The 56208-nt window shown below is 61.4% G+C and carries 53 protein-coding genes (2 of these 53 cut by a window edge); 29 read left to right on the top strand and 24 right to left on the bottom strand.

Annotation, left to right across the window (positions count from 1 at the left end; all coding sequences use genetic code 11):
• A protein-coding gene (gene thiE, locus KCG87_RS18395) for a thiamine phosphate synthase (protein WP_095139211.1) crosses the window boundary here: on the bottom strand, positions 1 to 224 show its beginning. It extends 400 nt beyond the left edge of the window; the window shows 224 of its 624 coding nt (coding positions 1–224); its start codon is at positions 222 to 224; the stop codon falls past the left edge of the window.
• An 18-nt stretch (positions 225 to 242) separates the two neighbouring features.
• A complete protein-coding gene (locus KCG87_RS18390) occupies positions 243 to 1040 on the bottom strand; it encodes a hydroxymethylpyrimidine/phosphomethylpyrimidine kinase (protein WP_210558611.1) in 798 nt (265 codons plus the stop codon).
• Positions 1041 to 1514: 474 nt separating this feature from the next.
• On the opposite strand from KCG87_RS18390, the gene KCG87_RS18385 reads away from it, so the two are divergent.
• The 4 genes from KCG87_RS18385 (at position 1515) to KCG87_RS18370 (ending at position 8006) form a co-directional block, all read left to right on the top strand.
• On the top strand, positions 1515 to 3869 hold the full coding sequence (locus KCG87_RS18385; protein ID WP_210558612.1) for a hybrid sensor histidine kinase/response regulator: 2355 nt from the start codon (positions 1515 to 1517) through the stop codon (positions 3867 to 3869).
• A gap of 97 nt (positions 3870 to 3966) precedes the next feature.
• On the top strand, positions 3967 to 5616 hold the full coding sequence (locus tag KCG87_RS18380; RefSeq protein ID WP_210558613.1) for an acyl-CoA dehydrogenase family protein: 1650 nt from the start codon (positions 3967 to 3969) through the stop codon (positions 5614 to 5616).
• A gap of 182 nt (positions 5617 to 5798) precedes the next feature.
• Positions 5799 to 7298, top strand: coding sequence for an AMP nucleosidase (gene amn, locus KCG87_RS18375; protein WP_167734182.1), 1500 nt, complete (start codon positions 5799 to 5801; stop codon positions 7296 to 7298).
• Between the two features lie 72 nt (positions 7299 to 7370).
• The gene (locus KCG87_RS18370; protein WP_225136411.1) at positions 7371 to 8006 is read left to right on the top strand and encodes a pseudouridine synthase; all 636 of its coding nucleotides are present in this window, start codon (positions 7371 to 7373) and stop codon (positions 8004 to 8006) included.
• Here KCG87_RS18370 and KCG87_RS18365 read toward each other — a convergent pair.
• Together KCG87_RS18365 and KCG87_RS18360 are read right to left on the bottom strand one after the other, a co-directional pair.
• Positions 8001 to 8210, bottom strand: coding sequence for a DUF2788 domain-containing protein (locus tag KCG87_RS18365; RefSeq protein ID WP_003228500.1), 210 nt, complete (start codon positions 8208 to 8210; stop codon positions 8001 to 8003). The two genes, KCG87_RS18370 and KCG87_RS18365, sit on opposite strands and share 6 nt — an antisense overlap.
• A 191-nt stretch (positions 8211 to 8401) precedes the next feature.
• Positions 8402 to 8881 (bottom strand): Lrp/AsnC family transcriptional regulator, encoded by a 480-nt coding sequence (locus KCG87_RS18360; RefSeq protein WP_007909658.1) that lies wholly within the window; start codon positions 8879 to 8881, stop codon positions 8402 to 8404.
• 453 nt (positions 8882 to 9334) lie between these two features.
• On the opposite strand from KCG87_RS18360, the gene KCG87_RS18355 reads away from it, so the two are divergent.
• A complete protein-coding gene (locus tag KCG87_RS18355) occupies positions 9335 to 10375 on the top strand; it encodes a DUF6515 family protein (protein WP_134787397.1) in 1041 nt (346 codons plus the stop codon).
• Here the strand turns inward: KCG87_RS18355 and KCG87_RS18350 are convergent.
• Complete coding sequence (locus tag KCG87_RS18350) at positions 10369 to 11277, bottom strand: cation diffusion facilitator family transporter (protein WP_134787396.1); 909 nt, start codon at positions 11275 to 11277, stop codon at positions 10369 to 10371. The genes KCG87_RS18355 and KCG87_RS18350 overlap by 7 nt on opposite strands.
• 9 nt (positions 11278 to 11286) lie before the next feature.
• The gene (locus KCG87_RS18345) at positions 11287 to 11706 is read right to left on the bottom strand and encodes a hypothetical protein (protein WP_003228492.1); all 420 of its coding nucleotides are present in this window, start codon (positions 11704 to 11706) and stop codon (positions 11287 to 11289) included.
• 362 nt (positions 11707 to 12068) lie between these two features.
• Between KCG87_RS18345 and hrpB the strand changes: the two genes are divergently transcribed.
• On the top strand, positions 12069 to 14588 hold the full coding sequence (gene hrpB, locus KCG87_RS18340) for an ATP-dependent helicase HrpB (protein WP_210558614.1): 2520 nt from the start codon (positions 12069 to 12071) through the stop codon (positions 14586 to 14588).
• Between the two features lie 161 nt (positions 14589 to 14749).
• Here hrpB and KCG87_RS18335 read toward each other — a convergent pair whose 3' ends face one another.
• Both KCG87_RS18335 and KCG87_RS18330 read right to left on the bottom strand, forming a co-directional pair.
• Entirely contained in the window at positions 14750 to 15829 is a 1080-nt protein-coding gene (locus KCG87_RS18335; RefSeq protein ID WP_210558615.1) for an endonuclease/exonuclease/phosphatase family protein, read from the bottom strand.
• Positions 15830 to 15903: 74 nt separating this feature from the next.
• Complete coding sequence (locus tag KCG87_RS18330) at positions 15904 to 16578, bottom strand: YciC family protein (protein ID WP_139054430.1); 675 nt, start codon at positions 16576 to 16578, stop codon at positions 15904 to 15906.
• Between the two features lie 178 nt (positions 16579 to 16756).
• Here KCG87_RS18330 and KCG87_RS18325 point away from each other — a divergent pair, with 178 nt between their 5' ends.
• From KCG87_RS18325 to KCG87_RS18315, 3 genes are all read left to right on the top strand, one after another.
• Positions 16757 to 17515 carry a DUF2076 domain-containing protein gene (locus tag KCG87_RS18325; protein WP_098965755.1) on the top strand — a complete coding sequence of 253 codons (759 nt, stop codon included), beginning with the start codon at positions 16757 to 16759 and terminating at the stop codon, positions 17513 to 17515.
• A 244-nt stretch (positions 17516 to 17759) separates the two neighbouring features.
• Positions 17760 to 18239 (top strand): NYN domain-containing protein, encoded by a 480-nt coding sequence (locus KCG87_RS18320; protein ID WP_007963710.1) that lies wholly within the window; start codon positions 17760 to 17762, stop codon positions 18237 to 18239.
• Positions 18240 to 18279: 40 nt separating this feature from the next.
• The gene (locus tag KCG87_RS18315) at positions 18280 to 18885 is read left to right on the top strand and encodes a 3'-5' exonuclease (protein WP_027612872.1); all 606 of its coding nucleotides are present in this window, start codon (positions 18280 to 18282) and stop codon (positions 18883 to 18885) included.
• Between the two features lie 135 nt (positions 18886 to 19020).
• On the opposite strand, the gene KCG87_RS18310 is transcribed toward KCG87_RS18315, so the two are convergent.
• A complete protein-coding gene (locus KCG87_RS18310) occupies positions 19021 to 19473 on the bottom strand; it encodes an Lrp/AsnC family transcriptional regulator (protein WP_027612871.1) in 453 nt (150 codons plus the stop codon).
• 163 nt (positions 19474 to 19636) lie between these two features.
• On the opposite strand from KCG87_RS18310, the gene yedA reads away from it, so the two are divergent.
• Together yedA and KCG87_RS18300 are read left to right on the top strand one after the other, a co-directional pair.
• Positions 19637 to 20578 (top strand): drug/metabolite exporter YedA, encoded by a 942-nt coding sequence (gene yedA, locus KCG87_RS18305; protein WP_210558616.1) that lies wholly within the window; start codon positions 19637 to 19639, stop codon positions 20576 to 20578.
• Between the two features lie 65 nt (positions 20579 to 20643).
• Positions 20644 to 21981 carry a DEAD/DEAH box helicase gene (locus KCG87_RS18300; RefSeq protein ID WP_134787390.1) on the top strand — a complete coding sequence of 446 codons (1338 nt, stop codon included), beginning with the start codon at positions 20644 to 20646 and terminating at the stop codon, positions 21979 to 21981.
• 187 nt (positions 21982 to 22168) lie between these two features.
• Here the strand turns inward: KCG87_RS18300 and KCG87_RS18295 are convergent, their stop codons facing one another.
• Complete coding sequence (locus KCG87_RS18295; RefSeq protein ID WP_134787389.1) at positions 22169 to 23416, bottom strand: TIGR03862 family flavoprotein; 1248 nt, start codon at positions 23414 to 23416, stop codon at positions 22169 to 22171.
• Between the two features lie 281 nt (positions 23417 to 23697).
• Positions 23698 to 24618 carry a histone deacetylase gene (locus tag KCG87_RS18290; RefSeq protein ID WP_134787388.1) on the bottom strand — a complete coding sequence of 307 codons (921 nt, stop codon included), beginning with the start codon at positions 24616 to 24618 and terminating at the stop codon, positions 23698 to 23700.
• Between the two features lie 82 nt (positions 24619 to 24700).
• On the opposite strand from KCG87_RS18290, the gene KCG87_RS18285 reads away from it, so the two are divergent.
• From KCG87_RS18285 to KCG87_RS18275, 3 genes are all read left to right on the top strand, one after another.
• On the top strand, positions 24701 to 25270 hold the full coding sequence (locus KCG87_RS18285) for a GNAT family N-acetyltransferase (RefSeq protein ID WP_210558656.1): 570 nt from the start codon (positions 24701 to 24703) through the stop codon (positions 25268 to 25270).
• Positions 25271 to 25375: 105 nt separating this feature from the next.
• Positions 25376 to 26245, top strand: coding sequence for an acyl-CoA thioesterase II (gene tesB / locus KCG87_RS18280; protein WP_003228466.1), 870 nt, complete (start codon positions 25376 to 25378; stop codon positions 26243 to 26245).
• On the top strand, positions 26242 to 26835 hold the full coding sequence (locus KCG87_RS18275) for an HAD family hydrolase (RefSeq protein WP_210558617.1): 594 nt from the start codon (positions 26242 to 26244) through the stop codon (positions 26833 to 26835). Before tesB ends, KCG87_RS18275 begins: the two co-directional genes overlap by 4 nt.
• Before the next feature lie 117 nt (positions 26836 to 26952).
• Here KCG87_RS18275 and KCG87_RS18270 read toward each other — a convergent pair whose 3' ends face one another.
• From KCG87_RS18270 to KCG87_RS18255, 4 genes are all read right to left on the bottom strand, one after another.
• The gene (locus tag KCG87_RS18270; RefSeq protein ID WP_210558618.1) at positions 26953 to 27903 is read right to left on the bottom strand and encodes an alpha/beta fold hydrolase; all 951 of its coding nucleotides are present in this window, start codon (positions 27901 to 27903) and stop codon (positions 26953 to 26955) included.
• On the bottom strand, positions 27904 to 28794 hold the full coding sequence (locus tag KCG87_RS18265; protein WP_027612863.1) for a neutral zinc metallopeptidase: 891 nt from the start codon (positions 28792 to 28794) through the stop codon (positions 27904 to 27906).
• Between the two features lie 189 nt (positions 28795 to 28983).
• Positions 28984 to 29817, bottom strand: a complete 834-nt coding sequence (locus KCG87_RS18260; protein ID WP_134787386.1) for an aldo/keto reductase — start codon at positions 29815 to 29817, stop codon at positions 28984 to 28986.
• Entirely contained in the window at positions 29801 to 31540 is a 1740-nt protein-coding gene (locus KCG87_RS18255; protein WP_210558619.1) for an FAD-dependent oxidoreductase, read from the bottom strand. The genes KCG87_RS18260 and KCG87_RS18255 overlap by 17 nt, the downstream gene beginning before the upstream one ends.
• Positions 31541 to 31716: 176 nt before the next feature.
• Here KCG87_RS18255 and KCG87_RS18250 point away from each other — a divergent pair, with 176 nt between their 5' ends.
• The 4 genes from KCG87_RS18250 (at position 31717) to KCG87_RS18235 (ending at position 35542) form a co-directional block, all read left to right on the top strand.
• Positions 31717 to 32493 carry an IclR family transcriptional regulator gene (locus KCG87_RS18250; protein ID WP_210558620.1) on the top strand — a complete coding sequence of 259 codons (777 nt, stop codon included), beginning with the start codon at positions 31717 to 31719 and terminating at the stop codon, positions 32491 to 32493.
• A 226-nt stretch (positions 32494 to 32719) separates the two neighbouring features.
• Complete coding sequence (locus tag KCG87_RS18245; RefSeq protein WP_210558621.1) at positions 32720 to 33781, top strand: Gfo/Idh/MocA family oxidoreductase; 1062 nt, start codon at positions 32720 to 32722, stop codon at positions 33779 to 33781.
• 2 nt (positions 33782 to 33783) lie between these two features.
• Entirely contained in the window at positions 33784 to 34599 is an 816-nt protein-coding gene (locus KCG87_RS18240; protein ID WP_210558622.1) for a sugar phosphate isomerase/epimerase, read from the top strand.
• A 64-nt stretch (positions 34600 to 34663) separates the two neighbouring features.
• Positions 34664 to 35542 carry a DMT family transporter gene (locus KCG87_RS18235; protein ID WP_103367270.1) on the top strand — a complete coding sequence of 293 codons (879 nt, stop codon included), beginning with the start codon at positions 34664 to 34666 and terminating at the stop codon, positions 35540 to 35542.
• 127 nt (positions 35543 to 35669) lie between these two features.
• On the opposite strand, the gene KCG87_RS18230 is transcribed toward KCG87_RS18235, so the two are convergent.
• The gene (locus KCG87_RS18230) at positions 35670 to 37007 is read right to left on the bottom strand and encodes an MFS transporter (protein ID WP_123588933.1); all 1338 of its coding nucleotides are present in this window, start codon (positions 37005 to 37007) and stop codon (positions 35670 to 35672) included.
• A 267-nt stretch (positions 37008 to 37274) separates the two neighbouring features.
• Between KCG87_RS18230 and quiC the strand changes: the two genes are divergently transcribed.
• Together quiC and KCG87_RS18220 are read left to right on the top strand one after the other, a co-directional pair.
• Complete coding sequence (gene quiC, locus KCG87_RS18225) at positions 37275 to 39176, top strand: 3-dehydroshikimate dehydratase QuiC (protein ID WP_210558623.1); 1902 nt, start codon at positions 37275 to 37277, stop codon at positions 39174 to 39176.
• A gap of 102 nt (positions 39177 to 39278) precedes the next feature.
• Positions 39279 to 39956, top strand: coding sequence for a TetR family transcriptional regulator (locus tag KCG87_RS18220; protein WP_027612854.1), 678 nt, complete (start codon positions 39279 to 39281; stop codon positions 39954 to 39956).
• A gap of 117 nt (positions 39957 to 40073) precedes the next feature.
• Here KCG87_RS18220 and KCG87_RS18215 read toward each other — a convergent pair whose 3' ends face one another.
• From KCG87_RS18215 to KCG87_RS18200, 4 genes are all read right to left on the bottom strand, one after another.
• A complete protein-coding gene (locus KCG87_RS18215) occupies positions 40074 to 40928 on the bottom strand; it encodes a shikimate dehydrogenase (protein ID WP_134787379.1) in 855 nt (284 codons plus the stop codon).
• A complete protein-coding gene (aroQ, locus tag KCG87_RS18210; protein WP_210558624.1) occupies positions 40925 to 41374 on the bottom strand; it encodes a type II 3-dehydroquinate dehydratase in 450 nt (149 codons plus the stop codon). The genes KCG87_RS18215 and aroQ overlap by 4 nt, the downstream gene beginning before the upstream one ends.
• 196 nt (positions 41375 to 41570) lie before the next feature.
• The gene (gene trmA, locus KCG87_RS18205; RefSeq protein WP_098965728.1) at positions 41571 to 42650 is read right to left on the bottom strand and encodes a tRNA (uridine(54)-C5)-methyltransferase TrmA; all 1080 of its coding nucleotides are present in this window, start codon (positions 42648 to 42650) and stop codon (positions 41571 to 41573) included.
• Positions 42647 to 43942: an NCS2 family permease gene (locus tag KCG87_RS18200; protein WP_003228434.1), complete on the bottom strand. Its 1296-nt coding sequence runs from the start codon at positions 43940 to 43942 to the stop codon at positions 42647 to 42649. The genes trmA and KCG87_RS18200 overlap by 4 nt, the downstream gene beginning before the upstream one ends.
• Positions 43943 to 44166: 224 nt before the next feature.
• Here KCG87_RS18200 and KCG87_RS18195 point away from each other — a divergent pair, with 224 nt between their 5' ends.
• Together KCG87_RS18195 and KCG87_RS18190 are read left to right on the top strand one after the other, a co-directional pair.
• Positions 44167 to 44616, top strand: coding sequence for a DUF4879 domain-containing protein (locus tag KCG87_RS18195; RefSeq protein WP_210558625.1), 450 nt, complete (start codon positions 44167 to 44169; stop codon positions 44614 to 44616).
• 67 nt (positions 44617 to 44683) lie between these two features.
• A complete protein-coding gene (locus KCG87_RS18190) occupies positions 44684 to 45235 on the top strand; it encodes a DJ-1 family glyoxalase III (RefSeq protein ID WP_210558626.1) in 552 nt (183 codons plus the stop codon).
• A gap of 6 nt (positions 45236 to 45241) precedes the next feature.
• On the opposite strand, the gene KCG87_RS18185 is transcribed toward KCG87_RS18190, so the two are convergent.
• Entirely contained in the window at positions 45242 to 46480 is a 1239-nt protein-coding gene (locus tag KCG87_RS18185) for an MFS transporter (protein ID WP_210558627.1), read from the bottom strand.
• A 539-nt stretch (positions 46481 to 47019) separates the two neighbouring features.
• Between KCG87_RS18185 and KCG87_RS18180 the strand changes: the two genes are divergently transcribed.
• The 3 genes from KCG87_RS18180 (at position 47020) to KCG87_RS18170 (ending at position 49724) form a co-directional block, all read left to right on the top strand.
• Positions 47020 to 48462, top strand: coding sequence for a cytochrome ubiquinol oxidase subunit I (locus tag KCG87_RS18180; protein WP_210558628.1), 1443 nt, complete (start codon positions 47020 to 47022; stop codon positions 48460 to 48462).
• 3 nt (positions 48463 to 48465) lie between these two features.
• On the top strand, positions 48466 to 49473 hold the full coding sequence (cydB, locus tag KCG87_RS18175; RefSeq protein ID WP_007963753.1) for a cytochrome d ubiquinol oxidase subunit II: 1008 nt from the start codon (positions 48466 to 48468) through the stop codon (positions 49471 to 49473).
• 83 nt (positions 49474 to 49556) lie between these two features.
• Entirely contained in the window at positions 49557 to 49724 is a 168-nt protein-coding gene (locus KCG87_RS18170; protein WP_007963754.1) for a DUF2474 domain-containing protein, read from the top strand.
• 75 nt (positions 49725 to 49799) lie between these two features.
• On the opposite strand, the gene KCG87_RS18165 is transcribed toward KCG87_RS18170, so the two are convergent.
• Together KCG87_RS18165 and KCG87_RS18160 are read right to left on the bottom strand one after the other, a co-directional pair.
• Positions 49800 to 50924: a class I SAM-dependent methyltransferase gene (locus KCG87_RS18165; RefSeq protein ID WP_135296608.1), complete on the bottom strand. Its 1125-nt coding sequence runs from the start codon at positions 50922 to 50924 to the stop codon at positions 49800 to 49802.
• A 151-nt stretch (positions 50925 to 51075) separates the two neighbouring features.
• Positions 51076 to 51804 carry an autoinducer binding domain-containing protein gene (locus KCG87_RS18160; protein WP_098965721.1) on the bottom strand — a complete coding sequence of 243 codons (729 nt, stop codon included), beginning with the start codon at positions 51802 to 51804 and terminating at the stop codon, positions 51076 to 51078.
• Between the two features lie 330 nt (positions 51805 to 52134).
• Between KCG87_RS18160 and KCG87_RS18155 the strand changes: the two genes are divergently transcribed.
• Positions 52135 to 52911: a ferredoxin--NADP reductase gene (locus KCG87_RS18155; RefSeq protein ID WP_027612842.1), complete on the top strand. Its 777-nt coding sequence runs from the start codon at positions 52135 to 52137 to the stop codon at positions 52909 to 52911.
• Positions 52912 to 52953: 42 nt separating this feature from the next.
• Here KCG87_RS18155 and mscL read toward each other — a convergent pair whose 3' ends face one another.
• Positions 52954 to 53367 carry a large-conductance mechanosensitive channel protein MscL gene (mscL, locus tag KCG87_RS18150; protein ID WP_027612841.1) on the bottom strand — a complete coding sequence of 138 codons (414 nt, stop codon included), beginning with the start codon at positions 53365 to 53367 and terminating at the stop codon, positions 52954 to 52956.
• A gap of 285 nt (positions 53368 to 53652) precedes the next feature.
• On the opposite strand from mscL, the gene katB reads away from it, so the two are divergent.
• The 3 genes in view from katB to radA are tightly spaced (at most 60 nt apart) and all read left to right on the top strand, a layout consistent with a single transcriptional unit that may run on beyond the window.
• Positions 53653 to 55194 carry a catalase KatB gene (katB, locus tag KCG87_RS18145; RefSeq protein WP_115988853.1) on the top strand — a complete coding sequence of 514 codons (1542 nt, stop codon included), beginning with the start codon at positions 53653 to 53655 and terminating at the stop codon, positions 55192 to 55194.
• Positions 55195 to 55254: 60 nt separating this feature from the next.
• A complete protein-coding gene (locus tag KCG87_RS18140; RefSeq protein ID WP_098965717.1) occupies positions 55255 to 55791 on the top strand; it encodes an ankyrin repeat domain-containing protein in 537 nt (178 codons plus the stop codon).
• A 43-nt stretch (positions 55792 to 55834) separates the two neighbouring features.
• A protein-coding gene (radA, locus tag KCG87_RS18135) for a DNA repair protein RadA (protein ID WP_210558629.1) crosses the window boundary here: on the top strand, positions 55835 to 56208 show its 5' portion. The gene runs 994 nt beyond the window's last position; only the first 374 of its 1368 coding nucleotides appear in the window; it begins with the start codon at positions 55835 to 55837; the stop codon falls past the right edge of the window.

Raw genomic sequence — 56208 nt, 5'->3', positions numbered from 1 at the left:
CGCGCGGCCAGCTCGGCGTCATCGTTGATGATCAACTGCGTCTTGTAGCGTTCGCACAGGTTGCGAAGCGCTTCGGCCTCGCGCAGACGGCGGGCCTCGTCGCTGCTTTTGTCGCGGTATTGCAGCAGGGTGACGCCGCCTTCCAGCGCCGCCTCCACATACGACAGAAACTTGCCCGCCAGCAATTGGCTATCGGTGATGGCGTACAGGCCACGGAGTTTCATCAGGCAGACCTCACGACGTTACGAGCAAAAATCCAGCGGCAGGCGACGCGGCACGAACTGGCCTTTGCCCAGTTGTTCGGCATCGCGCAGGGTGCGCCAGGTGTAATCCAGTGCCGTACGCACGGCGCTGGCGAGGTTTTCACCCTGGGCCAGCCGACCGGCGAGGGCGCTGGCCAATGTGCAGCCGGAACCGTGATAACTGCCCGGTAAACGCTGGCAATAGAAGGTTTCACACAGGCCGTCACGGCTGTACAGGCGATTGTGGATTTCAGTTTCGTCGCCATGGCCGCCGGTGATCAGCAGGTTTTTGACGAACGGCAGGAGCTTTTCCGCGCACTCGTCCGCAGTGCCTTCGGGCAGTTCGGCGAGAATCCGCGCTTCGGGAAGGTTGGGGGTGGCAATGATCGACAGTGGCAGCAGACGCTCGCGCATCGCATAACCGACTTCATCCTTGCCCAGGCGTCCGCCGCCGCCGGCACGCAGCACCGGGTCGCAGACTACCGGCAGGTGCGGGTGCGCAGAGAGCAGTTCGACCACGGTGTCGACCATTTCCAGCGAGCCGAGCATGCCCAGTTTGACCGCAGCGACTTCGGAGTCGTTGAGCACGGCATTGGCCTGGGCCAGTACCCACTCTCGGTCGAGGACGCGGAAGTCAGTGACGTTGACAGTGTCTTGCACGGTCAGGGCGGTGACGGCCGGAGCCGCATGGCAACCCTGCGCAAGCAGGGCTTCGATATCTGCCTGCAAGCCGGCGCCACCACTGGGGTCGTGGCCGGAGAGACAGAGGACAACGGGGCGGGAGCTGTAGATATTCATGGTGCGCGAGCTTACCACCAAACCTGATTTTGGGGTTCAGTCCTGAAAGCGTTTGGCTAGAGATTGTCTGACACATTGCGGCCATTAGTCGGGTAGCAATTGTGGCGAGGGGATTTATCCCCGATGCGCTGCGAAGCAGTCGCAAATCCATTCTATGAATCGTGTCTGAAAGAATCTGGTTGCATGGTTTGGGGCCGCTTCGCGACCCATCGGGGATAAATCCCCTCGCCACAAGAGGTATTTACAACATCCGTCGTTGTAGTGAGCTGACCAACTCAACAGCTCTAGCTCGCTGCTTTGCTCTGAAACGCCCGTTCTAGAGCCTTTGTAGGAAAAATTTCGATGGTGCTCAATGGCCATCAACGGCTATGCTAGGCTGGATCCAAACCAATAACAGGTAATACCGGTTTTACGTCTACTCAAAGGGAATGGGGGGCTTCCTGACACAACCGGACGAGCCACGCTGGGGCTTCAATGCGCTATTTGCTGATGTTGCTGTTCTGCTTGCCCCTCCTCGCAAGCGCCGTCGAGTTCGACGAAAATACCCAGAGCCTTCCCCTGGGCCGCTCCATGCAAGTGTTCGAAGACCCGAGCGGTCAGGCGAACATCGCCGACGTCCGTGCTCAAGCGGCGGCGGGCAATTTCAAACCCCACGACAAAGCCACGCTCAATGCCGGTTACTCGCGCTCGGCGTTCTGGCTGAAGATCGACCTGCATTACCGTCCGAACAACCCGGCCGCGCAACGCACCTGGCTGCTGGAGCTGGCGTATCCGCCGCTCGATCACCTCGACCTTTATATGGCCGATGCCAATGGCGACTACCGCCTGATCCGGCAGACCGGCGACGCCTTGCCGTTCGCCAGTCGCGAGATCCGGCAGAACAATTACCTGTTCGACCTGACCTTCGCCCCTGACCAGCAAAAAACCGTGTACCTGCGCCTGGCCAGTGAAGGTTCGATCCAGGCACCGGTGACCTTATGGTCGAGCACCGCGTACCTCGAAGATCAACCGGTGCGCCTGTATGTGCTGGGGATCATTTATGGCGTGCTGCTGGGGATGCTGGTCTACAACCTGTTCATCTACCTGAGCGTGCGCGACACCAGCTACCTCTATTACATTTTCTACATCGCTTCGTTCGGCCTCTATCAACTGTCGGTGAACGGCGCGGCGGTCGAGTATTTCTGGCCGGACAATCCGTGGTGGGCCAACGCCGCCACACCGTTTTTCATCGGTTGCGCCGGGTTGTTCGGCAGCCAGTTCGCCCGCAGTTTCCTGCAGACCAGAACCCACAGCCGCTGGCTCGACTATCTGCTGATCGCCCTGATCGCGTTCGGCGCGCTGGTGGTCGGGCTGTCGCTGATGACCAGTTACGCATTGTCGCTGCGCCTGGCGACCCTGTTGGCGCTGGTGTTCACCGTGGTGATCTTCGCCGCCGGGATTCTCGCCTGGTGGCGCGGCTTGCGGGTGGCGCGTTATTTCATCATTGCCTGGTCGGCATTCCTGCTCGGCGGCATCGTCAATACGCTGATGGTGCTGGGCCTGCTGCCGAACGTGTTCCTGACCATGTACGCCAGCCAGATCGGTTCGGCGATCGAAGTCGCGCTGCTGTCGCTGGCGCTGGCCGACCGCATCAACGCCATGCGCGAACAACAGGCGCAAACCCTGTTCGATGCCGGGCAAAAACTCGAAGTGCTCAACCAGCAATTGGCCCACAGCAACAAGCTCAAGGATGAATTCCTCGCGACCCTGACCCACGAATTGCGCACGCCGATGAACGGTGTGATCGGTTCGCTGGAACTGATGCAGACCGTCGAGCTGGAGCCTGAACTGGAGCAATACCAGCAAACCGCCGCCGGCTCCGCCCGGGACATGATGCGCATGGTCAATGGCATCCTCACCCTCACCGAACTGCAGGCCGGCAAGCTCAAGGCGACGCCGGGCAGCTTCAGCCTGCGCGCGGTGGTCGAGGCCTTGCGCGTGCAGTTCGATGGCAACGCGGCCAGCAAGTCGCTGGACTTCAAAGTCGAGGTGCTGCCGACCCTGCCGGATCGCTTGCACGGCGACAGCGCAAAACTGGCGCAATGCCTGGAGTGCCTGCTGGACAACGCGATCAAGTTCACCCGAGTCGGTGGTCTGGCGCTGCGAGTGACCGGCAAACCGTCGGCGGGCAATCGCTTGGCGTTGTCGTTTGCGGTGATCGACACCGGCATCGGTTTCACCGATCTGGGCGAGGCGACGATGTATCAGCGCTTCTTCCAGCTCGACGGCTCGATGACCCGCGAGTACGGCGGGCTGGGCGTGGGGCTGGCGATCTGTCGGCAACTGGTGGAACTGCTCGGCGGCAAGCTGACTCACCGCTCCCAGCCTGGCAGCGGCAGCCGTTTTCAACTGGATGTCGAGTTCGAGCTGCCGGAAGTCGAAGCGGCGCCAACCCCGGACGCGCTGCATGAGCGCAGCCGGGCACCGCAGGACTGCACGGTGTTGCTGGTGGACGACAACAGCGTCAATCAACTGGTGATGCGCGGCATGCTGCTCAAGCTCGGTTTCCGCGTGCGCACGGCGGACAACGGCGCGGCGGCACTTGATTGCCTGCAACGGGAAACCTTCGACGCGGTGCTGATCGATTGCCAGTTGCCCAATCATGAAGGCGCGTCGTTGTGCTGCCAGATTCATGGGTTGCCCGGCTGCGCCAATCTGCCGGTGTTCATGCTGGCGCTGGGCACGGATCGCGAGCACTGCGCGCCGGGTACGAGCATCGATTACCTGAACAAACCGGTGAAATTCGAAGACCTGCAGACGGCGCTGGAGCGTCGGGTGCTCAGCGCATAATAGGGTGAAAGCGCCGACAGTTCGGCGCATATGACACTTTGATCAACCACGGGCCGGTGCTTAACTGAATCCCTTGGCTGACCAAAGGAGCCCCGTCATGAACCTGCATCAGTTCGCCGAAACCCACGAAGTCACCAACCAGCCACCGTCGCTGGATGGCGCCAACCTGTACCGCATCGACCTGCCGCTGCAGGAGTGGTCACGCCGTTTCGGCGCCGGGTGGGCCGAGTCGCGGATCGATGCCTACGGTGCGCTGGCCGGCGGACCGCTGATGGCAGCCGGGTTCCTCGCCAATCAGAACAAACCGGTATTCGTCAGCCATGACCGCTACGGCCATCGCATCGATCTGGTGGAATTCCATCCGGCCTATCACGAGCTGATGCGCACCGCGATCGAACATGGCCTGACTTCATCACCCTGGACTCATCCGCAGGACGGCGCACATGTCGCCCGCGCCTCGATGAGCTATCTGCACAGCCAGGCCGAGGCAGGCAGCGGTTGCCCGTTGACCATGACCTTCGCCAGCGTCCCGGCCATGCGCTTGCAGCCGGATCTGGCCGAGCAGTGGCTGCCGAAAATCCTCGCCACCGAATACGACCCGCGCAACGTCGGCATGGCGCACAAGGCCGGCGTGACCATCGGCATGGCGATGACCGAGAAACAGGGCGGCACCGATGTGCGGGCCAATACCACCAAGGCCTATCCGGTCGGTGCCAGTGGCCCGGGGCAGGCCTATGAACTGGTCGGGCACAAGTGGTTCTGCTCGGCGCCAATGTGCGATGCGTTCCTGACGCTGGCGCAGACCGACAAGGGCCTGACCTGCTTCCTGCTGCCGCGCCATCGCCCCGACGACACGCGCAATCAGTTCTACATCCAGCGCCTGAAAAACAAACTCGGCAACCAGTCCAACGCCTCCAGTGAAGTGGAGTTTCGCGGCGCGCTGGCGTGGATGGTCGGCGAAGAGGGGCGCGGCGTGCCGACCATCATCGAGATGGTGGCGATGACCCGTTTCGATTGCATGGTCGGCTCCAGCTCGCTGATGCGTCAGGCGCTGACCCAGGCCAGCCACCACTGCGCGCACCGCAAGGTCAGCGGCAAACTGCTCAGCGAACAGCCGTTGATGCAGAATGTGCTGGCCGATCTGGCGCTGGAAAGCGAGGCCGCACTGGCGCTGAGCCTGCGCATGGGCAAGGCGCTGGATCATCTGGATGATCGCCATGAAGCGCAATTCGCCCGGCTGGTGACGGCGGTGGGCAAATACTGGATCTGCAAACGTGCCCCCGGAATGATCAACGAAGCCGCCGAGTGCATGGGCGGTGCCGGGTATGTCGAGGAGAGCATCCTGCCACGGCTGTATCGCGAAGCGCCGGTCAACTCGACGTGGGAAGGCTCGGGCAATGTGCAGTGCCTGGACGTGCTGCGTGCGCTGTCGAAAGAGCCGGGTGTGCTCGACGTGTTGTTCAGCGAATTGGGCGATGGGCACGGCGACAAGCGCCTGGCCGCGCATATCCAGCAGTTGCAGGCGCAGTTCAAGGACACCAGCGACATTCAGTATCGGGCGCGGCAACTCACCGAAGACATCGCGCTCGGTTTGCAGGCCAAGCTATTGCTGGAGGCCGGCAACTCGGCGGTCAGCGACGCGTTCATTGCCAGCCGCCTGAGTGGTGGCGGCCGGGTCTACGGTGCATTGCCGCGTGGGCTGGACGTCGAAGCCATCGTCGCTCGCGCAACCCCCCAGGGTTTCTGACCCAACACAAATCCCCTTGTGGGAGCGGGCTTGCTCGCGAATGTGGTGTGTCAGGCAATGGATAGGTCGACTGACACAGCGCATTCGCGAGCAAGCCCGCTCCCACAGGGGATCTCCATTGACAGGAAGATTTGGGTACAGCCACAACGCCACTGTTCCCGTGAGACCACGATGCAGGCAAGATGAAGCTCTGCAAGTCAGAACACAGGAAGCTGATCGTGACCGAAGCGTTTATTGTCGTTCAAACCGCCGAGCAAGCCGTGGATCGTCTGGCCGAGCTGCATGAGCGGGCCACCACTGCGCTGAACTCGGCGCTCAAGCGTTACCTCAAGGATCGCGTCGAGCCCGACGCCGAACAGCGCGCTCTGTTTCGTTATCCCGAACTGCGTCTGACCTACCTGTGTCAGGGCGAAGTCCCGCAGACCACCCGCGCCTACGCCAAGGTGCAACTGCCGGGCACCTACAGCGTCACCGTCACCCATCCCAAGGCGTTCCGCAAATACCTGCTGGAACAACTGGTGCCGTTGATGCACGACTTCACCGTAACCGTGGAAGTCGGTGTCAGCCAACAGAACATTCCGTACCCGTACGTGGTCGAGCAGGGCGATGAACTGGCCGGCTCCGGCGTCACCGCTGCGGTGCTGGCGCGGGTGTTCCCGAGTACCGACCTGTCCGCCGCCACCGATGGCATTGCCGACGGTCTCTACGACTGGGAAAACACCGATCCGCTGCCACTGGCGCTGTTCGATGCCGCGCGCGTCGACTTTTCCCTGCGTCGTCTGGTGCACTACACCGGCAGCGACTGGCGGCATGTGCAGCCGTGGATTCTGCTGACCAACTATCACCGCTACGTCGACCAGTTCATCGTTCATGGCCTGGAACAACTGCGCAACGACCCGCGTTTCGTGCGCATGGTGCTGCCGGGCAACGTAATCATCGAGAAGGGCATGGATCACGGCGAAGCGTCGGCGATTGCCGCCGGCGTGGTCTGGCACCGCTACCAGATGCCGGCCTATCATCTGATCGCCAATGACGGCCACGGTGTGACCCTGGTCAACATCGGCGTCGGCCCGTCCAACGCCAAGAACATCACCGACCACCTGGCGGTGCTGCGACCGCATTGCTGGCTGATGATCGGTCACTGCGGCGGGCTGCGGCAGTCGCAGACCATCGGCGACTACGTGCTGGCTCATGCCTACATGCGTCGCGACGGGATTCTCGACCGCGTGGTGCCGCCGAACATTCCGATCCCGGCACTGGCCGAAGTGCAACTGGCGCTGCAGCAAGCCGCGGCCAATATCACCGGCGAGAAGGGCGAGGAGCTGAAAAAACGTCTGCGCACCGGTACCGTGCTGACCTACGACGACCGCAACTGGGAACTGCGCTGGGCGCAGGAACGTCCGCTGATCAACCTGTCCCGCGCCGTGGCGGTGGACATGGAAAGCGGCACCATCGCCGCCCAGGGTTATCGCTTGCGGGTGCCTTACGGCACGTTGCTGTGCGTTTCGGACAAACCGCTGCACAGTGAAATCAAGCTGCCGGGTTCGGCCAACGCGTTCTACGAGCGCGCGGTCAGCCAACACTTGAAGATCGGCATCGCGGCGGTGGATCTGCTGCGCACCGAACTCAACTCGCTGCACTCGCGCAAACTGCGCAGCTTCGACGAGCCGCCGTTCCGTTAACGGTTAGTCGTGGTCATTTGGCGGTCGGGGCACTAGCATTGTCAGCCCAGATCGCCAGATGTTGTTTTGCCCATGTCCCGTCCCCCGCGCCCACCTTCCCGCCGTCCCGGTCCGAAGCCATCCTCCTCGGCTCCACGTCGTGTCGCCAAAGCGCCGCCGGCCGAGCCGAAGTTGATCCTGTTCAACAAACCGTTCGATGTGCTGACGCAGTTCAGCGACGAAGGCGGGCGGGCGACGCTCAAGGATTACATTGACGTGCCCGGTATCTATCCGGCCGGACGCCTTGATCGCGACAGCGAAGGCTTGTTGTTGCTGACTAATGACGGCCAGTTGCAGGCGCGCATCGCTGATCCGAAACACAAACTGGCGAAGACTTACTGGGTGCAGGTCGAAGGCGTGCCGACAGGCGAGCAGTTGCAGCGTCTGCGCGAAGGCGTCGAGTTGAATGACGGCATGACTTTGCCTGCCGAGGCGCGGCAACTGGAGGAACCTGAACTGTGGCCGCGCAATCCGCCGGTGCGCTTTCGCATGACGGTGCCGACCAGTTGGCTGGAGCTGGTGATTCGTGAAGGGCGCAACCGTCAGGTACGGCGGATGACCGCCGCGGTGGGGTTGCCGACGTTGCGGCTGGTGCGGGTGCGGATTGGCGACTGGACGCTAGAAGGGCTCGATCAGGGCCAGTGGAAGGAAGTGCCGGCGCGGTTATAGAGCGCCGGATTCGATCAGGCCGATCACCACACTCTTGATGATGAACGCGGCCACGCCCAGGCCCAGCACGAAGAACAGAATGAACGAGCCGAAACGCCCGGCCTTGGACTTCTTCGCCAGATCCCAGACGATGAAACCCATGAAAATGATCAGGATGCTGACCAGGCCAGTCATCATCCACTCTTCGAATACTGCAGGATCCATCGGGCATCTCCGGCGCGCACAGGGCTGAAAGGGCTGGGCGATTATACGCCGAGGGGGATTGCGGGCGCATTGACCTGTGTCGGTGTGCCGCAGTGATGGTGGTCGCCTGTGCCGGCCCCTTCGCGAGCAAGCCCGCTCCCACATTTGCAATGCATTTCCCTGTGGGAGCGGGCTTGCTCGCGAAGGCGATGTCAGCTGCGCAGATGGGTCAGCGGCAGTTCAGTGCTGTTGAGCACCTGATTCAGCACAAAACTGGAGCGCACGCTGGTTACGCCTTCAATCCGGGTCAGATGCCCCAGCAGCAGCTTCTGATAATGATCCATGTCCGGAACCACCACTTTCAACTGATAGTCGGCATCCACGCCCGTCACCAGGCTGCATTCCAGCACTTGCGGCAGAGTGCGGATTGCCGCTTCGAAATTCTCGAAACGCTCCGGTGTGTGCCGGTCCATGCCGATCAGCACGTAGGCGGTCAGGCTCAGGCCGAGCATCTTGCGATCGAGCAGGGCGACCTGGCGCGAGATGTAGCCGTCGTCCTCCAGTTGCTTGACCCGGCGCGAGCAGGGGGAGGGTGACAGACCGATGCGCTCGGCCAGTTCCTGGTTGGAGATGCGGGCGTCGCGCTGCAATTCCGCCAAAATACTCAGGTCGTAACGGTCGAGTTTGCTCATGAATCAGTCCTTGGTTGTAACTATTGCGGCGGATTATCTATCCAGGGTTAAAAATTGCGCAAGCAGTGTTTATTTGAGCAATCTTCGCAATCCTCTGTCGCGCCTCCCGGCCTATTCTTATCACCAGAATCACTGCTCGGTAACACAGTCCACTGCGGCCCGCCCAATCGGCCCGCCGCGGCCGCCACCCCCACCGGGGCTGGGCCGGCCCCCGAGCTGCACACTGTCCAGAAGACGGCGTGAGGTGAGCCGACGTCAAAAGCGTCGAGCCAGGACGAAGTTCTCTAAAGGGAGGCCGACGGGTCTCCCTTTTTCTTGCCTGCGATTTTTGTGCCTCGATGCACAGCCTTCCTCAATAAATAAGTTTCGTGACTGATAACCTGTCGCAGAACCCGGTGTGCGTATTCCCGGTCTTAGCTACAAGCCCTCTTAATACCCGCAGTGAGGAAAAGCATGAAGTCGCGCATCTGGCGTCTGGCCGGTGTTGGTTTGCTGTGTGTGAGCGTCAGTGCGCAAGCGCTCGCCGACGATCCGGAGAGCCGCAGCCCTAATGGTGGACGCGGCCCTGAGCATCAGGGAAATAACCAGGGCCATGGGGGCGATCATCAGCCCCACGGGCAGAACAATCCGCCGCCGCAAAATCAGCCGCGGCCGCAGAACAACGAAATCATTCGGGGCGACAACAGCCGCCAGTTCGAGCACAACGGCCAGCAGCACAACAATGGCCAGTGGCAGAACCAGAACCGCGCGCCCAATCAGCCTGCTCCGGTGCATCAGTCGCCACCGTCGAACAACCTGCCGATCCAGCCACGGCCCGACACCGTGCGCCAGACTCAGGAACCGCGCCAGGGTTACTACCGCGACGAGCGGCCGCAGAATGGTTACCACAACCAGCAATGGCAAACCGGCAACCGGCCCAATGACAATCGCTGGCCGGGTCGCCCGGACGGGCATGGCAACGGTTGGGGTCCAGGCCCGCAATACCGCCCGGGGCATGTGATCGACCGTTTCCCGGATCGCGAATACCGCGTGCCGTATCGTGGTCAGGACTACTTCTATTCCGGTGGCTACTGGTATCGCCCGCAAGGCCCGCGCTACATCGTCGTGCAGCCGCCACGAGGGATTCGCACCCAGTATCTGCCGGACTATGCCCGTGAAGTGTGGATCGGCGGTGCGCTGCTGTTCCTCGCTGCCGGTTCCTACTATGCGTATCAGGAAGCCACTCAGGATTACGTCGTAGTCGAACCCCCGGCGCAGCAACCGCCGCAACCGCAGCCGCAATCCCAGGGCTATGACGTCGAGGCCTATCCGGCCAACGGTCAATCGCCGGAACAGGTGCAGCAGGACGGTTATCAGTGCTACCAATATGCTGTGCAGCAGAGCGGTTTCGACCCGCGTACCGCGACCTATCAACCAGCGCCTGAAGTGGTGCAGGCTTACCGTCAGGCTCAGGGCAACTGCCTGAGCAGTCGCGGTTATCAGGTATCTTACTGAATCCGGGTTTGCGCCCGTTCGGTCTTGACCACTTCCTGCGGGTCGGCGTGCACCAGCACTTCGGCTCGTGGGTAGGCGGCGTGAATCGCATCCGCCGCCTGATCGCTGATGCCGTGAGCCACTGACAAGGTCAGCTCTCCTGGCAACTCCAGATGCAACTGCACAAACCAGTGGTTGCCTGAAATCCGCGTGCGCAAATCATGCGCGCCCAGTACGCCGGGTACGCCGCAGGCCAGTTCGAGCATGTGCTGACTGACGTCCGCCGGCAACTCTTCATCCATCAGCACCGAAAAACTTTCCCGGGCGATCTGGATCGCACTCCACAAAATGTACCCGGCAATCCCCAGACCGAACCATGCATCGAGCTGATGAAAGCCCATGCCGGCGAGGATCAGCGCAATCAGAATACTGCCGTTGAGCAGCATGTCCGAACGGTAGTGCAGCGAGTCGGCGCGCACGGCGTTGGAGCCGGTCTGCTTGATCACCCGATGTTGCAGCGTCAGCAACGCGGCGGTCAGCAGCAGCGAGAACACGATCACGCCGATGCTCAGCCACGGCGCGCCGAGCGGCTCCGGTTGCTTGATGCGTTCATACGCCTGGAACGCAATCAGCACCGCACTGCCACCGATGAACAGCGCCTGCGCCATGCCCGCCAGCGATTCGGCCTTGCCGTGGCCGTAACGGTGATCGTCATCGGCCGGACGCAGCGCGTAATGCACCGCCAGCAGATTGAGCAGCGAAGTGACGCCATCCAGCGCCGAGTCGGTGAGGCCGGCGAGCATGCTCACCGAGCCGCTCAGCCACCAGGCGATGGCTTTGGCGATGATCAGCGTGCAGGCCACCGCCACCGAAGCGCGGGTTGCCAGCCGCAGCAGGCGGGCGTGTTCGGGGCTGGTGGTCATGTGATTTCCTTATGCGGCGGGTTGCAGGCCAAACATCGCCAGTTGTTGAGTGCTGCCCTTGTGCTGGATCAGGCGCGGATCGTCCAGTGGCAGGTTGCGGCCCAGTTCTGTTTCGAGAATAGCCTGCAACTTGAGGTTATCGACCTGACCGTCCGGGCCGACCGCCTGTTTGAGCTTGGCCGGATCGACCTGAGCGGTGTGGCCCGGTTCGAAATAGATCGCGCCGGTGGTGAAGTCCACGGCAAAGGCGATCAGGCCGGGGATGACGTAGAACAGCAGGCCCACGGCGTCGAGCACGGCAATCGCCGGGTCGATCTTGCCATCGATCTGCCCGCGACGATCGGGGTAGAAAATCGAGCCGCAAGCCGTGAGTTGCGTGAGCAGGGTGGCGACCAGTACACCGCCGATCAGGCGAGAAGGTAAGCGCATGGAAAATCTCCTGAGTCATCTATTAACGAAGCTTCGTCTTGTGAAGTTAAGACCCTGACGAACGCCAAGCAGTTCGCCGTTATACTCGCCCTCGGCAGGGCGCGCCCACAGTAAATTGCGGCCTCGTCTCACCCCACCGAAATACGTTGAGGATTGAAGTTGTTTTCTCCAGATCGACACCGCGTGAAGGTTGATGAATCCTGGCGGGGTTCGGCCCTCCGGGCTAAAGCTGTGAACGCGCCATGCTGCGTTGCGGAACTTGGCAAGGAAACGACCCTTACCTGCGTCCCGCGCCTTGCCTGGCACGCTCACAGCTTTAACGCGACTCGCAATTTACTGTGGGCACGCCCTGGGGAGCCAGCATGATTTCTTTGCCGATCGATGAAGTTTTACCCGCCCTGCGTGAAGCGTTGGCGACACGCCACGAAGCCGTGCTCGAAGCACCGCCCGGCGCCGGTAAAACCACCCGCGTGCCTTTGGCCTTGCTCGATGAAGCGTGGCTGGCCGGGCAGACCATTCTGATGCTCGAACCACGGCGTCTCGCCGCGCGAGCCGCTGCCGAACGGTTGGCCAGCGAACTGGGTGAGAAGGTCGGTGAAACCGTCGGTTATCGCATCCGCCTCGACAGCAAGGTCGGCCCCAATACCCGTATCGAAGTGGTCACCGAGGGGATTCTCACCCGGCGTCTGCAGGATGATCCGGCGCTGGAAGGCGTCGGTTTGCTGATCTTCGACGAATTTCACGAACGCAGTCTTGATGCCGATCTGGCCTTGGCCCTGAGTTTGAACGGTCGTGAACTGTTCCGAGCTGAACAGCCGCTGAAGATTTTGCTGATGTCCGCCACGCTGGAAGGCGAGCGTCTGGCCGGGTTGCTGGATGACGCGCCGATCCTGCGCAGCGAAGGGCGCATGTACCCGGTGACGATGCGCTGGGGGCGGCCGTTCCAGCCCGGCGAATACATCGACCAGCGCGTGACCCAGACCGTCCTCGAAGCCCTGCACGATGAGACTGGAAGCCTGCTGGTGTTCTTGCCGGGGCAGGCGGAAATCCGTCGGGTGCATCAGCAACTGAGCGATGCCATTGGCGAGCGTAAAGATGTATTGCTCTGCCCGTTGCACGGTGAACTGGACCTGAATGCCCAACGCGCTGCCATCGACCCGGCGCCGGCCGGCCAACGCAAAGTGGTGCTGGCGACCAACATCGCCGAGACCAGCCTGACCATCAACGGCGTGCGCGTGGTGATCGACGCCGGGCTGGCGCGGGTGCCGCGTTTCGACCCAGGCAGCGGCATGACCCGCCTCGATACTCAGCGCATTTCCAGGGCCAGCGCCACCCAGCGTGCGGGCCGGGCCGGACGTCTGGAGCCGGGTGTGTGTTACCGCTTGTGGTCGCAGGATCAGCACGAGCAACTCGCCGCTTACGGCAGTGCCGAAATTCTGTCGGCGGATCTGGCGAGTCTGGCGCTGCAACTCGGACGCTGGGGCGTGACTCCGGGCGAACTGGTCTGGCTCGATATTCCGCCGGCAGCAGCCTACGCCCAGGCGCAGGATTTGTTGCAGCGCCTGGGCGCACTCGAAGGCGAGGCGCTGACGTCCCACGGTCAGGCCATGGCCGAGTTGCCTGCGCATCCGCGCATCGCCCATCTGTTACTGCGCGGTCAGGCGCTGGGGCTGGCGAACATGGCGTGCGACGTCGCGGCACTGCTCGGCGAGCGCGATATCCTGCGCGGCGCCGGTGCCGATCTGCACAGTCGCCTGGTGCTGCTCTCCGGCGAAGAACGCGCGGCACGCGGTGCTCAGGGCGGCGTGCAGCGTGCGCGGCAACTGGCGCGGCAATATCGCGGTTACCTGCGCGGCAAGGCCAGCGCGCCGGTCAGCGATCCCGATCACCCGCGCTGGCTCGGTGCGCTGCTGGCGCTGGCTTACCCGGATCGCGTCGCCCAACAGCGGCGTGCCGGTGGCGCCGAATATCGTCTGGCCAATGGGCGCGCAGCACTGTTCGCCGAAGCCGACAGCCTGATGAAGGAGCCGTGGATCGTCATCGCCGACCTCGGCAGTCGTCAGGGCCAGCGTGAGGAACGGATTTACCTGGCGGCGGATTTTGATCCGGCGCTGTTCGATTCGGTGCTCGCCGAGCAAGTGCGCGCTGTCGATCAACTGGACTGGGATGAGCGCGAAGGCGTGCTGCGCGCCGAGCGTCAGCGCAAGGTTGGCGAACTGATCCTCAGCCGCGAACCGTTGACCGGTCTCGACGAAGCGGCGCGCAGTCAGGCGCTGGTCAATCTGGTGCGGCGCAAGGGACTGGAGTTGTTGCCGTGGACGCCGGAGCTACGGCAGTGGCAGGCGCGGGTTGCGTTGCTGCGGCAACTGGAACTGAACGCTCAGGCCGAAAGCCAGTGGCCGGATGTCAGCGACGCGACGTTGCTGAACACTCTCGAGCATTGGTTAATGCCTTATTTGGGCAAGGTCTCGCGGCTCAGCCATTTCGCCAATCTGGACCTGTCGAGCATCGTCCGCAATCTGCTGCCGTGGCCGCTGCCGCAGAAGCTTGATGAGCTGGCGCCACATCACATCAGTGTGCCGTCGGGGTCATCGATTCGTCTGGATTACAGCGAGTTTCCGCCGATTCTCGCGGTGCGTCTGCAGGAGTTGTTCGGCCTCGCCGAGACGCCGCGAATTGCCGGCGGCCGGCAAGTGGTCAAGCTGCACCTGTTGTCCCCGGCACGGCGGCCGGTGCAGGTGACGCAGGATCTGGCCAACTTCTGGCGCAGCACCTATGCCGAGGTGAAGAAAGATCTCAAGGGGCGCTATCCCAAGCATTATTGGCCGGACGATCCGTTGGTGGCCGAGGCCACGGCGCGGGCCAAGCCGCGCGGCACCTGAAGAGCAAAACATCGCAGCCTGCCAACCAATCACGGTACGACATCAATCTATTGTGGGAGCGGGCTTGCTCGCGAAGGCGGTGCGCCAGGCACGGATGCATCAACTGACACGGGGCTTTCACGAGCAAGCCCGCTCCCACAGGGGGATATCGTGTTAACTGGCTACGGGGCTGCGGGCAGCAGGAACCGCGCAATCACCGGCAAGTGATCGGAAATGCGCAACGTATCGTCCTGGCGCACCCGCGCTTCGACCCGTTTGATTTTCGGGCTGTAGAACAGATAGTCCACGGTGCGGTCCGGGCCATTCAGGCCGGGGTCGTTGGGGTAGTGGGTCAGCCAGTGGGCGCGGTCGATGCCGCTGGCTTCGTTATTGGTCGGGATCATCGGGTACTTGTCCCACAACAGATGCAGGGCGCTGTCGATCGAGTAAGGCGTGCGCTGCTCGGCGGGCAGGCGTTGATACTGGCCCAGCGGCAACAGATTGAAATCACCGCCGATCAGCCACGGCAGGCCCTGGCTTTCGTACTTGTCGAGTACCTTGGTCACCGCTGTCACTTGCGCCTGCAAGGTCTCGTCCGGTTGGCGGGCGCGATCCAGATGGGTGTTGAACACCGTCAGTTGCCCGCCGTCGCTCAGCGGCAGTTTGGTCGCGAGCAGGGCGTCCTTGGGTTCGAACTGGCGGGAGATGAAATTCGCTGACGGCACCGGCAATTGCAGACGCTCGGCGTGTTCGATGCGATAACGGCTCAGGGTCGCCAGTTGCCGGCCAACGCTGCCGAAGATGTGCGGATCGGGGACAAAATCGGCCTTCCAGTCGAAGGCGTGAGCGCTGCACGGGTAAAGGTCGGTGACCCGTTCCCGCAGCAGCTTGAGCTGATTCTGGTAATCACTGGCCTTGGCGCCGTCATCCAGTTCCTGCAGCAGCACCACGTCGGGTTGTTCGTCGCGGATCACCCGCGCCACTTCGTCGAGACTGAAGGCCATGTCTTCCCGGGACGGCGCTTCATCGGAGCCTTGGGCGAGATCGTTCCAGAACACGTAGCGCTTGCCCGCGAGGTACTGCACGTTCCAGGTCATGACTTTCAGCGCTTGCCCCGGCACCAGGGTCGGCGGCGTACCGCTGCAGGCGACCGGCAGGGTTTCCCGTGCGCCGGGGCGCCAGGTCAGGCTGTAGAACAGCCCGCCGATCAGGACGATGGCGAGCACAATCAGCAACAGGGTGTAGCGCAGCAGACGGGGCATGGCTCGGCTTATCGCGTTACAAAAGTGGCTCCGAGCATACCTGACCGCAGAGCCTTGGCCCAAGGGCCGCGAAGTCAGACCGCTCCGGTACGTTTGTCAGGCAATTCGCTGATCAGCATGAACAGACGGAACAGCACCACACTGGTGAACAGCTGCAGGAAACTGTGCGCGCTGTCGATCATTACCGCGATCAGCGGATTCTGCGGGTCGGGGTACGCCGCCAGCGTTGCACCCTTGAGCAGCCACAACGGCCCCATCACACACAGAATGCACAGCAGGATCCGCCAGAAATGCCCACGGGTCAGGCGCAGACTTTCCTTCATCGCCTGCAACGGCCCCATACCGCGCAACACCAGCAGGTATTCAGCGAATGCGAGCATGACCATCAGCATCAGCCCCGGCAGGAAATACAGCGACAACCCCAGCAGAATCAGCAAGGTATTGAGCGCGGTGAGCAAGGCGAAACGCGGCCACAGGCGCGCGGACATCGCCAGCAGATCGAGATTGCGCGGAGCTTCGCCACGGGTGCGAGCATCGAGGAACAGAATCAGCGCGGCGGTGTACAGCGGATACACCAGCAGACCGACGACCACGCTGGCGGCGGAGAAACTGTCCGGGTCGGTGACGTGATCCACCACTTGTTGCAGCGCCGCCTCGAAGATCACCAGCGGCAGGCATAACTGCACGATGCTGGCCAGATGGCGTTTGAAAAAATACAGAGAGTCGCGCAGTACATCGAAGGCATTCATCAGTCGGTATCGCAGGTCGAAAACAGTGGCTCACTTTAACCGATGATGGGCGGGCGGACACAAACGTAAACATTCGGTAAAGGTCGTTGAAACATCCTGTCACTGCCTCCATTACAGAGGTGCGCCATGTCCACCGTGGACACGGGCAACGTTATCCCCGGCAATCTACGAGGTCGCCATGAACAGCGAAGAGCAAACCCTGATCGATGGACTGTTTTCCCGGCTGCAACAGGCCGAAACGGAGGCAGCCCCGCGCGACGCCCAGGCCGAGGCGCGGATCAAGGAACACCTGACCCGCCAGCCGGCGGCAGGTTATTTCATGACCCAGGCGATTCTGGTGCAAGAGGCGGCCATCAAGAGCCTCGACGAACAGAACAAGCAGCTGACCCAGCAAGTCCAGCAATTGCAGGCTGAACTGCAAGCGGCCAAGTCCCAGAGTGCGGCCCCGGCGCCAAGCGGCGGCGGTGGTTTCCTGTCGAGCATCTTCGGCGGCGGCAGCTCGCGTCCAGCGCCGACCCAGAGCGCTCCGGCTTCTACCGGCGGCTGGCGTGAGCCGGCACCGCAGCAGAACTACGCTGCGCCAGCGCCACAACAGAACTATGCCGCACCACCGCCCAACTACGCGCAGCAAGCAGCCCCGGCCGCGGGCAGCAGCTTCCTCGGCGGCGCCCTGAAAACCGCCGCTGGCGTGGCCGGTGGCGTGATGCTGGCGCAGGGCATCAGCAGCCTGTTCCATCACAACCAGCAGCCTGAAGAAATTGTTGAAGTGATCAAGGAAGAGCCGGCGCAAGTGGCTGACCAGAGCGGCAACGATTGGGGCAATGACCAGCGTGTGGCCGATAACGGTTTCTCTGGCAATGACCAGGGCGGATTCACTGATACTGATTACAGCGATGACAACTCGTCGTTCTTCGATGACGACGATTCGTTCGTCTGACGGATCAGTCGCCAGTATCAAACCTGTGGTGAGGGGATTTATCCCCGATGGGCAGCGCAGCGGCCCCGAAAATGGGACTGCTGCGCACTCCATCGGGGATAAATCCCCTCACCACAGTCCACCATCCGTCCGGAGTGGTGGGTTGATTATTCGCGCCACCTTCCTGTGGACTGGCATACTGAGCGCCTTTTTCGGGCCCGGCGCCTGATCCCGCTTCGTGCGCTATGCGCTCACAGGAATCCCGGTGAAAAAAATCGCAGTGTTCGCCGATGTGCAGAACCTCTACTACACCGTGCGTCAGGCCTATGGTTGCCATTTCAACTACGCCGCGCTGTGGGCTGACATTAGCAAGCAAGGGCAGATCGTCGAGGCCTATGCCTACGCCATCGACCGTGGCGACAGCAAGCAGCAGCAGTTCCAGCAGATCCTGCGCAACCTCGGTTTCACCGTGAAGCTCAAACCCTATATCCAGCGCAGCGACGGCTCGGCCAAGGGCGACTGGGACGTGGGCATCACCCTCGACATCATGGACGCCGCCGACCACGTCGACGAAATCGTCCTGGCCTCCGGTGACGGCGACTTCGACATGCTGCTCGAACGCATCATCAGCAAGCACGGCGTACAGGCAGTGGCCTATGGCGTGCCGGGTCTGACCGCCAACTCGCTGATCCGCGCCGCCAGCCGTTATGTGCCGATTGAAGGCGCACTGCTGTTGAAAAACTGAGCGTTGCTCAAGAATTGATTTGTACGGAGTTGAACCCGGTTTGGAACGCATTGCAGTCATCGACTTTGAAACCACCGGCCTGTCGCCGAACAGCAGCTGTCGCGCCACGGAAATAGCCGTGGTCATGCTGGAGAACGGCCGTATCGTCGAGCGTTACCAGAGCCTGATGAACGCCGGCGTGCGCGTTCCTGCGTTCATCGAACAACTGACCGGCATCAGCAACGCCATGCTGCGCAGTGCACCCTCGGCCGAGCGGGTCATGGAAGAGGTCAACGAATTCGTCGGCTGCACCCCGCTGGTGGCGCACAACGCCTCGTTCGACCAGAAGTTCTGGGACTTCGAACTGGGGCGGATCAAACGCACCCGTCTGCAGAATTTCGCCTGCTCGCTATTGCTGGCCCGCCGCCTGATGCCGGCGGCACCGAATCACAAGCTCGGCACCCTCACCACCTTCGCCCGCCTGCCGCATACCGGCCAGGCGCACAGGGCGATGGCGGATGCCGAGATGGCGGCCAACCTGATGGCGCATCTGGCGGAAGAACTGCGGCACAAGCATGGGGTGCGTGAGCTGAATCACGACCTGTTGTGCAAACTGCAGAAAGTCCCCGCCGCGAAAGTCAGCGAACACCTGCAGCGCTACCGCTGATCCCGAAGTCACCCAAAATCCCCTGTGGGAGCGGGCTTGCTCGCGAAAGCGGTGTGTCATTCGGCAACTATGTTGTCTGACACTCCCTCTTCGCGAGCAAGCCCGCTCCCACATTTGGATCTTCTGAGTTCCTGATTACTTACCGTTGCCTTCTATATGGCTGAGCGGCACGCGCTTCTCGATCGCGCTCGACAACACAATCGAGGTCTTGCTGAAGCCGAACTTCGCCACGCGATTGATCAACTCTTCCAGCTCCGTCATCGATGCCACCGCACCCTTCATCATCACGCACGGGTCGCCCGTCACTCGAAAGCACTCGGTCAGTTGCGGGATTTTCACCAGTTCGTCGTAGACCTTCTGGCTGCCGTTCTGGTGCAGGCGCAATTCGATCATGCACTGAATCGGCAAGCCGATTTTCGACAGGTCGATGTTCGCCTGATACCCGGTGATCACGCCGGCGGCTTCAAGCTTGGCCACGCGCTCGGCCACTGCCGGGGCGGACAGGTTCACTTTGCGCGCCAGATCGGCGTAGGACGCACGCCCGTTTTCCAACAGGGCGCTGAGCAGCATGCGGTCGTATTTGTCCAAGGCCGGACTCCTGAAATTGCCAGACTTTCGAAATCGTGGTTTATCCCGTCGATCTCCGTTGTTTCAAAAGTGTACCGGCGCGATAAACAGGTTTTGTAACTTATTTTTGCTCGCGGGCCTTTCTAGAATAATTCACACCCTGCCTCTGACTGTCGAGCTGCCCATGCCTGCCTTGCGCCGTTTTTCTCTGCCGCTGATCGCCGCGTTTTTTGCGCTGTACGTGATTTGGGGATCGACCTATCTGGTGATCCGTCTCGGCGTCGAATACTGGCCGCCGCTGATGCTCGGCGGGGTGCGCTTCGTGATTGCCGGCAGCCTGATGTACGCCTTCCTGCGCTGGCGCGGGGCGCCGGCGCCGACCTGGGCGCAGTGGAAAGCGGCGGGGATCATCGGGATTCTGCTGCTCAGTTTCGGTAACGGCGCGGTCAGTGTCGCCGAGCATACTGGCGTGGCTTCCGGTGTGGCGGCACTGGCGGTGGCGACGGTGCCGTTGTTCACCTTGCTCTTCGGCTATTTCTGGGGCGCGCGCAATACGCGCCTCGAATGGGCCGGGGTGGCGTTGGGAATTGTCGGCATCGCCATGCTCAACATGGGCTCCAACCTGCAGTCGAGTCCAATGGGTGCGGCGCTGCTGATTTTTGCGGCGGCGACCTGGGCGTTCGGCTCGGTGTGGAGCAAACACCTGCCGCTGCCGCAAGGGGCAATGGCCAGTGCCGTGGAGATGCTGGTGGGTGGCGTGGTGCTGTTGATCGGCAGCGCAGTGAGCGGCGAACACCTGCAAGCCTTGCCGCCGATGGAAGGCTGGCTGGCCTTGGGTTATCTGATCTTCTTCGGGTCGATCATCGCCTTCAATTCCTACATGTACCTGCTCAAACACGTGCGTCCGGCGGCGGCCACCAGTTATGCCTACGTCAACCCGGCGGTGGCGGTGTTGCTGGGGATCGTGTTTGTCGGCGAGACCATCGGCATGGAAGAAGCGCTGGCGATGCTGGTGATCATCAGTGCCGTGGTGCTGATCGGTCTGCCGCAGTGGCGGCGGCCGGCGCAGCCGCTCGTCGTGGAGACGCCGAAGACCGCCATTCCAGCAGAGCAACGTGTGAATTAGGGTAAACTGCGCGCCATTGCACACTCGTGTCGCACAATTGCGCTGAATTTTCCTACGGTACTCCCATGACTTTCGCCACCCTTGGCCTGATCGAACCCTTGCTGCGCTCCCTCGAGAAGCTCGGCTACCAGACTCCAACGCCGGTCCAGGCGCAAGCCATTCCGGCCGTTCTGGCCGGTCGCGACCTGATGGCTGCGGCCCAGACCGGCACCGGCAAGACCGCCGGTTTCGCCTTGCCGCTGCTGCAGCTGCTGGCCATGGAAGGACCGAAAGTGGCCGCCAATTCGGCGCGTGCACTGATTCTGGTGCCGACCCGCGAGCTGGCGGAGCAGGTTCATGAGTCGGTGCGCCAATACGCTGAAAACCTGCCATTGCGCACGTATGCGGTGTACGGCGGCGTCAGCATCAACCCGCAGATGATGAAGCTGCGCGGCGGCGTTGATGTGCTGGTCGCCACGCCTGGTCGCCTGATCGACCTGTTCCGCCAGAACGCGTTGAAACTCGATCAGTTGCAAACTCTGGTGCTGGATGAAGCCGACCGCATGCTCGACCTGGGCTTCTCCGAAGAACTGGCGAACATTTATCGCATGCTGCCGAAGAAGCGCCAGACGCTACTGTTCTCCGCGACCTTCTCCGACGACATCCGCCTGCTCGCCGGGCAGATGCTCAACGATCCGCTGAGCATTGAGGTGAGCCCGCGCAACGTCGCGGCCAACACCGTCAAGCAGTGGGTGGTGACGGTGGACAAGAAGCGCAAGCCGGAACTGTTCGTGCACTTGATGCGCAAGAACAAGTGGAAGCAGGTGCTGGTGTTTGCCAAGACCCGCAATGGAGTGGACGCGCTGGTGGAAAAACTCCAGGGCCTGGGCATCAACGCCGACGGCATTCATGGCGACAAACCGCAGGCGACCCGTCAACGTGCGCTGGATCGTTTCAAGCTCAGCGAAGTGCAGATTCTGGTGGCCACCGACGTCGCTGCCCGTGGTCTGGATATCGAAGATTTGCCGCTGGTGGTCAACTTCGACCTGCCGATCGTCGCCGAGGATTACATCCACCGCATCGGTCGTACTGGCCGTGCGGGCGCGACGGGCGAGGCGATCTCGCTGGTGTGCGCGGATGAAGTAAACATGCTCTCGGCAATCGAGATGCTCACCCGCCAGACCTTGAAGCGTCAGAACGAGCCGGATTTCGAACCTGAGCACCGCGTGCCGGATACCGATGCCAGCGGTCAGGTGATCAAGAAGCCGAAGAAACCGAAAAAGCCGAAAGCATCCGGCGGCGGTGGCAAGCGCAATCTGGGCAAGTGGGTCGACAGTGGCGACACCCAGGCGCCGGAGCCGTCGATCAAGCCTGTGCGTAAAGTGCCGGTGTTCAATACCGGGCCGCGTAAGCGCAAGCCTTAAAGCCAAAAGCCCCTCACCCTAACCCTCTCCCGGAGGGAGAGGGGACTGATTGGAGGATGCTTGAATTCTACGCCGACCTGATTCTGCTGCTGTGAATCCACAATCGACTCGGTCTTTCAGGTCGATGTGTTACGCCAGACACCTCGGTCGGCTCCCTCTCCCTCGGGGAGAGGGTTGGGGTGAGGGTTCAGGCAGGCACCTCGGACTTGAGCCACTGCAACATTCCAATCCCCGCCGCCCGCCCGCTGGCAAAACACCCGGTCAGCAGATAGCCACCTGTCGGCGCTTCCCAATCGAGCATTTCCCCCGCACAGAACACCCCCGGCAACGCCTTGAGCATCAAACGCTGATCCAGCGCTTCGAACGTCACGCCACCGGCACTGCTGATCGCTTCGTCAAGCGGACGGGTTTTCACCAAGGTCAGCGGCAACGCCTTGATCGCCCGCGCCAACAACGCCGGATCAGCGAAGGTTGCTGCGTCGGTCAGCTCGCGCAACAACGCCGCTTTCACCCCATCAATTCCGACCTGACTGTGCAGATGCTTGGCCATCGAGCGTGAACCGCGTGGCTTGCTCAACGCTGCCTGCAATTTATCCACAGGTCGGCCGGGCAACAGATCGATGTGCACCGTGGCTGAACCCTGCGTATTGATCGCCTCGCGAATCGGTGCCGACAGCGCATAGATCAGGCTGCCTTCGACCCCGGTTGCGGTAATCACGCATTCGCCCAAGCGCGGGATATCGTCGTTCAAACCGATGGCGACATTTTTCAGCGGTGCGCCGGCGAATTTGCTGACAAGCAATTCGCTCCAGGCCTGCACCTCGAAGCCGCAATTGCTCGGCTGCAACGGCGCCAGTCCTACGCCTTTTTGCTCCAGAGGCAGCATCCACGCGCCATCCGAACCCAGGCGCGACCAACTGCCACCGCCGAGGGCGAGCAGGGTGGCGTCGGGTTTGACGGTGATTTCGCCGTCGGGGCTGGCGATGCGCAGCGCATCGTGTTCATCCCAGCCGAGCCAGCGATGGCGGGTGTGGATAACCACGCCGCTGTCGCGCAGGCGTTTGAGCCAGGCGCGCAGCAGCGGCGCGGCTTTCATGTCGGTGGGGAACACCCGGCCGGAGCTGCCGATAAAGGTTTCGATGCCCAGTTCATGAATCCAGCGGCACAACGCGTCGGCGTCGAAACCGCGCAGTAACGGCGCGATCTGCGGTGCGCGTTCGGCGTAGCGCGCGAGGAATGCCGGGTAAGGCTCGGAGTGGGTGATGTTCATGCCGCCGACCCCGGCCAGCAGGAACTTGCGCCCCACCGACGGCATGCCGTCGTACAAATCGACGCGCACGCCGGCCTGGCTCAGCACTTCGGCGGCCATCAGGCCGGCGGGGCCACCGCCGATGATGGCGACGTGAGCGGGGTGGGAGGCGGAGGTCTGGGTCATGGCGTGCGCTGCGGTATGGCGGGATAAGGCGCGCATTCTAACAGCGCAGACCTTTGTAGGAGTGAGCCTGCTCGCGATGGCGGTTGATCAGGCGACATAAGTGCTGAATGTCGGTCCGCCATCGCGAGCAGGCTCACTCCTACAAGGAGATCGAAGTGAATTCAGTATGTGGTCAAAAAATAACCATCGCGCTGTACGCCATGTTCGCTGTGGGCTGTAGTCCCTTTCGCTCAGGTTATCCACAGGCCGTTCCACAGCGATTGTGGGTAACGCAGCACAGCTTAGTGACAACCGTGTGACGTCCAGACCCGTTGCGCGCTGTGATGCAGGATGCCGTGGCGGCGGGCGAGGGCGTGGCGATCCTTGCTGTAGCCGCCGCCGATCACGCCGACTACCGGGATGTCGCGGCCCAGGCAATGGCGCATCACGCTTTCATCGCGGGCGGCCACGCCTTCGTCTGTCAGCTGCAGATAACCGAGGGCGTCGTCCTTGTGCACATCGACCCCGGCGTCGTACAGCACCAGGTCCGGTTGATACAGCGGCAGCAGGTAGTTGAGGGTGTCATCCACCACTTTCAGATAATCGGCATCGCCCATGCCGTTGGGCAGCGGAATGTCCCAGTCGCTTTCGGCCTTGCGTGCCGGAAAATTCTTTTCGCAGTGCAGGGAAACGGTAACTGCTTCCGGGGTGTCGTGGAGGATCCGCGCGGTGCCATCGCCCTGATGCACGTCGCAATCGAAGATCAGCACCCGGTTCACCCGACCGCTTTGCAGCAGGTAATGGCTGATGATCGCCAGGTCGTTGAAGATGCAGAACCCGGCCGGGTAGTCGTAGTGGGCGTGATGGGTGCCGCCGGCGAGGTGACAGGCCAGACCATGCTCGAGGGCTTTTTTCGCCGCCAGAATCGAGCCGCCGACCGCCCGCACCGTGCGCCGCGCCAAGGCTTCGTTCCACGGCAGGCCGAGGCGCCGCTGGTCTTCGCGAGACAACTCGCCGCTCATGTAGCGTTCGATATAGCTACGGTCATGGGCCAAGGCGAGGATGTCGTTGGGGCAGATCTCGGGACGCAGCAGGTCGGCGTCGCGGGTCAGGCCGCTGTCGACCAGGTGGTCGCGCAGCAAGCGGAATTTGTCCATCGGAAAGCGGTGATCCGCCGGAAACTCGGGGCTGTAGTCTTCGTGGTAGATCAGCGGCAGGGGCATGGCAACTTCATGTAGGAACGATGGAAAGAGTGAACGATCCTACCAGCGATGTAGACTTGCGGCATGGAAATGGAGGGGCATGATGGAGCCGATTCAGCAACTCGAAAGCGCACGCCTGCTGATGCGTCAGTGGCGCGACGAGGATTTGCCGGAATTTGCGGCGATGTGCGCCGATCCTCAGGTGATGCGTTACTTTCCGGCCCCGCTCAGCCGTCTCGAAAGTGCGTCGATGATCGGCCGGGTGCGCGGGCATTTTGCCGAGCACGGTTTCGGTCTGTGGGCGCTGGAGCGCAAGGACAGCGGTGAGTTCATCGGTTTCACTGGCCTGGGTGTGGTCGGTTTCGATGCGCCGTTCACCCCGGCGGTGGAAATCGGCTGGCGTCTGGCCCGCGAGCATTGGGGGCTGGGCTATGCCAGTGAGGCGGCGTGGACGGCATTGCGCGCAGGTTTTGATCGGCTGGGGCTGAAGGAGATCGTTTCTTTCACCGCGCAGAGCAATCTGCCTTCGGAGAAAGTCATGCAGGCGATTGGCATGCAGCACGATCCGGCCGATGATTTCGATCACCCCAAAGTTGCCGTCGATCACCCGTTGCGCCGGCATCTGTTGTACCGAATCACCAGGGAGCAATGGCTGCAAACCCTGCATGGCTAAGCCGACACGGACGTTTACAATGGCGCGACAGTGGCTCGCGCCAGAACCTGAATGGGCCGCCGCAGCCAAGACTGCGCGGCATAGCGTTGTGTGAGGAGAGTCTGAATGAGCCAAGTGTTGGAAGATCTGGTCGACCTGCTGACCCTGGAACCGATCGAAGAAAACCTGTTCCGTGGCCGCAGCCAGGACTTGGGTTTCCGTCAGTTGTTCGGTGGGCAGGTGCTCGGTCAGTCGCTGTCGGCGGCCAGTCAGACGGTTGAAGAGGCGCGCCATGTGCATTCGATGCACGGCTATTTCCTGCGCCCGGGCGATGCCAAGTTGCCGGTGGTGTATTCGGTGGATCGCGTGCGTGACGGCGGCAGCTTCAGCACGCGACGGGTCACGGCGATCCAGAAGGGCCACCCGATCTTCACCTGCAGCGCTTCGTTTCAATACGACGAGGCAGGCTTCGAGCATCAGAGCCAGATGCCGGTGGTGGTCGGCCCGGAAAACCTGCCGTCGGAGCTGGAACTGACCCAGCAACGCGCGCACCTGATCCCCGAGCACATGCGCGAAAAACTGCTGTGCCCGAAACCGATCGAAGTGCGCCCGGTCACCGAAAAGGATCCGTACAACCCGCAGCCGGCCGATCCGGTGAAGTATGTGTGGTTCCGTGCCGACGGCGCGTTGGCGGATATTCCGGCGCTGCACAAGTACCTGCTGGCCTACGCCTCGGACTTCGGTCTGCTGACCACTTCGATGCTGCCGCACGGCAAGTCGGTCTGGCAGAAAGACATGCAGGTCGCCAGCCTCGATCACGCGCTGTGGTTCCACAACGATCTGCGCGCCGATGACTGGTTGCTCTACGCGATGGACAGCCCGTGGGCCGGCAATTCCCGGGGGTTCTCCCGTGGCAGCGTGTACAACCGCGCCGGGCAACTGGTGGCGTCGGTGACCCAGGAAGGCCTGATTCGTCACCGCAAGGACTGGGCATGAGCCTGAGCGATGTGAAGCACTGGGTGTTCGACATGGACGGCACCCTGACGGTCGCCGTGCATGACTTTGCGGCGATCCGCGTGGCGCTGGCGATTCCGCCCGAGGACGACATTCTCACCCACCTCGCGGCGCTTCCCGCCGATGAAGCCGCGGCGAAACACGCGTGGTTGCTGGAGCATGAGCGCGATCTGGCGCTGGGTTCGAAACCGGCTGCCGGTGCGGTGGAGCTGGTGCGTGACCTGCACGGGCGCGGTTATCGCCTGGGCATTCTGACCCGTAATGCGCGGGAACTCGCGCATGTGACGCTCGACGCCATCGGCCTGGCCGACTGCTTCGCCGTGGAAGATGTGCTGGGCCGCGATGAAGCGCCACCGAAGCCGCATCCCGGCGGGTTGCTGAAACTGGCCGAAGCCTGGAACGTCCCGGCCAGCGAAATGGTGATGGTCGGGGATTACCGTTTTGACCTGGATTGCGGGCGGGCGGCCGGGGCGCGTACGGTGCTGGTGAATCTGCCGGACAACCCGTGGCCGGAGCTGACGGATTGGCATGCGCAGGATTGTGTCGAGTTGCGGCGGATGCTTTCGGTCTGAGATCTTTATTGTCTGATCTGGCCTCATCGCGAGCAGGCTCACTCCTACAATTGGAATGCGTTTCCCCTGTAGGAGTGAGCCTGCTCGCGATGGCGCCTCAACAGTCACCACAAGTCATTAATCAAACAGCGCTTTCAGCCCCTCCGGCGACGTCAACATCCCATCGCCGTTATGCCCGACCCCGGGCACTTCAACCAGCCGCTGATTGACCCCTTCCGGATGCCGGCGCAGCAGGTAGCCGAAAAACAGCTTGCCGCGTTCCAGCCGATACGCGCCTTGTGCCTCGGCGGCGCAACTCTTGTCCAGCGCCGGATGTTGCGGGTCTATGTCCTGCTGCCCCAGCAGGTAAATCACTTCGCGTTTGATGTAGCTGCTCTCAAGCTGCAACGGTGTTTGCCCACCGGCGTACACCGGCATGTCGGTCAACCCGTACTTCCAGCGATTGAAACCCGGGCACTGTGCGTGATCGAACGCTACCGGCCGCTGTTCGTTGAAATACGCGTACGACGACGGATTGGCCACCACATAGCGCAGGCGAATGCCATTGGCCTTCAGCGCCGGTTGCTCCTTGGCCAGCAAGGCATAACGCTGCACCACTTGACCGCCACCGGAATGGCCGAAAATCACGATCTGCTGCACATCCGGAAACTGCTTGCGGTCGCTGACCCGGGCGACGATGGCGTCGAGTGCGGCGTAGGAACTCAGCGGCTTCGGCCCTGTGGATAACCCGCCGCCCATCCACTCGTTGCCTTTCCAGCGCAGCAATGTGTTGGGTAGGGAGTACAGCGCGACGTCGCTTTCGTTGAGAAACTGCGGCGCGATCACCAGCGTGTGCGCCGTTTGCCCGGCCAGTTCGGTGGCGTGCTCGGCACTCTTGCGATAGGTCTCGGCATTGCGCAGACGACCGTGAATGACGATCAGCACCCGTTCGATTTTCTCAGGTGCGGGGCTGATGCCAACGGCCATTTCGCCGGCCTCGAATTGCAGGCGCCCGGGGCTGATGGCATCGACGCCTGCCGCGTGCGCGTTGCCGCCGATGATCAGTAAAGCCAGAAGCCATTTGCGCATTTACAGGTTTTTCGCCGCGAAGGTATCGCACTGGCCGACCTGGCCCTGAGCGAAACCGGTTTTGAACCAGCGCACCCTTTGCGCCGACGTGCCATGGGTAAACGAGTCCGGCACCACGCGGCCCTGACCCTGTTGTTGCAGGCGATCATCACCGATGGCGTTGGCCGCATTCAAGGCCTCTTCGACGTCACCCGGTTCCAGCCAGTTCAGGCGCTTCTGCGCATGGTAGGCCCAGACGCCGGCCAGGCAGTCGGCCTGCAATTCCTGACGCACCAGCAAACCGCCGTCGCCCTGCATCTGCCGGCCCTGCTGACGGGCCGTCTGAATTTTTGCCGAGACGCCGAGCAGCGTCTGCACATGGTGGCCGACTTCGTGCGCGATCACGTAGGCCTGGGCGAAGTCACCGGCGGCCTTGAAGCGCTGGGCCATTTCCTGGAAGAAGGCCATGTCCAGATAGACTTTCTGATCCGCCGGGCAGTAGAACGGGCCGGTCGCCGAAGTCGCCAGCCCGCAAGCGGAATTCACCCGGTTGCTGAACAGCACCAGGGTCGGGTCCTTATATTGGCGCCCGGCCTGCTGGAAGATGGCGCCCCAGGTGTCTTCGGTATCACCAAGGATCGAACGCACGAATTCGGCTTGCTGGTCGTTGGCCGGTGGCGCCTGGCGGGTTTGCGTCGAGGCCGGTGCCGATTGCTCGGTCATTTGCCCAGTGAGCTGGCCGAGGATCTGCAACGGATCCTGTCCGGTGATCCAGCCGATGCCGACGATCAGCAGGATCGCCCCCAGGCTCAGGCCTTTGCCGCCACCGAACCGCATGCCACCACCGCCGCCGCTATCATCGCCACGGGCATCGACGACGTTGTCACTGCGTCGGCCTTTTTTCCATAGCATGTGGTAATCCTCTTTCTGTACGTGGTGATGAGTGTTGCTGGTGTGAGAGTGTGGCGCCAGTCCGGTCGTCCGTCTATTCGAGCACACGCCAACAGGCCCGGCCTCGGGTGACGAGGGCGGGCCTGTTATTGACGAGCGTGTGCGCGACTAATTCAATCCGTTGGCGGATTTCTCTCGGCGCGCTGTGCGTCAGCGATCGAAGGCATCCCACACCGGGGCGAAATCCGGGCTGACCTGACGCTGATTCTTCGGCAGCGCGGCGATCAGTGCGCGGTCTTCAGCGTCCAGTTCAACCTGCAGCGAAGCCAGGTTCGCCAGTTGATTGGCGCGGCTGCTGGCTTTGGGAATCGCCGCGACGTTGGGCTGATCCAGCAGCCACTTCAGCGCCACCTGAGTCGGTAGCACGCCGTGTTTTTCGGCAATCTGCTGAATCTGTGGAATCTCCGAGACCTTGTTACGCGCCAATGGCGTGTAGGCCGTCAGTGCCAGATCGTGTTGGCGGGCATAGTCGAGCAGGGCGTTCTGGCCGAGCAGGACGTGGTACTCGACCTGGATCGCTGACAGAGGGATGCCGTATTCCTCGACGACTGTGCGCAGCAGCGGCAGCGGAAAATTCGCCACGCCGATGTTGCGAGCCAGACCTTGCTCCTTGAAGGATGCGAGGGTTTCAAGCGTGCGCGGCAAGTCCCAGTCAGTGCTCGGCCAGTGGATCATGAACAGGTCGACGTACTCGCAGCGCAAAGCCTTGAGGCTTCGTTCCATCGAGTGGCGCATGGCGTCGGGTTGCAACTGGTCCCACCAGACCTTGGTGGTGACATGAATCTGCTCGCGGGGTGTCGGTGTATTCGCCAATGCTTGTCCGACCGCGTCTTCGTTGTTGTAGGCCGCTGCCGTGTCGATGTGCCGGTAGCCGAGTTCCAGCGCTTGCTCGACGGCACGGGTGCATTCGTCGCCGAGCATCGGCCAGGTGCCGAGGCCGAGTTTCGGCATGTTCAAACCCTGGGCGTTAACGATGTGTTGCATGGTCGATCTCCTGTTCGAAAGCAGTGATGCCGGCGATATGCCGGGCGGCGATGTAGCCGAAAGTCAGCGCCGGGCCGAGGTTGATCCCGCCTGCCGGATAGTGCCCGCCCATGATGCTGGCCATGTCGCCACCGGCGGCGTAGAGCCCGGCGATGGGCTGGGCATGGGCATCGAGCACTTGCGCCTGCGGGTTGACCTTGAGCCCGGCAAAGGTGCCGAAGCAGCCCGGTTGCACTTTCACGGCATAAAAAGGGCCGGCCTCTATTGGGGCAACGCAAGGGTTGGGAAGGTTCGCCGGATCGCCCTGCTTGCGGTTATAGGGCGTTGCGCCGCGACCGAACGACGGGTCCTCGCCGTGGCGTGCATGGCGGTTGTAGTCCTCCACCGTCTGGCGCAATCCGCTGGGGTCGATGCCGCAGGCGCTGGCCAATTCTTCAAGGGTGTTGCCGGTTTTCAGATAGCCGCTGCGGATAAATCCTGACACCGGAACGGGAAATGGCCGCGACATGCCCAAGCCATAACGCCGTTGAAAGGCGCGGCTGCAGATCAGCCACGAGGCGACTTCTTCGCCTTCAGGCGTGGCGGCAACCATGGCGCTGACGTAGTCGTAGTAACCGTTGGCCTCGTTGACGAAGCGCTGGCCGTTGCGCAGTACGCCGATGATTCCCGGTTTGCCGCGTTCGATGATGTGTGGGAAATGGCCGATGCTGCCGTCAGCATGCGGCACTTGCGAGACCGGCGCCCAGGCCACGGGCGACGCCAGCTCGGTATTGACCGTGGCACCGACGCTTTCGCCCAGACGCAGGCCATCGCCATTCACCGCCAGCGGCGGCAGTGCCCAGTGTTCATGACCCGTGGGCGTGCGCGGAAACAAGGCCTTGCGCCGTTCGACGTCGTTGGCGAATCCGCCGGCGGCCAGCACCACGGCTTTACGTGCATGAATGCGGATCGGGCCTTTGGCGCTGTTGACCAGCGCGCCGCAAACCCCTGCGTCATCGCGCAGCAGCTCGGTCACGGGTGCCGACTCCCATAACAAAACGCCAAGGTCCTCGGCGGACTTCGCCAGCCTTGCGACCAGCGCCACACCGTTGACCAGTTGCATGGCCCGGCCGTGTACCGCGAGGTCAAGCAAGTGCCGGGTAAAACGACGGGTTACATGCCACGCGGCTTTCAGCGAACGGGTGAGATTGAGGAACGCCGAAAGGTCGGCGCCGGCCATGATCGGCATGCCCATGAAGGACGTTTCGCGCATTGTTGTACGCAGGCGCCTGAGCAGGCGTCCGACTGTTCGTCCGTCGTAAGGCGCCGCGATGACCGAGCGACCGCCCGTGCCCGCGCCGGGCGTATCGCCATGAATGTCGGCAATGGCGTTGCCATCGGCAAATTGCAGAGCAGTGTGCTGTTCGAAGAACGCGACCATGTGCGGCCCGGCGGTGAGGAAAGCGTCGACCATTGCCGGGTCGTAATGCTCGCCGAGTTCATGGCGCAGGTACGTGCGCGGCTGCTCGACATCTTCGAAGATGCCGGCGCGTCGGGCCAGCGGATTGCACGGCACCCATGCCCAGCCGCCGGACCACGCAGTGGCACCGCCGAACACCGGATCTTTTTCAACCACGATGACCTTCAGACCGTGCCATGCGGCAGTGACCGCTGTGGATAAACCGGCGGCACCGGAGCCGACGACCAGAACGTCACAGTCGATTTCGGGAAGTTCGGCAGGCATCAGGCAAAGCTCCGCAGCTGGGTTTTATTGGAATTAGGTTCCAGAAATTAACTAATTTTGCGCAGCTGCAACAAGGCATGGTTCAGTAAAGTGGGCGGTTATCGCACAGCCAGTTCCGGATTTCGCTTTGTCTCGGATGTCTTCTAGAATCGGCAAAATTTCACTTGGACCTTCCCATGGCCGGCAGTCAGATCGAACGGGTTTTCAGCGTGCTGGAAAGCCTCACCAGTGAGCCGCGCGGGCTGCCGATGCAGACGCTGGCCGAGCAACTGGATATCCCGAAAAGTGCCACCCACCGGATGCTCGCGGAGCTGATTCGGCTGGGCTACGTGCGGCAGAATGGCGACACTCTGCGCTATCACCTGTCGACCAAACTGGTGGCGATGGGGTTTCAGTACCTGTCGAGCAGCGGTGCCGACATCGTGCAACCGGTGCTGGATCGACTGGCGCAGGAAACCGGTGAACTGGTGCGTCTGGGGGTGATCGATGGCGAGCGCCAGACCTGGATCGCCAAGGCGCAGGGCGCACGGACGGGCTTGCGTTATGACCCGGACATGGGCCGCGACGCGCCGTTGTTCTACACCGCTTCCGGGCACGCGTGGCTGGCGTGCATGAGCGATGCCGAGGCGTTGTCGCTGGTCGAGCGCCAGGGCGCGGAAGTACCGGTGGGCGTCGGGCCGAATGCGCCGCGCTCCAATATCGAACTGCTGGAGCGCCTGCGCCTGGCGCGGGAACAGGGTTATGCCTGTGTCGAGGAAAGTTCGGCGGTGGGCACCTCGGCGATTGCCGCGGTGGTCAAGCATCCGGTTGACGGGCGAGTGATCGGCGTACTGAGCATTGCCGGGCCGAGCGCACGGATGCCCGGCGCGCGGTTGCACGAGTTGGCGCCGCTGCTGATGAAGTTTACCGAGGAGTTGTCGGCGGCGAGCCTGGCGTCCGAATTGTTCATCTGACCGATCCCCTGTAGGAGCTGCCGAAGGCTGCGATCTTTTGACTTTGTTTTTTAAGGTCAAGATCAAAAGATCGCAGCCTTCGGCAGCTCCTACAGGTCCGGGTGTCGTGTACAAAGTTGTGCGGTGTTCGCACGGTTTTCCCATCACTGGGTGTTTGATTGTGGAACGCGGTTCTAAATTGTTGCTGGAGTGACATTTCCAACAACAATCACAAAAGGATCGCGCCTTGACTCCGCCCCTTCGTATCGCCCTGATCGGCGCTGGCAACATGGGCCAGCAGCATTACCAGCATTTGCAAACCCTCGAAGAAGCCCGGTTGTGCGCAGTGGCTGATCCCGGCCCGCAGGCTCCCGCGCTGGCGGCGCAGTGGGGCGTGGCGTATTTCGCCGATCACCGGCAGATGCTGGAGCAGGTACGGCCGGACGCGGTGATCGTGGCCAATCCGAATAATCAGCACGTCAGCACGGCGCTGGATTGCCTCGCCGCCAGGGTTCCGGTGTTGCTGGAGAAACCGGTGGGCGTGCATCTGGATGAGGCACGCGAACTGGTGGCGGCAGTCAAACGCAGTGGCGTGCCGGTGCTGGTCGGCCACCATCGGCGGCACAATCCGTTGATCGTGCGTGCCCACCAATTGCTGCGCAGCGGCGCGCTCGGGCGGCTGACCACGGTTACTGCACTGTTCCAGTTACGCAAACCCGACCGATATTTCGAGGTTCCGTGGCGCCGAGAACCGGGCGCGGGCCTGTTGCTGACCAACCTGATTCACGACCTCGATCTGCTGCGTCACCTGTGCGGTGAAGTGCAGGCGGTGCAGGCCGTCACCGACAACGCGGTGCGGGGTTTTGCCAACGAAGACAGTGTCGGGGTGTTACTGCAATTTGCCGGCGGTGCACTGGGCACGCTGAGCGGTTCCGATGCGGTCGCCGCGCCGTGGAGCTGGGAGCTGAATTCCGGAGAGAACCCGGCCTACCCGCGTCAGGTCGATCAGCCGTGTTATCTGCTGGCGGGCACCGCCGGGGCGCTGAGCATTCCGCAACTCAAGTGCTGGCATTACGCTGCCGATCAAGTCGATGCCGGCTGGCACGAACCGCTGATTGCGCAGCAAGAACGGTGTGAGGCAGGGGACGCGTTGCGGTTGCAGCTGCAACATTTTGTGCAGGTCGCGCGGCGTGAGGTCGAACCCTTGGTCAGTGCCGCCGATGCCGCGCGAACCCTGGCGCTGGTCGAGGCGATTCGCGAGGCGGCGGCCAGCGGCCGTGCCTGTTCCCCGGCAGCGATCGAGGCTTGAGCATGAACGAACGAATTCTGTCTCTGGCCAGTCTCACCGTACTCGAGTTGTCACCGCCGCAAATGGTCGAGGTGGCGGCGCGTGCCGGTTACAGCCATGTCGGCCTGCGCCTGGAGCCGGCGACGCCCGAGGAATATCACTTTCCGTTGGTGGCCGATGCTGATTTGCGGCGTCAGACGCTGGCGCGTTTGCGCGACACTGGCATCGCTGTGCTCGATGTGGAAATCCTGCGCTTGAAACCGCAAACCGTGGTCGCCGATTTTGAGCAATTGCTGGCCGTCGGCGCGGAGTTCGGCGCCAGTGAATTACTGGTCGCCGGCAATGATCCTGACGAGCAACGGCTCACCGACAACTTTGCCGCCCTATGTGATCTGGCGGCGCCTTACGGCTTGCATCCGCATCTGGAGTTCATGCCCTGGACCGATGCGTGCAACCTCGAACAGGCGTTGCGCATCGTTGCCAATGCCGACCGGGAAAACGCCGCGGTGCTGGTCGATGCCTTTCATTTCGATCGCTCCGGCTCACGGCTGGAGGATCTGGTCAGCGTTGCGCCCGCGCGCCTGCGTTATGCGCAATTGTGTGATGTGGCGGGACCGAGACCGGCGGACATGGCCGAGATCTTGCGTCAGGCGCGCAATGAGCGGCGGTTTCCCGGCGAGGGCGATTGTGATTTGCACGGTTTGTTGCGCAGTCTGCCAGCTAATATTCCACTGAGCCTGGAGATCCCCACGGTAAAACTGCTGGAGCAGGGCGTCAGCGGATTGCAACGAGCGCAGATGGCGCTCGACAGGACGCGGGAATTGTTGGCGCAGTTATAAGTCAGTTTTTGTGGCGGGGCGCCAGCGCCCCCGCCACTGTTCATTTTTCCTTCAGAGATATCCAATGACCGTCAGCACCCCGCTCTCCGGTGTCAACCAACCCTTCAAGGGGATCCTGCTGATTGTCGTGGCGACTTTCCTGTTCTCCAGCCACGATGCGCTGTCGAAATACCTCTCGGGTTTCTACCCGATCATCATGGTGGTATGGGCGCGGTATCTGGTGCACACCTTGCTGATGGCGGGGATTTTCCTGCCGCAGTCGGGGTTGCGCGTGCTGCGCACCAAACGGCCGTTGTGGCAGTTGGCGCGGGCGCTGTGCCTGCTCGGCACCAGTCTGTTTTTCACCACGGCGCTGCTGTATATCCCGCTGGCCGAGGCCACGGCGGTCAACTTTCTCGCGCCGGTGCTGGTGACGGCGCTGTCGGTGCCGTTGCTCAAGGAACGGGTGACGCGCGGGCAGTGGATCGCGGTGATCTGCGGTTTTATCGGGGTGCTGATCATCGTCCATCCGGGAGGCGAGTTGTTCACCCCGGCGGTGCTGCTGCCATTCTGCTCGGCGCTGTTTTTCTGCTTCTATCAACTGCTGACGCGCAAGCTCAGTGAGGTCGACAGCCCGACCACCAGCAACTTCTTCGCTGGTCTGTGCAACACGCTGGTGATGAGTGCGTTGGTGCCGTTCTTCTGGCAGGTGCCGACCTTGTCGCACGCCGTGTTGATGCTGGCGCTGGGCAGCTGCGGGATGACTGCGCACCTGTTTCTGACCCAGGCGTTCCGCCATGCCGCGCCGGCATTGCTGGCGCCGTTCGGTTATTGCCAGATCGTGTTTGCCGGGTTGTTGGGGTGGGTGGTGTTCAATCACACGCCGAGTCTGTTGACGGTGATCGGGATTGCGGTGATCTGCTGCAGCGGCCTGGCGGCGGCGTGGCAGCAGAGCCGCAGATGAGAGAGATAAATAACCCTGTGGGAGCGGGCTTGCTCGCGAAGGCGGTGGATCAGTCGACATCTTCAGTGACTGACTAAATGCTTTCGCGAGCAAGCCCGCTCCCACAGGGGGGAGGGGTGCAGGCAGGTTATTCGGTGACGTCTGGAATCTTGCGCGGTGCCATGAAGTACATCCAGGTCAGGGCAATGAAGTACATCGCCGGGATCAGCGTGAACAGCACCGTGTAGTTGTTATGGGTGACGGTCAGGATGTGGCCGACGATCTGGGTCATGAACATCCCGCCGATCGCTGCGCACATACCGCCGAAACCGAACACCGTGCTCATCATGTGCTTGGGCGTGTAGTCCATCACCAGGCTCCAGATGTTCGCGGTCCAGGCCTGATGCGCGCCGATGGCCAGGGAGATTGCCGCGACGGCGACCCACAGATTGCTCGAACCGGCGGCCATGATCACGCCGATGATGCAGCATGCGAACAGGAACATCGACAGCAGCCGCGCTTTGATTGAGTTCATGCCGCGACCGATCAGGAACGAAGACAGAATCCCGCCGCCCACGCTGCCGAAGTCAGCGGTGACGTAAATGATGATCAGCGGAATGCCCATCTGGGTGACGTTGATACCCAGGTTGTATTGCTGATTGAGAAACGGCGGCAGCCAGTACAGGTAGAACCAGAACACCGGCGCGGTCAGCGAATAGGCGAGGGCGAACGCCCAGGTGCCGCGCATGCGCAGGATGCGTGAAAACGGTACGCGGGCCTGTTCCGGTTCGACTTCCTGCTGGATGTACTCAAGCTCGGACTGTTTAACGCTTGGATGGTCTTCCGGGTTGAAGTACTTCAGGCCCCAGAACAGCAACCAGATCCCGCCCAGTGCCGACATGCACAGGAACGCCGCCTGCCAGCCCCACACGTGCAGAATCAGCGGCAGCAGCATCGGCGTGAACATGGCGCCGACGTTGGTCCCGGCGTTGAAGATGCCGGTGGCCACGGCGCGTTCACCGGCGGGGAACCACAGGCGCGTGGTTTTCACGCAGGCCGGGTAGTTGGCCGCTTCGGTCAGGCCGAGGATGAAGCGGCAGACCATGAAGCCGACGGCCGAAGTCGCCAGACCGTGGGCGCCGGTAGCCAGGCTCCAGAGCAGCACTGCGCAGAAGAACACGCGTTTCACGCCGACCCGGTCGATCAGGCGTCCCTGCAGGACGAAACCAATCGCGTAGCCGACCTGAAACCAGAAGTTGATGTTGGCGTAATCCATCGCCGTCCAGCTCATTTCCTTGGCGAGGATCGGCTGCATGACGCCGAGGGCTGCGCGGTCGATGTAGTTCAGGGTCGTGGCGAAAAACACCAGCGCCAGCATGCCCCAACGGGTCTTGCCGACAGCCATGGCGCCGCGGATCTTGTCGCCGATGCCACCCGTGGCAGTGCTCATGGCCGGGGCCATGCGGGAAGTCTGTGAAGGAATCATTGTTCCACCCGTTTTTGAATTTGTTATGTGGTGTTGTTTGCACGCACTGCGACCGAAGGTTCATTTCCGGACTCAATGTGAAGTCGATGGTGGGCAGTGGACGAAAAATCGTCAATTCGCCGAAACGCCATAGTGTTCGATAATCGCACGCAAAACTAACCGGCTGGTACACTTTAAATTGCTGCTGAAGACGATGCAGCCAATAATTTCCTCACGATAAAAAATGATCCCCTGTAAAAAACTGCAGCGCAGTCCGGGAGTAGCAACATGCAGCGTTCCATTGCCACCGTTTCCCTGAGCGGCACCCTGCCGGAAAAGCTCGAAGCCATTGCCGCCGCCGGGTTCGACGGCGTCGAGATCTTCGAGAACGATCTTCTGTATTACGACGGCAGCCCGCGGGAAATCCGGCAGATGTGCGCTGACCTGGGGATCGCCATCACCCTGTTCCAGCCGTTCCGCGATTTCGAGGGCTGCCGCCGTGATCGGCTGGCGCGCAATCTGGAGCGGGCCGAGCGCAAATTCGACCTGATGCAGGAGCTGGGCACCGATCTGGTGCTGGTGTGCAGCAACGCCTCGGCGGACAGCGTCGGCGACCGGCAGATTCTGGTCGAGGACCTGCGGCTGCTGGCCGAACGTGCCGGCGCTCGCGGGTTGCGTATCGGCTATGAAGCGCTGGCCTGGGGCCGGCACGTCAATACTTATCAACAGGTCTGGGACATTGTTCGCCAGGCCGACCACCCGGCACTCGGCGTGCTGCTCGACAGCTTTCACACCTTGTCGCTGAAAGGTGATCCAAGCGCGATTGCCGACATTCCTGGCGACAAGATTTTCTTTGTGCAAATGGCTGACGCGCCGATCCTCGCCATGGATGTCCTGGAGTGGAGCCGGCATTTCCGTTGCTTCCCGGGGCAGGGCGAATTCGATCTGCCGGGGTTCCTCGCGCCGATCATCCAGAGTGGTTACACCGGGCCGTTGTCGCTGGAAATTTTCAACGATGGCTTCCGCGCCGCACCGCCACGGGCCAATGCCGCTGATGGTCTGCGTTCGCTGCTGTATCTGGAAGAGAAAACCCGTCAGCGCCTGGAACAGCAAGCAACGCCAGTGGCCAACCGTGAAATCCTCTTCGAAACGCCGCCGGCCAGCGAGTACAACGGCATCGAGTTTCTCGAGTTCGCCGTCGACGAAAGCCTCGGCGCCAAACTGAGCAACTGGCTGGAGCGCCTGGGCTTCGTTAAGGCCGGGCAGCACCGCTCCAAGAGTGTGAGCCTGTTGCGCCAAGGCGATATCAACCTGATCCTCAACGCCGAACCGTATTCGTTCGGCCACAGTTTTTTCGAGGCCCACGGCCCGTCGCTGTGTGCCACCGCCGTGCGGGTCAAGGACAGCGCCAGCGCCCTGGCCCGTGCCGTTGCCTACAAGGGCCAGCCCTATCGAGGCCTGGTCGGCCCCAACGAACTGGAACTGGCCGCGGTGCGTGCGCCGGACGGCAGCCTGATTTATCTGGTGGATGAGGCGGCGGACGTTTATGGCACCGACTTCAATCTGCTGCCGAACGCTCAGGCCCGTGGCGGCCTCAAGCGCATCGATCACATGGCCATGGCGCTGCCGGCCGACAGCCTCGACAGCTGGGTGCTGTTCTACAAGAGCCTGCTGGATTTTGAGGCCGACGATGAAGTGGTGCTGCCCGATCCGTACGGTCTGGTGAAAAGCCGGGCGTTGCGCAGCCGCGACAGCTCGATCCGTCTACCGCTGAACATCTCCGAGAATCGCAACACCGCGATCTCCCACGCGCTGTCGAGTTATCGCGGCTCCGGTGTGCATCACATCGCCTTCGATTGTGATGACATCTTCGCCGAAGTCAGCCGCGCCAAAGAAGCTGGTGTGCCGTTGCTGGATATCCCGCTCAACTATTACGACGACCTCGCCGCGCGCTTCGATTTCGACGACGAGTTCCTCAGCGAGCTGGCGTACTACAACGTGCTCTACGACCGCGACGCGCAGGGCGGCGAGCTGTTCCACGTGTACACCGAGCCGTTCGAGGGGCGCTTCTTCTTCGAGATCATCCAGCGTAAAAACGGCTATGCCGGTTATGGTGCGGCGAACGTTGCGGTCCGTCTGGCGGCGATGGCCAAATCACGCAGCGGTGCGGTGCGTCAGGCGAAGTTGTAGGAATTTCGTAAACGCGGGATTAAACACGAGCCGCGTGGCTTCCTTCACTGTGCAGCGCGGCCCATAATCGCCAACCTGTGCAGTGATGGCCGTGAGCCCGCAATGACAATGACTTCAGAACTCCCCGCCGCTCCCGTCGAATCCGGTATCGAGCCGCGCAAGAGTCGCAAGAACAACCCGGAAAAAACCCGCGAGAACATCCTGCAGGAGGCGATCGTCGAGTTCGTCCAGCAGGGCTTGTCCGGCGCCCGCGTCGACGCGATCGCCGAGCGTATCCACACCTCCAAACGCATGATCTATTACTACTTCGGCAGTAAGGAGCAGTTGTACGTCGAGGTGCTGGAGAAGCTTTACGGCGACATCCGCAGCACCGAAAACCGCCTGCACCTGGCCGAGTTGCCGCCGGTGGTGGCGATCCGTCGACTGGTGGAATTCACCTTCGATCACCACGACCGCAACGTCGATTTCGTGCGCATCGTCTGTATCGAAAATATTCACAACGCCGAGTTCGTGAAGCGTTCGGACACGATCAAGGCGATGAACAATACGATCCTCGATTCACTGGGCGAGATTTTGCGGCGCGGTGCCGAGGAGGGGGTCTTCCGCGCCGGGCTGGACGCGCTGGATGTGCACTTGCTGATCAGTTCGTTCTGTTTCTACCGCGTCTCGAACCGCCATACGTTCGGTGAGATTTTTCAGATCGACCTGCCGGACGAAAGCATCAAGCAGCGTCATCGCGAGATGATCTGCGAGTCGGTGTTGCGCTACTTGCAGCCGTGACACCTATCCAATGTGGGAGCGGGCTTGCTCGCGAAAGCGGCGTGTCAGCCTATACATCTAGCGCCTGACACACAGCCTTCGCGAGCAAGCCCGCTCCCACAGGATCGATGTTTATCTTCAGCCGTTCATGCTTTGAAAATGCGCAAGCATCCGCTGCGCATCCGGCACCACGCCGCTGAACAATTCAAACGCCTTCACCGCTTGAAACACCGCCATGTTGCCGCCGTCCAGCGTGCGGCAACCCAGCGCGCGGGCGTTGCGCAGCAGTTCGGTTTCCAGCGGGAAGTAAACGATCTCCGCCACCCACAATTCCTTGCGCAGCAACTCCACCGGCACTGGCATCCCCGGCAGTTTGGCCATGCCCATCGGCGTGGTATTCACCAGACCATCGGCCTGATTCAGCGTGCCCGGCAGATCTCGCCCGGCCACCGCGCGGCCTGAGCCGAAATGCTGGTTGAGGTTGTTCGCCAGACTCTCGGCACGTTCGCGGTCGACGTCGAAAATGCTCAGTTGCTGTACGCCTTCGCTCAGCAGCGCGTGGGCCACTGCCGCTCCCGCACCGCCGGCCCCCATCTGGACGACACGTTCACGCGCAGCGTCCTTCAGGCCTCGGCGAAAACCTTCGGCAAAACCCAGGCAATCAGTGTTGTGGCCGATGCGTTTGCCGTCCTTGAGCACCACGGTGTTGACCGCGCCGATGCCCCGGGCTTCCGGGGACAGTTCGTCGAGCAGCGGGATGATCGCCTGCTTGCACGGGAAAGTAATGTTCAGGCCGGTGTAGTTCATCCGCTCGGCCGCCTGCAGCAAGTCGGGCAGGGCGTTGCTGTCCAGATGCAACTGATCGAGATCAATCAGCCGATACAGGTAGCGCAAGCCTTGGGCGTCGCCCTCATGTTCATGCAGTGCTGGCGTGCGCGAGGCTTGAATACCCGCACCGATCAGGCCAGCCAGTATTACCGGTTTACGGGTCATGCTGCGCGCCCCTTCAGTCGCTGACTGAAATGCTCCAGGGCCAGGCGATAGCCATGGCTGCCGAAGCCGCACATCACCGCCGTGGCGATGGCCGAGACAAACGAGTGGCGGCGGAATGGCTCACGCGCATGCACGTTGGACAGGTGCACTTCGATCACCGGCAACTCACTGGCCACCAGCGCGTCGCGGATCGCCACCGAGGTGTGCGTCCACGCCGCCGGGTTGATCACGATCCCGGCGCAACGGCCGCGTGCCGCATGAATCCAGTCGAGCAATTCGCCTTCGTGATTGGTCTGGCGAAACTCCACGGCCAGGCCGAATTCTTCGGCAGCGCGGCCGCACAGAGCAGAAATATCAGCCAGGGTTTCGTGACCGTAGGTTGCCGGTTCACGAGTGCCGAGCAGGTTCAGGTTCGGGCCGTTGAGCACCAGAACGATAGGGGGCATGGGGGCAAACTCCACTTATTGTTTTTGGCTTGGGCCGAAGGTTTCAGCCTGTGGAGGTAAAATGTACCAGATGGTTACCATGGTCAATTGAGCAACGTTGCGCTTGGCGCTTAGTGTTCGTTAATCGCACAAAACAAAACATCACCCACAAAAAAGCCGTCAATCACGACGGCTTTCTCGTATCTGGCATTCGCCATCAACGCCGGGTCAGCAACACCCCGGACTCCATGTGATGTGTCCACGGGAACTGGTCGAACATCGCGCAGCGGGTGATGCGGTGCGTGTCGTGCAGTTGGGCGATGTTGGCCGCGAGGGTTTCCGGGTTGCAGGAGATGTACAGGATATTGTCGAAGCGCCGGGTCAGCTCGCAGGTGTCCGGGTCCATGCCGGCGCGCGGCGGGTCGACGAATACGCTGCCGAACTCGTAGCTTTTCAGGTCGATGCCTTGCAGGCGACGGAACGGGCGCACTTCGTTCAGCGCTTCGGTCAGCTCTTCGGCGGACAGGCGCACCAGCGTGACGTTATCCACAGCGTTTTCGCTGAGGTTGCTCAGTGCGGCGTTGACCGAGGTCTTGCTGATCTCGGTGGCCAGCACTTTGCGCACACGGGTGGCGAGCGGCAGGGTGAAGTTGCCGTTGCCGCAGTACAGCTCCAGCAGATCATCGCTGCGATCGCCCAGCGCTTCGAATGCCCAGTTCAGCATCTTCTGGTTCACCGTGCCATTGGGCTGGGTGAATGCGCCTTCCGGCTGGCGGTAGCTGAAGGTGCGACCACCGACTTCGAGTTTCTCCACCACGTAATCGTGGCCGATGACTTCGCGCTTGCCCTTGGAACGCCCGATGACGCTGACGTTGAGATCAGCCGCCAACTTCGACGCGGCCGCATGCCAGTGCTCGTCCAGCGGACGGTGATAGCACAGGGTAATCATCGCATCGCCGGCCAGGGTGGTCAGGAACTCCACCTGGAACAGCTTGTGGCTCAGCGCCGAACTGGCCTGCCATGCCGCCTTGAGCTGCGGCATCAACTGGTTGATGCGCAGGCTGGCAATCGGGAACTCTTCGATCAGGATCGGCGTGCGCTTGTCGTCCTGGGAGAACATTGCGTAGTGCCGCTCACCGGCCTCGCGCCACAGGCGAAATTCCGCACGCAGGCGGAAGTTCTGCAGCGGCGAGTCGAACACGGTCGGCTCTGGTGCATCGAACGGGGCCAGCAGGTCACGCAAACGCGTGACCTTGTCTTCGAGCTGAGTGGCGTAGGCCTGGGAATCGAAAGTCATGCGTTGAACCAACCCAACTTGATCACAAACAGAATCGACAGAATCACCAGCGCCGGGTTCAGCTCACGGGCGCGGCCCGACAGCAACTTGATCACGGTCCAGGAGATGAAGCCGAAGGCGATGCCGTTGGCGATCGAGTAGGTGAACGGCATGGCCAGCGCGGTGACCACGACCGGTGCGGCGACGGTGATGTCTTCCCAGTCTATTTCCGCCAGACCGGAAGTCATCAGCACGGCGACGAACAGCAACGCCGGTGCGGTGGCGAATGCCGGAACGCTGGCCGCCAGTGGCGAGAAGAACAGCGCCAGCAGGAACAGGATAGCTACCACTACAGCCGTCAGACCGGTACGCCCGCCAGCGCTCACGCCAGCCGCGGATTCGATGTAGCTGGTGGTGGTCGAAGTACCCAGCAGCGAGCCGGCCATCGCCGCGGTGCTGTCGGCGATCAGTGCCCGGCCCATTTTCGGCATGTGGCCGTCCTTGCCCATCAGTCCGGCGCGTTTGGCGACGCCGATCAGGGTGCCGGAGTTGTCGAACAGGTCGACGAACAGGAAGGCGAAGATCACGCTGACCAGACCGATATCCAGCGCGCCCTTGATGTCCAGTTGCATGAAGGTCGGGGCCAGCGAAGGTGGCATCGAGGTCACGCCGCCGAACGGGGTGAAGCCCATGGCGATGGAAATGATGGTCACTGCCAGAATGCCGATCAGCACTGCGCCGCGCACTTTCAGCGCTTCGAGGGCGACGATCAGGGCGAAGCCGAGGGTGGCGAGGATCGGCGCCGGGGCTTTCAGGTCACCGAGGCCGACCATGGTCGCCGGGTTGCTGACCACGATGCCGGCGTTATGCAGGGCAATCAGCGCCAGGAACAGGCCGATACCGGCGGCAATCGCCGAGCGCAGGGGCAGCGGGATGCTGTTGATGATCCATTCGCGGATGCGGAAGATCGACAGCAGGAAGAAGCACACTGCCGAGATGAACACCGCGCCCAGCGCCACTTGCCAGGTGTGGCCCATGTGCAGGACCACGGTGTAAGTGAAGAAGGCGTTCAGGCCCATGCCAGGCGCGAGGGCGATCGGGTAGTTGGCGATCAGGCCCATGATGGTCGAGCCGATGGCGGCTGCCAGACAGGTGGCGACGAACACCGCGCCCTTGTCCATGCCGGTCTCGCCGAGGATGCTCGGGTTGACGAACAGAATGTAGGCCATGGCCAGGAAGGTCGTGACGCCCGCCAGAATCTCGGTACGCACGTTGGTGTTGTGTGCCTTGAGTTGAAACAGCCTTTCCAGCATGTCTGCTCCCCGTGGCGCGCGCGGCGCCGTAAATGTATCGACCTCAACAGCAAAGCACAGACCGTCGCAAGCGCCTGGGATTTTGTGGTGGGCCGGAAAAAGCCGCGCATCATACCAGCAGCGTGAGGAATATGGCGGTTGTTGGTGCCGAACGTCGTCGAAGTTTTGCCACAGGGCCAACTGCGCCATACTGCGCGCTGAATTTTTTGGGGAAATACGATCACATGGGCAAGCGCTGGATCAAGGCTTTCTGGGTAATGGCCGGGCTGATGGCCGGGTCGACGGCGGCGCTGGCAGCCTCGGCGCCACCATTGACTGAAGTTAAGGTGATCAAGGTTCAATCGCCGGCCTGTGGTCTGGAAGACATCGGCGATAACCAGCCGCAAACCCAGTGCAATCACAGCGGCCCGAGCATCAAGGTGTTCGTGCTGGAAATCGGCTATGGTCAGAACCAGCCGCATGCCACGCTGGACGGTTTTGAAGTCAACGGCACCCGGGCGCCGGTGTGCGCCTTTGATAACGGCAACCTGACTGAGTGCAAGCCCGGCAGCAACACCGTCGGCTCACTGTATACCTTTGATCTGGCGGGCAAGCAGGAAGGCACCTTCACCTTCAGTAACACCTCGATCAACGCGCCACGCAACACCCTGTCGGCCCAGCTTTACATCAAGTAACGGCTGTCACCGGACGGGGCAGGACAAAGCTGACTACGCTTGGAAGATCACCCAGCGGATGGCGCCCATGACCTTTAGAGCCCTGATTACCCTCGCCGAGGGCATCGATGATCTGCAAAGCGTGACCCTGATCGATGTGCTGCGCCGCGCCGGTGTCGAAGTGGTGGCGGCCAGCATCGAAGGCCGGCGCATGCTGACCTGCGCGCGCGGTACGCGCCTGACGGCGGATGGCATGCTGGTCGATGTGCTGGCACAGACTTTTGACCTGATCGTCCTGCCCGGCGGGGTGGTCGGTTCACAACATCTGGCGGCACATCAGCCGCTGCAGCAATTGCTCAAGGATCAGGCCAGCGCCGGACGCCTGTTCGCCGCCATCGCCGAAGCCCCAGCCATCGCCCTGCAAGCCTGCGGCGTATTACGCCAACGGCGCATGACCTGCCTGCCGAGTGCCAGTCATCAATTGTCGGGCTGTACGTTTGTTGATCAACCGGTGGTGGTCGACGGCAATTGCATCACCGCCCAAGGCTCCGGCGCCGCACTGACCTTTGCCCTGACGCTTGTGGAGCAGCTTGGCGGCAAGGCGTTGCGGGCGAAAGTGGCGGGGGAGATGTTGGTTTGACGAGAGTCAGACCTTCGCCTCTTCCACCGGCACATGCATCCGGTCGCGGTTGGCCAGGGTCGGGAACAGTTTGATCCACGTTCCGGTGACCACCAGCGTTCCGATTCCGCCCATCACCACCGCCGGGACGGTGCCGAACCAGTGCGCGGTGAGGCCGGATTCGAATTCGCCCAACTGGTTCGAGGCGCCGATGAATAGGCCGTTCACTGCGCTGACCCGGCCGCGCATTTCGTCCGGAGTTTCCAGCTGCACGAAGGAGGCGCGGATCACCATGCTGATCATGTCCGCCGCGCCGAGCACCACCAGCACCACCAGCGAGAACCAGAACGAGGTCGACAGACCGAAGGCGATGGTTGCGACGCCGAACACGCCAACGGCGGTGAACATCACCCGGCCAACATTGCGCTCGACGGCAAATCGCGCCAGAAACAGTGACATCCCCAACGCACCAACCGCCGGCGCCGAACGCAGCAGGCCCAGGCCCCATGGGCCGGTGAGCAGGATGTCCTTGGCGAACACCGGCAGCAACGCGGTGGCACCACCGAGCAGCACGGCGAACAGATCCAGCGAGATCGCCCCGAGGATGTCCGGGCGGCTGCGAATGAAGCGGATGCCCGCCAGCAACGAGTCCAGCGTGGCCTTGCCTTTGTTCAGTGGCGTCTGCCGGGCGGGCAGGTTGAGCATCAAGGTGCAGGCGATGACATAGAGCAACACCGTCGGGCCGTAGACCCAGACACTGCCAAACGCGTAAAGCAAGCCACCGAGGGCCGGAGCGACAATGGTGGCTGACTGTTGAGCCGACTGCGCTGCGGCGACCGCCCGTGGAAACAGGGCGCTGGGCACGATGCTCGGCAGCAGCGCCTGGGTCGTCGGCATTTCGAAGGAGCGCGCCGCACCGAGCAGGAAGGCGAGGATAAAGATCATTTCCCGGGTGACGTGGTCGGTCGCACTGCCGATGGCCAGTGCCAGGGCAATCAACGCCTGCAACGACTGACAGATCGCCGCGACCCGACGTCGGTCATAGCGGTCGGCGACATGCCCGGTGTGCAGCATGAACAGCACCCGTGGCGCGAATTCCACCAGACCGACCAGACCCAGGTCGAGCACGTTGCCGGTCAACTGATACAGATTCCAGCCGATCGCCACGGTGAGCATCTGAAAGCTGCTGGCGGTGAAGATTCGGGCGAACCAGAACGCAAGAAAAGGACGATGGTGACGTAACAGCAGGGGCTCTTGGCTGGGCATCTGAAGGCAGGTCTGGCTCTTGGGGGAACCGCGAGGTTATCACCAGTCTGTAACAGGAAGTTGCTATGACAAAAAATTTAGTTAGCCAGACATCTATCGCTCCCTGGCATACCTCATCTCAATGTGGTGAGGGGATTTATCCCCGATCGGCTGCGCAGCAGTCGTAAAAAATTGACGATGCACCAAAAGGCAGGATGTCTGTGGGGCTGCTTCGCCGCCCATCGGGGATGAATCCCCTCACTACAGGTCGTGCAGCTCTGAGGAGTGTCTTTCAGAACGTTGCCCAGGCAATGAGGCAACTTGTCACGCGGCAAACGACCACGCCGTTCTTCGTCGGAAATGGGACTACTCTTTTAACGTTGCTTGATCCAGATCAAGACCCTCCCGGGCCATGCTCTGGTGGCCCGTTGGCCAGACTCCCTGCGTTGCGATGGCTGTTAAAAAAGAACGAATCAGAATTCGCCGCACTCCATATCCGTGGGGGCAGTAGGCAGGGGCCACAAGCCCCAATGCCGGTATTACCTGACAGAGGAAGACTTATGTTCGGTTTAGAGGCACTCGATCTCGCCCGAATTCAGTTCGCGTTCACCATCTCGTTCCACATCCTGTTCCCGGCCATCACCATTGGTCTGGCGAGCTACCTGGCGGTGCTTGAAGGGTTGTGGTTGAAAACCCATAACGACACTTACCGGGATCTCTACCACTTCTGGTCGAAAATCTTTGCCGTCAACTTCGGCATGGGTGTGGTCTCCGGTCTGGTCATGGCTTACCAGTTCGGCACCAACTGGAGCCGTTTCTCGGACTTCGCCGGTTCCGTCACCGGACCGTTGCTGACCTACGAGGTGCTCACGGCATTCTTCCTTGAGGCCGGTTTCCTCGGGGTGATGCTGTTCGGCTGGAACAAGGTCGGACGCAAACTGCACTTCTTCTCCACGGTAATGGTGGCGATCGGCACGCTGATCTCGACATTCTGGATCCTCGCTTCCAACAGCTGGATGCAGACGCCGCAAGGCTTCGAGATCGTCAACGGTCAGGTGATCCCGACCGACTGGCTGGCCATCGTGTTCAACCCGTCGTTCCCGTATCGCCTGATGCACATGGCGACCGCTGCGTTCGTGGCCACGGCGTTCTTCGTTGGCTCGTCGGCGGCCTGGCACCTGCTTCGCGGCAAGGACAACCCGGCGATCCGCACCATGCTGTCGATGGCGATGTGGATGGCGCTGATCGTCGCGCCGATCCAGGCGGTTATCGGTGACTTCCACGGCCTGAACACCCTTGAGCACCAGCCGGCGAAAATCGCTGCGATCGAAGGTCACTGGGAAAACAAAGGCAACGAAGCGACCCCGTTGATCCTGTTCGGCTGGCCGGACATGAAAGAAGAGAAAACCAAATTCGCCGTGGAGATTCCGTACCTCGGCAGCCTGATCCTGACCCACTCGCTGGACAAGCAGGTGCCGGCGCTCAAGGAGTTCCCGCCTGAAGACCGGCCGAACTCGACCATTGTGTTCTGGTCGTTCCGGGTCATGGTCGGCCTCGGCTTCCTGATGATCTTCACCGGTCTGTGGAGCCTGTGGCTGCGCAAGCGCGATTCGCTCTACACCTCGCGGCCGTTCCTGTATCTGGCGTTGTGGATGGGGCCGTCCGGCCTGATCGCGATCCTCGCTGGCTGGTTCACCACTGAAATCGGTCGGCAGCCGTGGGTGGTCTACGGGCTGATGCGCACGGCGGATGCCTCGTCCAATCACAGTTTCATGCAGATGAGCATCACCCTGATCATGTTCGTCGTGGTGTATTTCGCGCTGTTCGGTGCGGGGCTTGGCTACATGATGCGCCTGGTGCGCAAAGGGCCGAAAACCGACGAAGGCAAGGAAACCAACGACGGTGGTCCTGGCCAGAAACGCACTCCGGCTCGGCCGTTGTCCGCAGCCGATGATGAAGGTACCGACGCCGACTCGCAGCGTAGCCTGGAAAAGGAGATTTGACTCATGGGTATTGATCTTCCGCTGATCTGGGCCGTGATCATCATCTTCGGCATCATGATGTACGTGGTCATGGACGGCTTCGACCTGGGGATCGGGATTCTCTTCCCGTTCATCCCGGGCAAGACCGACCGTGATGTAATGATGAACACCGTCGCCCCGGTTTGGGACGGCAATGAAACCTGGCTGGTACTGGGCGGCGCGGCGTTGTTCGGCGCGTTCCCACTGGCCTATTCGGTGGTGCTGTCGGCGCTGTACCTGCCGTTGATCTTCATGCTGATCGGCCTGATTTTTCGCGGTGTGGCGTTCGAGTTCCGCTTCAAGGCCAAGGACGACAAGCGCCACCTGTGGGACAAGGCGTTCATCGGCGGTTCGGTGGCGGCGACGTTCTTCCAGGGCGTGGCACTCGGGGCTTTCATCGACGGTTTGCCGGTGGTCAATCGGCAATACGCCGGCGGTTCACTGGACTGGCTGACACCATTCACCCTGTTCTGCGGCGCCGCGCTGGTGGTGGCCTATGCCTTGCTCGGTTGCACCTGGTTGATCATGAAGACCGAAGGCAAGTTGCAGGAGCAGATGCACAACCTCGCGCGGCCGCTGGCATTCGTGCTGTTGGCGGTGATCGGCATCGTCAGTCTGTGGACGCCGCTGGCTCACCCCGAGATCGCGACACGCTGGTTCAGCATGCCGAACCTGTTCTGGTTCATGCCGGTGCCGATTCTGGTGCTGGTGACGCTGTACGGGCTGATCCGCGCGGTGGCGCGCAATGCCAACTACATGCCGTTCCTGCTGACCCTGGTGCTGATATTCCTCGGCTATAGCGGTCTGGGCATCAGCCTGTGGCCGAACATCGTGCCGCCGTCGATCTCGATCTGGGACGCCGCCGCACCGCCGCAAAGTCAGGGCTTCATGCTGGTCGGTACGCTGTTCATCATCCCGTTCATCCTGGGTTACACCTTCTGGAGCTACTACGTGTTCCGCGGCAAGGTCACCCATGAAGACGGTTACCACTGATCTCTCGCTCTGCTCACCCTGTGAGAGCAAGCCGGCTCGCGGTGGCGTCCTCAGCGACGCCATCGCCCAAGAGGAACGATGCAATGAACGGCAAACATTCCCTGCACGAGATTGAAGAAGCCGAAAAAAAGCCGCTGTGGCAGCGGCTCGGCTGGTTGGCCCTGATCTGGATCGGTAGCGTCGGCGCGCTGTTCATTGCCGCCAGCCTGATGCGCCTGTTCATGAACGCGGCCGGCCTGACCACACACTGAAACATCCCGTCCCGCTGCCCTTGGGCACGGTTTTATGACCCTCCGCATTGCGGAGGGTTTTTTTTGCCTGACGCTTTACTTGCGGGCTTTGAGAATCACGAATTTCGGTGTGGCAGCCACTTGCTCGACGCCACGGAACAGCCGCGCCAGTTTGCTGTGATAACCCAGGTGCCGGTTGCCGACGATGTACAACGCACCGCCCACCACCAGCGCCTCGCGGGCCTGCTGGAACATGCGCCAGGCGAGGAAATCGCCGACCACCTGTTGTTGATGGAACGGCGGATTGCACAGCACTACGTCCAGCGATTGCGGCGCCTGTCCGGCCAGACCATCGCCAGCGCGCACGAGCACTTCGCGCTCGCCCAGCGCGGCGCGCCAGTTCTCGGCGGCCGATTGCACGGCCATGAACGATTCGTCGACCAGCGTGTAGTGCGCGTCGGGGTTGTGCAGGGCGCTGGCGATGGCCAGGACGCCGTTACCGCAGCCGAGGTCGGCGACCCGGGCGCTGCCGAGGTTCTTGGGCAGGTGCGGGAGAAAAGCTCGGGTGCCAATATCCAGGCCTTCACGGCAAAACACGTTGGCGTGGTTGAGCAATTCGATGGCCGGCTCGTCGAGCTGATAGCGCGAAGGGTAGGGCGAGGTCGCCGGAGCTTTGGCTTCAGGCGTTGCGATCAACAGGCGAGCTTTCTTCACCGCCAGTGAAGCCTGTACCGGGCCAATGTAACGCTCCAGCAGATCACCGGCTGCGCGCGGCAAATGCTTGACCATGGCCGCTGCCACCACTTCGGCGCCGGGTGCCAGTAGCCCTTGCAGGCGGATCAGTTGCTCTTCCAGCAATGCCAGCGTCTTGGGCACGCGGATCAGCACTCGGTCGAACGGCCCGACCAACGGCTCACTGGCCGCAATTCCGCGCACGGCATCAAATGCCAGGCCGTTGCGTACCAGGTTCTTTTCCAGGCCCTGGAATGCGAGAAACGAGTCGCCACTGCTGCTGACCTGAACCTTGCCCGCCAGACTCGCCGCCAGCGCTCCGAAGCTGTCATTGAGTACCAATACCCGAGTGTCTGCCGTCGGTTGTTGCGCTGCCAGATGATTGAGCAGGTATTCGTCAGCCGCATCGAACGCTTGCAGCGGTTCATTCTGCTGCTCGGGCTGGCGGATCAGGTCGAGTTGGGCAAAGGGCGTTTCGAGCAAGGGCATGGTACGGGAACTCTGGTTATTCAACGGGTGGCCCGCAGCCCAGGGCATCGCGCAGCGGAACCGTCCGAGTGAAATACAACGTCAAGGTTCACGTCATCACTCAGGAAGGTCGCAGATGGTACGTTTTTTTCCGTTGAAATACTCGCAGCTTTTAGTGGGCAGGCATGTCGAGAAGGCCGCAACTCTTGGCAGCAATGACCGCAGAAATCTTGTTGCAGACGTTCAGTTTGAGAATCACGTTTTGCACGTGGTAATTCACCGTCCGCTCGCTCAGGCAGAGGATCCTGGCAATCTCATAGGCCGTCTTGCCGAGCGCCGATAGCTTGAGCACTTCCAGTTCTCGCGGTGAAAGGCGTGGGGGGGCGGGCTTTTTGACCGGTTTGGGCAAGGTTTTGGCGAACAGGTCACTCAGGTGGCTGGTCGCGTAAAACATATAGCCAAAATGCTCGTACAACTCGAGCGGACTTAATGGACCGTTTTTCCTGGCGAGGCTCAGGGTGCTGCACAGCCCGCTGTCTTCGTGGTGGAACGACTGCGACCAACCGTGTCGCAATCCATGTTTCTGTTGGGCGTCCCACAGCGACAAGGTTTGCGAAAACACGTCCTCGGTCCAGACAATCGGCAGCATTGAACGACTGCAGTGTGCTATTACCGGATCGATTTTCCGGTAGTTTTGTCTTTCATAAAGTTGGTTCCACTCTTTCGGATAGTTATTGATTTGCAAGGTCTTTAAGTCAGCGTTCCGATTGTTTGATGTCAATGAGATGGCACAAAAATTGAAGCCAATATTTTGAGCGAATCGCAGCAAGATCGGATAAGCGGTCTCTATTTCTCTTGCGAAAGTCAGTTGCTTTAATTGCGACTCCTTCCACATTTCCATCACTCACTCTCCATGAGTCGTTCGTAGGGTGCTTTTTATGGATCCAATCGGATCCTGCACGCAACCGAGTGTAGGACAGGTCTTACAAATGGCGTTGAATTTTTTTGCTCTTGGAGGAGGCGGTTAGTTGCTGGAAAGGTTATTAGTCATCAATAACGCGTTGGATTTAACCTGTCATTCAATCGGACTTTGAATACCGCTGTATTAACGGCATTTGGGTTTAATTCTCATTTTTTCGGGCGGTCTGAACGGTAAACCACTACAAAAGCAGTGGTGTTTATGCTCTGAGTTTGCGCGAGACTGTCAGGGTCTTTTCCGTGGAGTGCCCCCATGACTGTCAGCGCAGATAAATTTACTGCCCAGACCTTGCTCGACGTGCAGCCTTTGACCCCCAGTCTGTTTACCCTGCGCACCACGCGCGATACGGGCTTCAGGTTTCGCGCGGGACAATTCGCTCGCCTGGGGGTGACAAAGGCTGATGGCAGCACGGTCTGGCGTGCTTACTCGATGGTCTCTTCACCCTTCGACGAGTTTCTCGAGTTCTTCTCCATCGTGGTGCCAGGTGGCGAATTCACCAGTGAACTTAGTCGCTTGCAGGTCGGCGATACCCTGCTGGTGGAACGCCAGGCCTTTGGTTACCTGACGCTGGATCGGTTTGTCGACGGTCGGGATTTGTGGCTGTTATCCACCGGGACCGGGGTTGCGCCGTTTCTGTCGATTCTGCAGGACTTCGAAGTGTGGGAGCGATTCGAGCGGATCATTCTGGTGTACAGCGTGCGCGAAGCGCGGGAACTGGCCTATCAGTCGTTGATTGCAGAACTGTCCGAGCGTGATTACCTGGCAGAACACGCCCATAAACTGCAGTTCATTCCCACCGTTACCCGAGAAAAGGTTCCTGGTGCCTTGCATGGCCGTATTACCAGCCTGATTGAAAGCGGCGAGCTGGAGCGTGAAGCCGGCGTTGAACTGGCCCCCGAGCACTCGCGCGTCATGCTGTGCGGCAATCCGCAGATGATCGACGACACCCGGGCACTGCTGAAGAAACGCCACATGAGCCTGAGCCTGACGCGGCGGCCGGGACAGGTGGCGGTGGAAAACTACTGGTAAAAAAACGGCGCCATCAGGCGCCGCTCTTTATTCATCAAGCAGTCAAGGCCGGTTGTTCTGGGCCTTGAGCAGATCGCGGATCTCACCGAGCAACTCTTCTTCCTTGGTCGGAACCGGTGGCAGGGAAGGGGCTACGGCTTCTTCGCGTTTAAGGCGGTTGATGGCTTTGACACCCATGAAGATCGCGAAGGCGACGATCACGAAGTCCAGAATGCTCTGGATGAATTTACCGTAAGCCATGACCACGGCAGGGGCGTTGCCCTCGGCGGCTTTAAGCGTGATGGCCAGATCACTGAAGTCCACCCCTCCGATCAACAGGCCGATTGGCGGCATGATCACGTCGCCGACAAACGACGAAACAATTTTGCCAAAGGCGGCACCGATGATGATACCGACGGCCATGTCGACCACATTGCCTTTGACCGCGAAGGCCTTGAACTCACTAAGCACGCCCATAGGTTATTTCCTTGTTACAGATGAGGTTGGTGTACGCAGTGTAAATCAGCAAACGCGTCCTGCGCGAAACACCTTCTTACAATGCCCGTTTTTATCGACCGATAAATCTGCAATTAGTTTGCAAAGTGCCACTAATCGCGCGCGAAATACGCCGTAACACGCTGATCGGGAAGCCAAAATTTTCAATCGTCGGGTTACGAACTTTCTATTTATGTTCGCGGACTTAGCCCTCTAGCCTCTGGTTGGCGCACCTGGATGCGCCCAAAAGAACCAGAGGAACCTGATATGAATTCCACCCTTGGACTGGGGGCTTTTCCCCATCGCCGTACGCTCGGCGTACTCACCGCCAGCCTGTTGACCTTCTCCGTGCACGCCGCGCCCCTGACCCGGGATAATGGTGCAGCGGTGGGCGACAATCAGAACTCGCAAACCGCCGGCGCCAACGGCCCGGTGCTGCTGCAAGACGTGCAACTGATCCAGAAACTCCAGCGTTTCGACCGTGAGCGCATTCCCGAGCGTGTGGTACATGCCCGCGGTACCGGTGCCCATGGCACGTTCACCGTGACCAACGACCTCAGCGACCTGAGCAAGGCCAAGGTATTCGCTGCCGGGCAGGTGACGCCAGTGTTCGTGCGCTTCTCCGCAGTGGTTCACGGTAACCACTCCCCGGAAACCCTGCGCGATCCACGGGGCTTTGCCACCAAGTTCTACACCGCTGATGGCAACTGGGACCTGGTCGGCAACAACTTCCCGACCTTCTTCATTCGCGACGCGATCAAGTTTCCGGACATGGTCCATGCGTTCAAACCCGATCCACGCACCAACCTTGACGATGACTCGCGTCGTTTCGACTTCTTCTCCCACGTGCCGGAAGCCACTCGCACGCTGACCGAGCTGTATTCCAATTCGGGTACCCCAGCCAGTTATCGGGAAATGGACGGTAATGGCGTGCATGCCTACAAGTTGGTTAACGCCAAAGGCGAAGTGCACTATGTGAAGTTCCACTGGAAAAGTTTGCAGGGCATCAAAAACCTGACACCTGAACAAGTCGAGAAAGTTCAGGGCAAAGATTACAGTCATATGACTAATGATCTGGTCAGTCATATCAATAAGGGTGATTTCCCGAAATGGGACTTGTACATCCAAGTGCTGAATCCACAAGATTTGTCCAAGTTTGATTTCGATCCATTGGACGCTACCAAGATCTGGCCGAATGTTCCTGAGCGAAAAGTTGGACAAATGGTGTTGAACCGTAATCCGGCCAATGTATTCCAGGAAACCGAACAAGTTGCCATGGCCCCGGCCAATGTTGTGCCGGGTATCGAACCTTCAGAAGATCGTCTGTTGCAAGGTCGAGTGTTTTCTTATGCCGATACGCAGATGTATCGCCTGGGTGCAAACGGCCTGCAACTTCCGATCAATGCGCCAAAAGTTGCGGTCAACAATGGCAATCAGGACGGTGCGATGAACTTCGGTGCCACGGCGTCTGGCGTGAACTATCAGCCAAGCCGCCTGCAACCGCGTGAAGAGCCGCAGAGCGCGCGTTACAGCCAACTGGCACTGTCGGGCAGCACCCAGCAGGCGAAGATTCAGCGTGAGCAGAACTTCAAACAGGCCGGGGATCTGTATCGCTCGTTCAGCCAGCAGGAGCGTCAGGACCTGATCGCCAGCTTCGGCGGTTCGCTGGCGACCACCGATGACGAGAGCAAGCACATCATCCTGTCCTTTCTTTATAAGGCAGATCCGGAATACGGCACCGGTGTGACCAAAGTGGCCAAGGGTGACCTGAGCCGGGTCAAGGCGCTGGCAGCGAAACTGGTCGACTGATCTCGACGCCATGCAACGCGGGGCCTGATTCAGGCCCCGTTCTGCCCAAGGAGAGCGTTTATGCGTGCCTTTCTTTTACTGTTGCTCGGTTGCCTGTCATTTACAGCGCTGGCCGAACAGAACCCCGAGGCGATCAAGGCGCAGTTGCAGGATTACTATTTCGATGCCGCCCGGCGTGGTGATGTGCCGATGCTCGAGACCTTTATCGAGTCCGGTTATTCCCTCGATACCCGCGACAGCAAGGGCTACACCGCACTGATTCTGGCGGCGTATCACGGCCAGGGCGCGGCAGTTGACCGGTTACTGGCGGCAGGCGCTGATGCCTGCGCGCAGGACCAACGCGGCAATACGGCGCTGATGGGGGCGATTTTCAAAGGCGAGATGCAGATTGCTCGAAGGCTGATGGCCACCGATTGCAGCCCCGATCAGCGCAACGGCGCAGGCCAGACTGCGGCGATGTACGCCGGGTTGTTCAAGCGTGTCGAACTGCTCGATGCGCTCAAGGCCAAGGGTGCCGACCTCAATGCCGAAGACCCGCTGGGCAACAGCGCCGCGCGTCTGGCCAACGGCGAAATCCGCACCGCCGCGCCGCGTTGAGCGGTGGCTGCGTTATCATCTCGGTTTTTGCCGGGGGATCCAGATGGCCAAGGCCAAGCGCATGTACGGCTGCACCGAGTGCGGCGCAACCTTTCCCAAGTGGGCGGGCCAGTGCGGCGAGTGCGGCGCCTGGAACACCCTGACCGAAACCATGATCGAAAGCGGCGGGGCCACGGCGCCCACCGGGCGTACCGGCTGGGCCGGGCAGCAAGCGCAGATCAAGACCCTGGCCGAAGTCAGCATCGAGGAGATTCTGCGCTTCTCCACCGCCTCCGGTGAGCTGGATCGGGTCTTGGGTGGCGGTCTGGTCGATGGCTCGGTGGTGCTGATCGGTGGTGATCCGGGCATCGGCAAGTCGACGATTCTGTTGCAGACCCTGTGCAACCTCGCCAAGAGCATGCCGGCGCTGTACGTCAC

This window comes from Pseudomonas sp. MWU347 (assembly GCF_017947305.1).
Taxonomy (GTDB): domain Bacteria; phylum Pseudomonadota; class Gammaproteobacteria; order Pseudomonadales; family Pseudomonadaceae; genus Aquipseudomonas; species Aquipseudomonas putida_A.
Note: the sequence above shows the minus strand (reverse complement) of the source record. Positions and strands in the feature narration are given on the sequence as shown.

Coding starts and splice junctions, on each gene's coding strand:
- KCG87_RS18390 (WP_210558611.1), bottom strand. CDS start 1,040: ATGAATATCTACAGCTCCCGCCCCGTTGTCCTCTGTCTCTCCGGCCAC.
- KCG87_RS18385 (WP_210558612.1), top strand. CDS start 1,515: ATGCGCTATTTGCTGATGTTGCTGTTCTGCTTGCCCCTCCTCGCAAGC.
- KCG87_RS18380 (WP_210558613.1), top strand. CDS start 3,967: ATGAACCTGCATCAGTTCGCCGAAACCCACGAAGTCACCAACCAGCCA.
- amn (WP_167734182.1), top strand. CDS start 5,799: ATGAAGCTCTGCAAGTCAGAACACAGGAAGCTGATCGTGACCGAAGCG.
- KCG87_RS18370 (WP_225136411.1), top strand. CDS start 7,371: ATGTCCCGTCCCCCGCGCCCACCTTCCCGCCGTCCCGGTCCGAAGCCA.
- KCG87_RS18365 (WP_003228500.1), bottom strand. CDS start 8,210: ATGGATCCTGCAGTATTCGAAGAGTGGATGATGACTGGCCTGGTCAGC.
- KCG87_RS18360 (WP_007909658.1), bottom strand. CDS start 8,881: ATGAGCAAACTCGACCGTTACGACCTGAGTATTTTGGCGGAATTGCAG.
- KCG87_RS18355 (WP_134787397.1), top strand. CDS start 9,335: ATGAAGTCGCGCATCTGGCGTCTGGCCGGTGTTGGTTTGCTGTGTGTG.
- KCG87_RS18350 (WP_134787396.1), bottom strand. CDS start 11,277: ATGACCACCAGCCCCGAACACGCCCGCCTGCTGCGGCTGGCAACCCGC.
- KCG87_RS18345 (WP_003228492.1), bottom strand. CDS start 11,706: ATGCGCTTACCTTCTCGCCTGATCGGCGGTGTACTGGTCGCCACCCTG.
- hrpB (WP_210558614.1), top strand. CDS start 12,069: ATGATTTCTTTGCCGATCGATGAAGTTTTACCCGCCCTGCGTGAAGCG.
- KCG87_RS18335 (WP_210558615.1), bottom strand. CDS start 15,829: ATGCCCCGTCTGCTGCGCTACACCCTGTTGCTGATTGTGCTCGCCATC.
- KCG87_RS18330 (WP_139054430.1), bottom strand. CDS start 16,578: ATGAATGCCTTCGATGTACTGCGCGACTCTCTGTATTTTTTCAAACGC.
- KCG87_RS18325 (WP_098965755.1), top strand. CDS start 16,757: ATGAACAGCGAAGAGCAAACCCTGATCGATGGACTGTTTTCCCGGCTG.
- yedA (WP_210558616.1), top strand. CDS start 19,637: ATGCCTGCCTTGCGCCGTTTTTCTCTGCCGCTGATCGCCGCGTTTTTT.
- KCG87_RS18300 (WP_134787390.1), top strand. CDS start 20,644: ATGACTTTCGCCACCCTTGGCCTGATCGAACCCTTGCTGCGCTCCCTC.
- KCG87_RS18295 (WP_134787389.1), bottom strand. CDS start 23,416: ATGACCCAGACCTCCGCCTCCCACCCCGCTCACGTCGCCATCATCGGC.
- KCG87_RS18290 (WP_134787388.1), bottom strand. CDS start 24,618: ATGCCCCTGCCGCTGATCTACCACGAAGACTACAGCCCCGAGTTTCCG.
- KCG87_RS18285 (WP_210558656.1), top strand. CDS start 24,701: ATGGAGCCGATTCAGCAACTCGAAAGCGCACGCCTGCTGATGCGTCAG.
- tesB (WP_003228466.1), top strand. CDS start 25,376: ATGAGCCAAGTGTTGGAAGATCTGGTCGACCTGCTGACCCTGGAACCG.
- KCG87_RS18275 (WP_210558617.1), top strand. CDS start 26,242: ATGAGCCTGAGCGATGTGAAGCACTGGGTGTTCGACATGGACGGCACC.
- KCG87_RS18270 (WP_210558618.1), bottom strand. CDS start 27,903: ATGCGCAAATGGCTTCTGGCTTTACTGATCATCGGCGGCAACGCGCAC.
- KCG87_RS18265 (WP_027612863.1), bottom strand. CDS start 28,794: ATGCTATGGAAAAAAGGCCGACGCAGTGACAACGTCGTCGATGCCCGT.
- KCG87_RS18260 (WP_134787386.1), bottom strand. CDS start 29,817: ATGCAACACATCGTTAACGCCCAGGGTTTGAACATGCCGAAACTCGGC.
- KCG87_RS18255 (WP_210558619.1), bottom strand. CDS start 31,540: ATGCCTGCCGAACTTCCCGAAATCGACTGTGACGTTCTGGTCGTCGGC.
- KCG87_RS18250 (WP_210558620.1), top strand. CDS start 31,717: ATGGCCGGCAGTCAGATCGAACGGGTTTTCAGCGTGCTGGAAAGCCTC.
- KCG87_RS18240 (WP_210558622.1), top strand. CDS start 33,784: ATGAACGAACGAATTCTGTCTCTGGCCAGTCTCACCGTACTCGAGTTG.
- KCG87_RS18235 (WP_103367270.1), top strand. CDS start 34,664: ATGACCGTCAGCACCCCGCTCTCCGGTGTCAACCAACCCTTCAAGGGG.
- KCG87_RS18230 (WP_123588933.1), bottom strand. CDS start 37,007: ATGATTCCTTCACAGACTTCCCGCATGGCCCCGGCCATGAGCACTGCC.
- quiC (WP_210558623.1), top strand. CDS start 37,275: ATGCAGCGTTCCATTGCCACCGTTTCCCTGAGCGGCACCCTGCCGGAA.
- KCG87_RS18220 (WP_027612854.1), top strand. CDS start 39,279: ATGACAATGACTTCAGAACTCCCCGCCGCTCCCGTCGAATCCGGTATC.
- KCG87_RS18215 (WP_134787379.1), bottom strand. CDS start 40,928: ATGACCCGTAAACCGGTAATACTGGCTGGCCTGATCGGTGCGGGTATT.
- aroQ (WP_210558624.1), bottom strand. CDS start 41,374: ATGCCCCCTATCGTTCTGGTGCTCAACGGCCCGAACCTGAACCTGCTC.
- trmA (WP_098965728.1), bottom strand. CDS start 42,650: ATGACTTTCGATTCCCAGGCCTACGCCACTCAGCTCGAAGACAAGGTC.
- KCG87_RS18200 (WP_003228434.1), bottom strand. CDS start 43,942: ATGCTGGAAAGGCTGTTTCAACTCAAGGCACACAACACCAACGTGCGT.
- KCG87_RS18195 (WP_210558625.1), top strand. CDS start 44,167: ATGGGCAAGCGCTGGATCAAGGCTTTCTGGGTAATGGCCGGGCTGATG.
- KCG87_RS18190 (WP_210558626.1), top strand. CDS start 44,684: ATGACCTTTAGAGCCCTGATTACCCTCGCCGAGGGCATCGATGATCTG.
- KCG87_RS18185 (WP_210558627.1), bottom strand. CDS start 46,480: ATGCCCAGCCAAGAGCCCCTGCTGTTACGTCACCATCGTCCTTTTCTT.
- KCG87_RS18180 (WP_210558628.1), top strand. CDS start 47,020: ATGTTCGGTTTAGAGGCACTCGATCTCGCCCGAATTCAGTTCGCGTTC.
- cydB (WP_007963753.1), top strand. CDS start 48,466: ATGGGTATTGATCTTCCGCTGATCTGGGCCGTGATCATCATCTTCGGC.
- KCG87_RS18170 (WP_007963754.1), top strand. CDS start 49,557: ATGAACGGCAAACATTCCCTGCACGAGATTGAAGAAGCCGAAAAAAAG.
- KCG87_RS18165 (WP_135296608.1), bottom strand. CDS start 50,924: ATGCCCTTGCTCGAAACGCCCTTTGCCCAACTCGACCTGATCCGCCAG.
- KCG87_RS18160 (WP_098965721.1), bottom strand. CDS start 51,804: ATGGAAATGTGGAAGGAGTCGCAATTAAAGCAACTGACTTTCGCAAGA.
- KCG87_RS18155 (WP_027612842.1), top strand. CDS start 52,135: ATGACTGTCAGCGCAGATAAATTTACTGCCCAGACCTTGCTCGACGTG.
- mscL (WP_027612841.1), bottom strand. CDS start 53,367: ATGGGCGTGCTTAGTGAGTTCAAGGCCTTCGCGGTCAAAGGCAATGTG.
- katB (WP_115988853.1), top strand. CDS start 53,653: ATGAATTCCACCCTTGGACTGGGGGCTTTTCCCCATCGCCGTACGCTC.
- KCG87_RS18140 (WP_098965717.1), top strand. CDS start 55,255: ATGCGTGCCTTTCTTTTACTGTTGCTCGGTTGCCTGTCATTTACAGCG.